At 57.2% G+C, this 56,545-nt stretch carries 57 protein-coding genes and 1 pseudogene (2 of these 58 running past the window's edge); 24 read left to right on the top strand and 34 right to left on the bottom strand.

All coding sequences use genetic code 11. From position 1 onward, the window contains the following. Positions 1-1,255, bottom strand: the 5' portion of a protein-coding gene (locus tag ACA048_RS13685; protein WP_497629598.1) for an acyl-CoA dehydrogenase family protein. Its footprint begins 35 nt before the window's first position; the window shows 1,255 of its 1,290 coding nt (coding positions 1-1,255); it begins with the start codon at positions 1,253-1,255; its stop codon lies beyond the left edge, outside the window. A 289-nt stretch (positions 1,256-1,544) separates the two neighbouring features. On the opposite strand from ACA048_RS13685, the gene ACA048_RS13690 reads away from it, so the two are divergent. Further along, positions 1,545-2,468: a carbon-nitrogen hydrolase family protein gene (locus tag ACA048_RS13690; RefSeq protein WP_497629599.1), complete on the top strand. Its 924-nt coding sequence runs from the start codon at positions 1,545-1,547 to the stop codon at positions 2,466-2,468. 125 nt (positions 2,469-2,593) lie between these two features. Here the strand turns inward: ACA048_RS13690 and ACA048_RS13695 are convergent, their stop codons facing one another. Both ACA048_RS13695 and ACA048_RS13700 read right to left on the bottom strand, forming a co-directional pair. After that, positions 2,594-4,069 carry a nucleobase:cation symporter-2 family protein gene (locus ACA048_RS13695; RefSeq protein ID WP_497629600.1) on the bottom strand — a complete coding sequence of 492 codons (1,476 nt, stop codon included), beginning with the start codon at positions 4,067-4,069 and terminating at the stop codon, positions 2,594-2,596. Between the two features lie 120 nt (positions 4,070-4,189). Beyond that, positions 4,190-5,083 (bottom strand): LysR family transcriptional regulator, encoded by an 894-nt coding sequence (locus ACA048_RS13700; RefSeq protein WP_497629601.1) that lies wholly within the window; start codon positions 5,081-5,083, stop codon positions 4,190-4,192. 101 nt (positions 5,084-5,184) lie between these two features. Between ACA048_RS13700 and ACA048_RS13705 the strand changes: the two genes are divergently transcribed. From ACA048_RS13705 to ACA048_RS13725, 5 genes are all read left to right on the top strand, one after another. Further along, the gene (locus tag ACA048_RS13705; protein ID WP_497629602.1) at positions 5,185-6,276 is read left to right on the top strand and encodes a polyamine ABC transporter substrate-binding protein; all 1,092 of its coding nucleotides are present in this window, start codon (positions 5,185-5,187) and stop codon (positions 6,274-6,276) included. A 17-nt stretch (positions 6,277-6,293) separates the two neighbouring features. Further along, entirely contained in the window at positions 6,294-7,253 is a 960-nt protein-coding gene (gene speB / locus ACA048_RS13710) for an agmatinase (RefSeq protein WP_497629604.1), read from the top strand. A 79-nt stretch (positions 7,254-7,332) separates the two neighbouring features. Then, complete coding sequence (locus ACA048_RS13715; RefSeq protein ID WP_497629605.1) at positions 7,333-9,069, top strand: GMC oxidoreductase; 1,737 nt, start codon at positions 7,333-7,335, stop codon at positions 9,067-9,069. 28 nt (positions 9,070-9,097) lie between these two features. Then, a complete protein-coding gene (locus tag ACA048_RS13720; protein WP_497629606.1) occupies positions 9,098-9,424 on the top strand; it encodes a Rieske (2Fe-2S) protein in 327 nt (108 codons plus the stop codon). Between the two features lie 71 nt (positions 9,425-9,495). Continuing rightward, entirely contained in the window at positions 9,496-10,881 is a 1,386-nt protein-coding gene (locus ACA048_RS13725; protein WP_497629607.1) for an aldehyde dehydrogenase family protein, read from the top strand. Between the two features lie 134 nt (positions 10,882-11,015). Here the strand turns inward: ACA048_RS13725 and ACA048_RS13730 are convergent, their stop codons facing one another. Next, positions 11,016-12,068, bottom strand: coding sequence for an aldo/keto reductase (locus ACA048_RS13730; protein ID WP_497629608.1), 1,053 nt, complete (start codon positions 12,066-12,068; stop codon positions 11,016-11,018). A gap of 202 nt (positions 12,069-12,270) precedes the next feature. On the opposite strand from ACA048_RS13730, the gene zapE reads away from it, so the two are divergent. From zapE to ACA048_RS13745, 3 genes are all read left to right on the top strand, one after another. After that, positions 12,271-13,389, top strand: a complete 1,119-nt coding sequence (zapE, locus tag ACA048_RS13735) for a cell division protein ZapE (RefSeq protein ID WP_497629609.1) — start codon at positions 12,271-12,273, stop codon at positions 13,387-13,389. 18 nt (positions 13,390-13,407) lie between these two features. Beyond that, positions 13,408-13,989: a DinB family protein gene (locus tag ACA048_RS13740; RefSeq protein WP_497629610.1), complete on the top strand. Its 582-nt coding sequence runs from the start codon at positions 13,408-13,410 to the stop codon at positions 13,987-13,989. A gap of 94 nt (positions 13,990-14,083) precedes the next feature. After that, the gene (locus ACA048_RS13745) at positions 14,084-14,581 is read left to right on the top strand and encodes a GNAT family N-acetyltransferase (RefSeq protein ID WP_497629611.1); all 498 of its coding nucleotides are present in this window, start codon (positions 14,084-14,086) and stop codon (positions 14,579-14,581) included. Positions 14,582-14,645: 64 nt separating this feature from the next. On the opposite strand, the gene ACA048_RS13750 is transcribed toward ACA048_RS13745, so the two are convergent. The 3 genes and pseudogenes from ACA048_RS13750 to ACA048_RS13760 all read right to left on the bottom strand — a co-directional run bounded on the left by ACA048_RS13750 (position 14,646) and on the right by ACA048_RS13760 (position 17,163). After that, positions 14,646-14,855, bottom strand: coding sequence for a hypothetical protein (locus ACA048_RS13750; protein WP_497629612.1), 210 nt, complete (start codon positions 14,853-14,855; stop codon positions 14,646-14,648). 192 nt (positions 14,856-15,047) lie between these two features. After that, a pseudogene (locus ACA048_RS13755) lies at positions 15,048-16,785 on the bottom strand (phosphoethanolamine transferase CptA). A gap of 195 nt (positions 16,786-16,980) precedes the next feature. Beyond that, the gene (locus ACA048_RS13760; RefSeq protein ID WP_497629613.1) at positions 16,981-17,163 is read right to left on the bottom strand and encodes a DUF6026 family protein; all 183 of its coding nucleotides are present in this window, start codon (positions 17,161-17,163) and stop codon (positions 16,981-16,983) included. A 270-nt stretch (positions 17,164-17,433) separates the two neighbouring features. On the opposite strand from ACA048_RS13760, the gene gnd reads away from it, so the two are divergent. The 3 genes from gnd to ACA048_RS13775 are packed head-to-tail and all read left to right on the top strand — an operon-like array spanning position 17,434 to position 20,761. Next, the gene (gnd, locus tag ACA048_RS13765; protein WP_497629614.1) at positions 17,434-18,414 is read left to right on the top strand and encodes a phosphogluconate dehydrogenase (NAD(+)-dependent, decarboxylating); all 981 of its coding nucleotides are present in this window, start codon (positions 17,434-17,436) and stop codon (positions 18,412-18,414) included. Then, complete coding sequence (gene zwf, locus ACA048_RS13770) at positions 18,411-19,934, top strand: glucose-6-phosphate dehydrogenase (RefSeq protein ID WP_497629615.1); 1,524 nt, start codon at positions 18,411-18,413, stop codon at positions 19,932-19,934. The genes gnd and zwf overlap by 4 nt, the downstream gene beginning before the upstream one ends. Beyond that, on the top strand, positions 19,931-20,761 hold the full coding sequence (locus ACA048_RS13775) for an HAD family hydrolase (protein ID WP_497629616.1): 831 nt from the start codon (positions 19,931-19,933) through the stop codon (positions 20,759-20,761). Before zwf ends, ACA048_RS13775 begins: the two co-directional genes overlap by 4 nt. Before the next feature lie 126 nt (positions 20,762-20,887). On the opposite strand, the gene nhaB is transcribed toward ACA048_RS13775, so the two are convergent. From nhaB to ACA048_RS13790, 3 genes are all read right to left on the bottom strand, one after another. Next, complete coding sequence (gene nhaB / locus ACA048_RS13780) at positions 20,888-22,390, bottom strand: sodium/proton antiporter NhaB (RefSeq protein ID WP_497629618.1); 1,503 nt, start codon at positions 22,388-22,390, stop codon at positions 20,888-20,890. A 77-nt stretch (positions 22,391-22,467) separates the two neighbouring features. Next, entirely contained in the window at positions 22,468-23,757 is a 1,290-nt protein-coding gene (locus ACA048_RS13785) for an NHL repeat-containing protein (RefSeq protein WP_497629619.1), read from the bottom strand. Between the two features lie 272 nt (positions 23,758-24,029). Continuing rightward, entirely contained in the window at positions 24,030-24,296 is a 267-nt protein-coding gene (locus ACA048_RS13790) for a DUF1652 domain-containing protein (RefSeq protein WP_497629621.1), read from the bottom strand. A gap of 343 nt (positions 24,297-24,639) precedes the next feature. On the opposite strand from ACA048_RS13790, the gene ACA048_RS13795 reads away from it, so the two are divergent. Continuing rightward, positions 24,640-25,965, top strand: coding sequence for a sigma-54 dependent transcriptional regulator (locus tag ACA048_RS13795; RefSeq protein ID WP_497629622.1), 1,326 nt, complete (start codon positions 24,640-24,642; stop codon positions 25,963-25,965). Between the two features lie 79 nt (positions 25,966-26,044). Here ACA048_RS13795 and fapF read toward each other — a convergent pair whose 3' ends face one another. The 8 genes from fapF to pnuC form a co-directional block, all read right to left on the bottom strand. Beyond that, positions 26,045-27,325 (bottom strand): fibril amyloid transporter FapF, encoded by a 1,281-nt coding sequence (fapF, locus tag ACA048_RS13800; protein WP_497629623.1) that lies wholly within the window; start codon positions 27,323-27,325, stop codon positions 26,045-26,047. A gap of 48 nt (positions 27,326-27,373) precedes the next feature. Continuing rightward, positions 27,374-28,123 (bottom strand): fibril amyloid subunit FapE, encoded by a 750-nt coding sequence (gene fapE / locus ACA048_RS13805; protein ID WP_497629624.1) that lies wholly within the window; start codon positions 28,121-28,123, stop codon positions 27,374-27,376. 32 nt (positions 28,124-28,155) lie between these two features. Continuing rightward, positions 28,156-28,836 (bottom strand): fibril amyloid maturation endopeptidase FapD, encoded by a 681-nt coding sequence (gene fapD, locus ACA048_RS13810; RefSeq protein WP_497629625.1) that lies wholly within the window; start codon positions 28,834-28,836, stop codon positions 28,156-28,158. A 62-nt stretch (positions 28,837-28,898) separates the two neighbouring features. Further along, entirely contained in the window at positions 28,899-30,287 is a 1,389-nt protein-coding gene (fapC, locus tag ACA048_RS13815; protein ID WP_497629626.1) for an amyloid-like fimbrin subunit FapC, read from the bottom strand. Between the two features lie 53 nt (positions 30,288-30,340). Further along, positions 30,341-30,913: a fibril amyloid subunit FapB gene (gene fapB, locus ACA048_RS13820; protein WP_497629627.1), complete on the bottom strand. Its 573-nt coding sequence runs from the start codon at positions 30,911-30,913 to the stop codon at positions 30,341-30,343. Between the two features lies 1 nt (position 30,914). Continuing rightward, on the bottom strand, positions 30,915-31,364 hold the full coding sequence (gene fapA, locus ACA048_RS13825; RefSeq protein ID WP_497629628.1) for a functional amyloid chaperone FapA: 450 nt from the start codon (positions 31,362-31,364) through the stop codon (positions 30,915-30,917). A 328-nt stretch (positions 31,365-31,692) separates the two neighbouring features. Next, positions 31,693-32,217 (bottom strand): AAA family ATPase, encoded by a 525-nt coding sequence (locus ACA048_RS13830; protein WP_497629859.1) that lies wholly within the window; start codon positions 32,215-32,217, stop codon positions 31,693-31,695. Beyond that, positions 32,214-32,777, bottom strand: a complete 564-nt coding sequence (gene pnuC, locus ACA048_RS13835; protein ID WP_497629629.1) for a nicotinamide riboside transporter PnuC — start codon at positions 32,775-32,777, stop codon at positions 32,214-32,216. Before pnuC ends, ACA048_RS13830 begins: the two co-directional genes overlap by 4 nt. Before the next feature lie 434 nt (positions 32,778-33,211). Here pnuC and ACA048_RS13840 point away from each other — a divergent pair, with 434 nt between their 5' ends. Together ACA048_RS13840 and ACA048_RS13845 are read left to right on the top strand one after the other, a co-directional pair. Continuing rightward, entirely contained in the window at positions 33,212-34,042 is an 831-nt protein-coding gene (locus ACA048_RS13840; protein ID WP_497629631.1) for an undecaprenyl-diphosphate phosphatase, read from the top strand. Beyond that, positions 34,039-34,470, top strand: a complete 432-nt coding sequence (locus ACA048_RS13845) for a DUF1294 domain-containing protein (RefSeq protein ID WP_497629633.1) — start codon at positions 34,039-34,041, stop codon at positions 34,468-34,470. The genes ACA048_RS13840 and ACA048_RS13845 overlap by 4 nt, the downstream gene beginning before the upstream one ends. Here the strand turns inward: ACA048_RS13845 and ACA048_RS13850 are convergent. After that, positions 34,467-34,826: an MmcQ/YjbR family DNA-binding protein gene (locus tag ACA048_RS13850; RefSeq protein WP_497629634.1), complete on the bottom strand. Its 360-nt coding sequence runs from the start codon at positions 34,824-34,826 to the stop codon at positions 34,467-34,469. The genes ACA048_RS13845 and ACA048_RS13850 overlap by 4 nt on opposite strands. After that, positions 34,823-35,731, bottom strand: coding sequence for a LysR substrate-binding domain-containing protein (locus ACA048_RS13855; protein WP_497629635.1), 909 nt, complete (start codon positions 35,729-35,731; stop codon positions 34,823-34,825). Before ACA048_RS13855 ends, ACA048_RS13850 begins: the two co-directional genes overlap by 4 nt. Before the next feature lie 129 nt (positions 35,732-35,860). On the opposite strand from ACA048_RS13855, the gene ACA048_RS13860 reads away from it, so the two are divergent. Then, positions 35,861-36,472, top strand: coding sequence for an FMN-dependent NADH-azoreductase (locus ACA048_RS13860; protein ID WP_497629636.1), 612 nt, complete (start codon positions 35,861-35,863; stop codon positions 36,470-36,472). 252 nt (positions 36,473-36,724) lie between these two features. Next, complete coding sequence (locus tag ACA048_RS13865; RefSeq protein ID WP_497629637.1) at positions 36,725-37,762, top strand: alpha/beta hydrolase family protein; 1,038 nt, start codon at positions 36,725-36,727, stop codon at positions 37,760-37,762. A 127-nt stretch (positions 37,763-37,889) separates the two neighbouring features. Here the strand turns inward: ACA048_RS13865 and ACA048_RS13870 are convergent, their stop codons facing one another. Then, positions 37,890-39,077, bottom strand: a complete 1,188-nt coding sequence (locus ACA048_RS13870) for an MFS transporter (protein WP_497629638.1) — start codon at positions 39,075-39,077, stop codon at positions 37,890-37,892. A 279-nt stretch (positions 39,078-39,356) separates the two neighbouring features. After that, a complete protein-coding gene (locus ACA048_RS13875; protein WP_084321611.1) occupies positions 39,357-40,946 on the bottom strand; it encodes an ABC-F family ATPase in 1,590 nt (529 codons plus the stop codon). Between the two features lie 496 nt (positions 40,947-41,442). Between ACA048_RS13875 and lpxO the strand changes: the two genes are divergently transcribed. Then, positions 41,443-42,342: a lipid A hydroxylase LpxO gene (gene lpxO, locus ACA048_RS13880; RefSeq protein ID WP_497629640.1), complete on the top strand. Its 900-nt coding sequence runs from the start codon at positions 41,443-41,445 to the stop codon at positions 42,340-42,342. 131 nt (positions 42,343-42,473) lie between these two features. Here the strand turns inward: lpxO and ku are convergent, their stop codons facing one another. Next, positions 42,474-43,322: a non-homologous end joining protein Ku gene (gene ku / locus ACA048_RS13885; RefSeq protein WP_497629641.1), complete on the bottom strand. Its 849-nt coding sequence runs from the start codon at positions 43,320-43,322 to the stop codon at positions 42,474-42,476. A 189-nt stretch (positions 43,323-43,511) separates the two neighbouring features. Between ku and ACA048_RS13890 the strand changes: the two genes are divergently transcribed. Further along, on the top strand, positions 43,512-43,850 hold the full coding sequence (locus tag ACA048_RS13890; RefSeq protein WP_497629643.1) for a hypothetical protein: 339 nt from the start codon (positions 43,512-43,514) through the stop codon (positions 43,848-43,850). Between the two features lie 25 nt (positions 43,851-43,875). Next, complete coding sequence (locus ACA048_RS13895) at positions 43,876-45,024, top strand: PQQ-dependent sugar dehydrogenase (RefSeq protein ID WP_497629644.1); 1,149 nt, start codon at positions 43,876-43,878, stop codon at positions 45,022-45,024. 5 nt (positions 45,025-45,029) lie between these two features. On the opposite strand, the gene rimI is transcribed toward ACA048_RS13895, so the two are convergent. Next, entirely contained in the window at positions 45,030-46,139 is a 1,110-nt protein-coding gene (gene rimI, locus ACA048_RS13900; RefSeq protein WP_497629645.1) for a ribosomal protein S18-alanine N-acetyltransferase, read from the bottom strand. A gap of 92 nt (positions 46,140-46,231) precedes the next feature. Here rimI and ACA048_RS13905 point away from each other — a divergent pair, with 92 nt between their 5' ends. Continuing rightward, the gene (locus tag ACA048_RS13905; RefSeq protein WP_497629646.1) at positions 46,232-47,806 is read left to right on the top strand and encodes a RimK family ATP-grasp domain-containing protein; all 1,575 of its coding nucleotides are present in this window, start codon (positions 46,232-46,234) and stop codon (positions 47,804-47,806) included. Between the two features lie 7 nt (positions 47,807-47,813). Then, a complete protein-coding gene (locus ACA048_RS13910; RefSeq protein ID WP_497629647.1) occupies positions 47,814-48,737 on the top strand; it encodes a magnesium transporter CorA family protein in 924 nt (307 codons plus the stop codon). Between the two features lie 111 nt (positions 48,738-48,848). Here ACA048_RS13910 and ACA048_RS13915 read toward each other — a convergent pair whose 3' ends face one another. Both ACA048_RS13915 and eco read right to left on the bottom strand, forming a co-directional pair. Continuing rightward, positions 48,849-49,166, bottom strand: coding sequence for a DUF2834 domain-containing protein (locus ACA048_RS13915; RefSeq protein ID WP_497629648.1), 318 nt, complete (start codon positions 49,164-49,166; stop codon positions 48,849-48,851). Between the two features lie 138 nt (positions 49,167-49,304). Continuing rightward, positions 49,305-49,787 (bottom strand): serine protease inhibitor ecotin, encoded by a 483-nt coding sequence (gene eco / locus ACA048_RS13920; RefSeq protein WP_497629649.1) that lies wholly within the window; start codon positions 49,785-49,787, stop codon positions 49,305-49,307. A 284-nt stretch (positions 49,788-50,071) separates the two neighbouring features. On the opposite strand from eco, the gene ACA048_RS13925 reads away from it, so the two are divergent. Continuing rightward, the gene (locus ACA048_RS13925) at positions 50,072-50,335 is read left to right on the top strand and encodes a DUF1652 domain-containing protein (protein ID WP_497629651.1); all 264 of its coding nucleotides are present in this window, start codon (positions 50,072-50,074) and stop codon (positions 50,333-50,335) included. Here ACA048_RS13925 and ACA048_RS13930 read toward each other — a convergent pair. Together ACA048_RS13930 and ACA048_RS13935 are read right to left on the bottom strand one after the other, a co-directional pair. After that, positions 50,332-50,727, bottom strand: a complete 396-nt coding sequence (locus ACA048_RS13930) for a hypothetical protein (protein ID WP_497629652.1) — start codon at positions 50,725-50,727, stop codon at positions 50,332-50,334. The two genes, ACA048_RS13925 and ACA048_RS13930, sit on opposite strands and share 4 nt — an antisense overlap. Positions 50,728-50,817: 90 nt before the next feature. Then, entirely contained in the window at positions 50,818-51,084 is a 267-nt protein-coding gene (locus ACA048_RS13935; RefSeq protein ID WP_140668709.1) for a DUF2790 domain-containing protein, read from the bottom strand. Between the two features lie 504 nt (positions 51,085-51,588). On the opposite strand from ACA048_RS13935, the gene ACA048_RS13940 reads away from it, so the two are divergent. After that, entirely contained in the window at positions 51,589-51,885 is a 297-nt protein-coding gene (locus ACA048_RS13940) for a hypothetical protein (protein WP_497629653.1), read from the top strand. Between the two features lie 61 nt (positions 51,886-51,946). Here the strand turns inward: ACA048_RS13940 and ACA048_RS13945 are convergent, their stop codons facing one another. The 6 genes in view from ACA048_RS13945 to tssI are tightly spaced (at most 21 nt apart) and all read right to left on the bottom strand, a layout consistent with a single transcriptional unit that may run on beyond the window. Beyond that, positions 51,947-52,597: a DUF2931 family protein gene (locus tag ACA048_RS13945; RefSeq protein ID WP_497629654.1), complete on the bottom strand. Its 651-nt coding sequence runs from the start codon at positions 52,595-52,597 to the stop codon at positions 51,947-51,949. Positions 52,598-52,618: 21 nt separating this feature from the next. Next, a complete protein-coding gene (locus ACA048_RS13950; protein WP_497629655.1) occupies positions 52,619-53,269 on the bottom strand; it encodes a DUF2931 family protein in 651 nt (216 codons plus the stop codon). 18 nt (positions 53,270-53,287) lie between these two features. Beyond that, on the bottom strand, positions 53,288-53,941 hold the full coding sequence (locus ACA048_RS13955; protein WP_497629656.1) for a DUF2931 family protein: 654 nt from the start codon (positions 53,939-53,941) through the stop codon (positions 53,288-53,290). Between the two features lie 18 nt (positions 53,942-53,959). After that, positions 53,960-54,613 carry a DUF2931 family protein gene (locus ACA048_RS13960; protein WP_497629657.1) on the bottom strand — a complete coding sequence of 218 codons (654 nt, stop codon included), beginning with the start codon at positions 54,611-54,613 and terminating at the stop codon, positions 53,960-53,962. Between the two features lie 18 nt (positions 54,614-54,631). After that, positions 54,632-55,285, bottom strand: coding sequence for a DUF2931 family protein (locus ACA048_RS13965; RefSeq protein ID WP_497629658.1), 654 nt, complete (start codon positions 55,283-55,285; stop codon positions 54,632-54,634). Continuing rightward, positions 55,278-56,545 carry the final stretch of a type VI secretion system tip protein TssI/VgrG gene (tssI, locus tag ACA048_RS13970; RefSeq protein WP_497629659.1) on the bottom strand. It continues 2,257 nt past the right edge of the window, so only the last 1,268 of its 3,525 coding nucleotides appear in the window; the start codon falls outside the window, past its right edge; its stop codon occupies positions 55,278-55,280. The genes ACA048_RS13965 and tssI overlap by 8 nt, the downstream gene beginning before the upstream one ends.

Genomic DNA, 56,545 nt, shown 5'->3' on the forward strand with positions numbered 1-56,545 from the left:
GGCACAGCAAGCCAACACGCATCGTGATGATGTAGTTCTCGCCGTCTTCGATCAGTGCCGAGCGGGCGTCGCGAAAGATCTTTTCAATCGGGTATTCGCGAGAAGTACCCGCGCCGCCGAACAGTTGCAGGGCTTCGCTTACGACCTTCATGCATTCTTCGGTGACGGTCACTTTGGCCGAGGCGGTGGCGTAAGGATGGGTGTACGGGGTAAGGCGGGCGTAGGCCAGCGAGCGCCGCGCGACACTGCGTGACAATTCGACACGACGCATCATGTCGCCCAGGCGATAACGGGTCAGCTGATGGTCAATCAGTAACTGGCCGCCCTGTTTGCGCTCGTGGCAATACTGCAAGGCGAGCTCAAAAGCCGAGCGGGCGACACCGGTGAAAACCTGCGACATGTGCGTGCCGGCGTAGGACCACGCCGACGATTGATTGCCGTAGTACTGGTCTTTCTCTGCGACCGCAAAACGGCGCGGTACGGTGACGTTGTCGAAGTAAATCTCGCCTTGGGGCAGCGAGCGCTGGCCAATCTTGTCCAGCGGTTTGCCACGGGAAACGCCCGGCAGGTCCAGCGGAATGATGACCGCCAGACCATACGGCCGACCGTCGGCATCGAAATAGCCGTCACCGTAATCGGCGGAGATGTACGCCAGCGCGATCTGAGCAACTGCACCGTTGGACACCCAGGCCGAGCATTGGCCATTGAGGACGATGTTGTCTTTGCCGACTTTGGCGGTGAGGCTGCCTTTGTTACCGACCTGATCCTTGGGCCATTCGCGCTTCATGTCGTAGACCATGATGTCGCTGCCCTTGTCCGGATGGGTGATTATCCAGCAGCCGACTTTGCCGGTGCACAGCTCCACCAGTTCCTGATTGCCGACAGAGATTGCCATCTGCAAAGGGAAGCCCGCAGCGCCCAACGAGACGCCCAGGCCGGCATCGCCCCAACCCATCTCTTCGCCAATCAGCGATTCCAGCCGAATCGCGACGTCGGGCTCGAACTGGGAAAAGAAATCAGGGGTAAGTCCCAGCTTTGCGGCTTCCTGATAGACCGTCCAGAACGGTGAACCGGGGGCGCAGACATCGTCGGCGCTCATTTTGTCGAGCTCCTGGCCGATGGGGCGCAGAACGTTCTTGGCGAATTGGTGCACGGAATGCTGGACGGCGCGCTCTACTTCGTTAAGCGGCGTCTCGAAGCCGGTCAGTCCTACATCCGGTAGTTGTAAGGTGTCGTGCAACTTGATCATTGTCATACCCCTGCGCCTGTTATTGGCGTTCAGATGCATCTGTGTTCTGGGGTAGGAAAATGACGTGGTTTGATCGTTTAAACCCCCCCATTGAAGAGGGGGAGGACGGCGCTCGAGAAATGTTACATCCGGCTCACTGTGGGCTCTTGATGCAGCGCTTCGAAGACGTTGAGCCGGTTGAGGTCGACGGCGCGATATTCATGCTGTTCATATCATTCAGCAGCGAGTCGGGCTTTATTCATGACCCTGCGGCGTCGGAGAATGAGCAATACCTGATGCCAATGGAGTCACCGCAATGCCCAAGTCAATCGTTGCCGCGCTGCAAATCGGCGCCTTGCCCGGTGGCAAGGCCGACACCCTGGCGCAGATTCTTGCCTGGGAAAACGCCATTGCCGAGTCTGGAGCCCAATTGGTGGTGATGCCCGAAGCCTTGCTCGGCGGTTACCCCAAGGGCGAAGGGTTTGGCACGCAACTGGGTTATCGATTGCCGGAGGGTCGTGAAGCGTTTGCCCGGTATTTCGCCAACGCCATTGACGTGCCAGGGGTCGAGACTGAAGCCCTGGCCGGGTTGTCGACGCGGACTGGGGCCAATCTGGTGATCGGTGTGATTGAACGTGCGGGCAGTACGCTGCATTGCACGGCACTGTATTTCGACCCGCAGGCCGGACTGATCGCCAAACACCGCAAACTGATGCCCACGGGCACCGAACGGCTGATCTGGGGCAAGGGCGATGGCTCGACGTTGCCGGTCATCGACAGTCAGGTCGGACGAATCGGCGCGGTGATTTGCTGGGAAAACATGATGCCGCTGCTGCGCACCGCGATGTACGCCAAAGGCATTGAGGTGTGGTGTGCGCCGACGGTGGACGAGCGCGAGATGTGGCAAGTCAGCATGCGCCACATCGCCCATGAAGGACGCTGCTTTGTGGTCAGCGCCTGTCAGGTCCAGGACTCACCGCACGCCTTGGCCGTGGAGATTGCCAACTGGCCGGTGGATCGGCCTCTGATTGCCGGGGGCAGTGTGATAGTCGGGCCGATGGGCGATGTACTGGCGGGGCCGTTGCGCGATGGACCTGGGTTACTGACGGCTGAAATCGACACGGACGATCTGGTTCGCGCCCGCTATGACTACGACGTGGTCGGGCACTATGCGCGGCCGGATGTGTTTGAGTTGACGGTGGATGAACGCGCCAAGCCCGGTGTGCGCTTCACCGCATAACCCCTTGTGGGAGTGAGCCTGCTCGCGATAGCGGTGGATCAGTCGACAAAAATGTTGAATGTCTAATCGATATCGCGAGCAGGCTCGCACATGGGGTCTGTGGGGATCACACTTAATGTGTTTCCTTACGAGCGGTTCCACTGTGCGACAGCCCCAGGCATTGCAGGTTCAGCCTTGGCCGGCACATCGGGGTTTTCCATCACCGGCAGGATCGAGGCTTGCGGATCGAAATCGTCTTCTTCCAGTTCGATGAACTCCTCGGGCAGGAATATATTCAACACGATAGCGCACAACGCCCCGACGGTAATCGGCGATTCAAAAATGTTGTGCAGCGCCAGTGGCAACTCGCGCAACACCTCAGGCACCGTCGCTACGCCCAGGCCCATGCCGAGGGAAATCGCCACGATCAGCATATTGCGTCGATGCAGGCCGGCTTCGGCGAGGATCTTGATCCCGGCCACCGCCACGGTGCCGAACATCACCAGTTCGGCGCCGCCAAGCACCGGTTTTGGCATCAGTTGCAACACCGCGCCGATCATCGGGAACAACCCCAACAGCACCAGCAAACCGGCGATGAAGAACGCCACGTAACGACTGGCCACGCCAGTGAGCTGGATCACGCCGTTGTTCTGCGCAAACGTGACCATCGGCATGCTGTTGAACACGGCGGCCATGGCGGAGTTGAGGCCGTCGGCGAGCAGGCCGGATTTGATCCGGCGAATGTAGATCGGGCCTTTCACCGGTTGCCGGGAAATCATCGAATTGGCGGTAAGGTCTCCGGCGGCTTCCAGCGGCGACACGAGGAAAATAACTGCGATCGGCACAAACGCGACCCAGTCGAAGTTGAAGCCGTACTTGAACGGCAGCGGCACGCTCATCAGCGGTACGTCGGGCAGGCTGGCGAAATTGACGTCGCCCATCAGCCAGGCCACGACATAGCCCAGGGTCAGGCCGATCACGATGGCGCCGAGGCGCAGAAACGGCACATCGACCCGGTTCAACAGCACGATGGTGCCGAGCACCAGGGCCGCCAGCGCCAAATGACTGGCCGCGCCGAGGTCCGGCGCGCCGAAGCCTCCGGCGATGTCGGTCATGGCCACTTTGATCAGCGACAAGCCCATCAAGGTGATGATGGTGCCGGTGACCACTGGGGTGATCAGCATCCGCAGTTTGCCGATGAACTGGCTGAGCGCCACTTCAATGAACGCCGCAAAAAAGCACACGCCAAAAATTGTCGAGAGGATTTCATCGGTGCCGCCGCCCCGTGCCTTGACCATGAACCCGGCACTGAGAATCACACTGATGAACGAAAAACTGGTGCCTTGCAGACACAGCAAGCCAGAGCCGACCGGGCCGAACCGTCGGGCTTGAACAAAGGTGCCCAGGCCCGAAACGAACAGCGCCATGCTGATCAGGTACGGTATTTCGCTTTGCAGGCCGAGGGCGCCGCCCATGATCAGGGTCGGCGTAATGATGCCGACAAAACTGGCCAGCACATGTTGCAGGGCGGCGAAGACGGTGGCTGTCAGGTGCGGTCGGTCGTTGAGGCCGTAAATCAGGTCGTTATTACGCGCAGCGGGGGCTTTTTCAGAGGCGGTCATGGTGGGTTGCGTGCCAAAAGGCGGGCCGGGTCAGAAAATGGAGGCGCAGGATGCCAGCAGCGGGCACTGAGGGCAAACGATACAGCGGTCGTATACACAGCCGCCTCGCCACATTTACTTTCAGGTAAATGCAGCAAGCAAATCCTGCTCAAACGCCTTTTGCGCATCCCCCGGCACCTGAGCGCGATGTCGCGCCAGATGGAACGCGACCTCAAAACTCATTTCGCCCTGGCGCACGGCGCGCAACAAACCTTTGTCTTCCCAGCTGTGGGCAAAGTGATTGGGCAAATACCCCACGTGTTTGCCGGACAGAATAAAGGCGAGGGTGCCTTCGACCTGCTCAGAGCGCGCCGAACACAGTTTTCCTTGAAACGGTTCGTCACTGCGCAGAAACCGGTAGGGATGATCGACCCGGTCGCAGGCTTGCAGCGCTTCGTCGTTCGGCGCGTCATCGGTGAACAGCGGATGACCGGGCGCGCAATACAGGTGCTGGGTTTCGGTGAACAGCTCGCGGTAGTCGAACGCGCTCTGCACCTGGGAGAAATAGCCGATGGCCAGGTCCAGTCGCTGCTGCAGCAGCAAGCGTTCCATTTCGCCGGGCATGGCACTGATCAATTCGATGCGCACCGATTCGTCCCGCTCACGAAAGCGCCGTATCGCGTCCGCCACCCGTTGCAGCACCGATTGATCAAGGGCTTCGGACAGCCCCAGGCGCACTTCGCCTATCAATCTGCCCGCCACGCCGTTGGATTGATGACGAAACGCTTCGATGGACTCAAACAGCCCGCGCGTCGCGGTCAACAGCTGTTCGCCTTTGGGCGTGATCTTGAACCCGCCCTTGCCGCGACTGCACAAGCGATAGCCGAGGCGGGTTTCGAGCTTGGCCATTTGCTGGCTGATGCTCGATTGGCTCAAGCCCAACTCACCTTGGGCCGCGCTGAAACCGCCGCACTCGACTACGCGCACAAACAGGCGCAGCAGTTGCAGGTCGAGGTCGTGAAGTTGCCCGAGCATCAAACATTACTCCGCCATAAAGTCAGGTTAACAAACTTGATATTTCGCCAATGTAACCGAGCGCGCAACCTGCAACCACTTCCTCTGGTCAGGTGTTCGTCATGGCTCCCATGTTCAAGCTGTGTTTCCCCGCGTTGTTCCTCGCCATGGCTGTGTCGGCTCAGGCGCAGGAAAAGATCGTCAACCTCTACAGTTGGGCCGATTACGTGGCGCCCGAAACCTTGCAGCAGTTCGAAAAGGAAACCGGGATTCACGTGCGCTACGACACGTTCGACTCTTCGGAAGTGCTGGAAACCAAACTGCTCACAGGCGGCAGTGGGTATGACGTGGTGGTGCCATCCTCAAGCGTGTTGGCCCGTGGGCTGGCAGTCGGTGCGCTGAAGGAAATCCCCCACGAAGGGCTCAAGGGTTACGCCAACCTTGACCCGGATCTGCTGGAAAAACTGGCCGCCGTTGATCCCGGCAATCGCTATGGCGTGCCGTATACCTGGGGCACGCTGGGTTTGGGGATGAACGTCGAAGCGGTGCAGAAACGCCTGCCGAATGTGCCACTTAACAGCCTCGATCTACTGTTCAAACCGGAATACGCCAGCAAGCTGAAAGACTGCGGCATCGCGATTCTCGATTCGCCGCAAGAAGTCATCGGCCTGGCGCTACATTATCTGGGTAAAGATCCTTACAGCAACGACAAGGCTGATCTGACCGCCGCCGAGGCGTTGTTGCACCAGTTGCAGCCCAATGTGCTGTACGTCGCCACCGGGCGGCAGATCAGCGATCTGGCCAATGGCAGCGTTTGCCTGGCGCTGACCTACAACGGTGACGCCAGCATGGCCGCTGATCAGGCGCGCAAGGCCAACAAGCCTTTTGAGGTGGCGTACCGGATTCCCAAGGAGGGCACGCTGGTCTGGCAGGACAACCTGGCGATCCCCAAGGATGCACAGCACCCCGAAGAAGCCCGGGCCTTTATCGAGTTCATGTTGCGCCCCGAATCCGTCGCGGCGCTGACCAATACGCTGTTCTTCGCCACGGCCAACCAGGCGGCCACCCCGCTGGTGGATGAAGCCGTGCGCACCGACCCGGACATCTTTCCACTGCCCGATATGCGTGCACGCCTGTACGCCGACCAGAGCATGAGCCTCAAGGACATGCGGTCGCGCACGCGCCTGTGGACCACCTTCCGTAGTCAACAATAATTAAAAAGGAGATCACCATGGACGTCCCGATGCAAAACGATCAAGCCATGACCCGCGACAGCCTCTATGGCACTGCCGCCGAAAGCACCTACGCCGGCATCACCAGTTTCATGCGCCGTCGCTACAGTCGCGACTTGCGCGGTGTCGACGTCGCGGTCAGCGGTGTCCCGTTTGACACCGCCACGAGCAACCGCCCCGGCGCACGTTTTGGACCACGGGGGATTCGCGCCGCGTCCACCGGGATTGCCTGGGAGCGCCACTGGCCATGGACGTTTGATCCGTTCGATCACCTGGCCGTCATCGACTACGGTGATTGCGACTTCGATTACGGTTCGCCACACACGGTGCCGGAAAGTATCGAGGCCCACGCCGAGCACATCCTGAACAGCGGCAGCGCGATGCTGACGTTCGGCGGCGACCACTTTATTACCTATCCGCTGCTCAAGGCCCATGCGCGCAAACATGGTCCGTTGTCGCTGATCCACTTCGACGCCCACAGCGATACTTGGCCGGACGAGGACGGTAAACGGGTCGACCACGGCACCATGTTCTGGCACGCGGCCAAGGAAGGGCTGGTGGATCCGTCGCGTTCGGTGCAGATCGGTTTGCGCACCACCAATGACGATCACCAGGGATTCCAGGTGCTGGACGCGCGTCAGGTGCATCGCCAAGGCTGTGAGACGATTGTCGAGGCGATCCGGGCGAGGGTAGGGGATAACCCGGTGTACCTGACGTTTGATATCGATTGTCTCGACCCGGCATTTGCGCCTGGTACCGGGACTCCGGTTTGCGGTGGCTTGAGCACCGTGCAGGCGCTGGAGATTTTGGGCGGATTACGCGGGATCAATCTGGTGGGCATGGACGTGGTCGAAGTCGCACCGGCCTATGACCACGCGGACATTACCTCACTGGCGGCGGCAACATTGGCGATGGAAATGCTGTGTTTGTATGCGGCAAAACACAAAGTCGACCGCTAAGTGTTCTTTTTCTGGTTTATTTAACCCATTTATCCAATCGAGTCTAAGCTCACCAATCAGGCCTGAATGAGGTGCTGCCATGTCTGACTTTGACTACGACTTGATTGTGATCGGTTCCGGGTTCGGCGGCAGCGTTGCCGCCTTGCGCGCGACTGAAAAAGGCTACCGGGTCGGCGTGATGGAGGCAGGACGGCGCTGGCCTGACAGCGCGATCCCCAAGAACAACTGGGATGTCCGTAATTACCTCTGGCAGCCTGAAGCGCAAATGTACGGCTTACAGCGCCTGACGTTCCTCGACGACGTGCTGGTCCTCCACGGCGCCGGCGTCGGCGGCGGCTCGCACGTATACGGCAGCACCCTCTACGTGCCGCCGAAGAAGTTCTTCGCCGCACCGGAATGGTCCTACATCACCGACTGGTACGACGAGTTGCCGGCGTACTACGATCAGGCCCAACGCATGATGGGCGTGACCCGCGTCCCCTACATGGACAGTGACAAGGACCGGTTGATGCGCGAAGTGGCCACCGATATGGGCCATGGTAATACCTATAACAAGGCGCCTGTCGCGACTTTCTTCGGCACCCCGGGCGTCGAAGTCGACGATCCTTTTTTCGGCGGCGCCGGACCGCGCCGCACCGGTTGCGTGAACTGCGGCAACTGCATGGTCGGCTGCGGCCGCGGGGCCAAGAACAAGCTGACGGAGAACTACCTTTACCTTGCGGAAAAGAATGGCTGCGTCATTCATGATCTACACGAAGTCACCGAACTGACGCCACTCGAAGGCGGCGGCTATGAAGTGCTCACCACCCACCCGGGCTGGATGCAGCGCGTCGCACACATCGATCGCCATCGTTACACGGCCCGAGAGGTGGTGGTCTCCGCACACGCTTACGGCTCGGCACGGCTGCTGCACCACATGCGCGATGCCGACAAGCTAACCGGACTGTCGAATCAACTCGGGAAACTGGCCCGGACCAATTCCGAGGCACTCATTGTAGTTACCCGTCCCTACCGTGACTGGAAGAAGGACCCAGACCGTTTCATCATTTCCCCTGGCAGCGTGTCCATCACCTCCGGCGTCTGGCCAGATGCCAACACCAGCATCGAGCCTGTCTCCTATGGTGTGGGCAGCGACTTTTTTACGCTCGCCACCACCTACTATGCTTCCGGCCCACAAAATCATCCGACGGAAGCATGGCTCAAGCACCTTGTGGAGCACCCGCTTCAGACACTCGGCCAGACGTTCGACGCGCGGCACTGGTCGGAGCGTTCGCTCACCCTGTTGTGCATGCAGACCTCTGACAATTCCCTCGATTTGTACTTCAAGGATGGCATCCTGCGCAGCCGTCACGGCGCCGGCGCGGCACCCCCCACGCACATTGCGACGGCCGACGAATTCGGAAAACGTCTTGCCGCCAAGATGGGCGGACGCGAGGCGGCACTGGACTTTGAGGTCATCAATCGGACGGCCTCGGCACACTTTATCGGTGGCATTCCGATCGGCGCCTCGAGCGACAAGGGTGTGGTCGACCCCTACCAGCGGGTTTTCGGCTACGAGGGTTTGCACGTCATGGACGGCAGCGTCCTGCCGGCCAACCCGGGAGTCAATCCGTCGCTCACCATTTTGGCGTTGGCGGAGCGGGCCATGTCGTTCTGGCCGAACAAGGGCGACACCGACCCGAGGCCTTCGGTCGGCTCCGGGTACAAGCGCCTGACACCCATCATGCCGTTCAAGCCCGCTGTGCCGGCGCAGGCGCCCGGCGCACTGCGGTTCAACAAGCCCGATTACGAAGTGATCCCTGAGTATCCGTACTGAATCGAAGGTTCACGCACAGGAGCCGAACATGCCGAGCTCGAAGGTCAACTACTGCCCATTGGGCCCGTCTTCCCGATTGACTGGCCAGTTGGTTACCCCGTTCTACCTGGAAGATCGCAAGACGCGCGTATCCGTCGCCCGTATCGGCTCACAACTGTTTGCCTTCGACGACATGTGCCCGCACGACGGCTGCCAGCTATCGGCCGGCATCCTCACCGGCACGACGCTCATGTGCCCTTGTGACGGCTCCCGGTTCGATATCACCACCGGCGCGGTGCAGCGCGGTCCTTCGACGTTAGCGCTGCCCACTTACGAAGTTCGCGAGCAGGATGGCGAGATTTCAGTGCGCATCTGAGCGATGTAAGTCACTGGATACAGGCGCCAGCGACAAGGATCGCGCGCCACATTCCCGGGAGTAAATTCACCATGTCGATACCGGATTATTCATCGCTTGTCGCTGATCAGCGTGCTTACTTCCTTGAGGGCCATACGCGCTCGCTGGCGTGGCGCAAGACCCAGCTCGAAGCGGTCAAGGCCTTGTTCACCGACCATCACGACGAGTTGTGCGACGCACTCTGGAAGGACTTGCGCCGCAACGTCAACGATGCCGACCTGATGGATGTGAACTACTGCGCGAAGGAGGCGGCTTACGCCCTGCAGCACATCGAGTCATGGATGGAGCCGCTGCACGAGCCGATGCCTGTGGTGTTCGAACCTGGCTATATCCGCGTACATCGCGATCCGCTGGGCGTTGCGTTGATCATCGGTGCGTGGAATGAACCGCTCATGTTGCTCTTCGGCCCTTTGGTGGCAGCGCTGGCCGCCGGCAACACGGCGGTGCTGAAACCGTCGGAGGTTGCGGCTCACTGTGCCAGCGCTGTGGCACGCCTGGTGCCAATGTATTTCGATCCGCGCGTGGTCGCGGTCGTAGAGGGGGCTGTCTCCGAGACCTCGGCTTTGCTGGCACACCAGTGGGACATGATTTTCTTCACCGGCAGCCCATCGGTGGGCAAGATTGTGCATCAGGCCGCCGCGAAAAACCTGACCCCCTGCGTGCTGGAACTGGGCGGCAAAAACCCTGCCATCGTCCATTCCTCGGCCAATTTGAAGGTTGCTGCACGGCGTATCGCCTACGGGCGCTTTGCCAATTCCGGCCACATCTGTACCGCGCCCGATCATGTGCTGGTCTGGCCGCAGGTCAAGGACGAATTCGTGCAGCACATGAAGGACACGATCCGCGAGTTCTATGGTGATGATCCGAAGCAGAGTCCAGACTACGGACGCGTGATCAACCGTCGCAACTTCGAACGTCTGGCGGCGTTGCTCGCCAGCGGCACGGCTGTCGCTGGCGGCCAGACTGACCCTGACGAGTTGTACATCTCACCGACTGTGCTGGTCGATGTTGCGGTGGATTCGCCCATCATGCAGGAAGAGGTCTTCGGCCCTATCCTGCCGGTGCTTGAGATTGATTCGATCGGCGCCGTTATCCAGTGGATCAACGACCGGCCTAGCCCACTGGGCGTGTACATATTTTCCGAGGACGATGATGTAGTGAACGAGATTTTGGCGTTCACACGCTCCGGCGACGCGGAGGTCAATGACTGCGCGATCCATCCGCTGTTTCCCGAGCTTCCATTCGGCGGGGTGGGCAATTCCGGTATGGGCAAGTATCACGGGCGCTGGGGATTCGAGGCCTTTACCAATGCGCGCGGTGTGCTTCATCACAGCACCGCGATCGACCCTGGAGTTCGCTATCCGCCTTATGACAAGCACAGGGTTGAGCGAGTGATCGTCAACAAGCTGATGCCATAGGGGTGGTAGTCCATCGGGGTACAACACTGCAAAACCGTGGGAGCGAGCCTGCTCGCGATGAGGCCAGCACATTCGACAAAGATGCTGAATGTCGCTATCGCGAGCAGGCTCACTGCCACAGTTTTTGATGTGTATCAGGCCGCTGGGACGATAGGTAAATGGAGGGTTTCAGCCCCGGTATACCGCGCAACCGACCCGGCAATTATTTCATGTGGAACACCCTTCGCCACATCGCTGACCCCATCGAGTCGTGATAACTGCTCGGCATTCATCTGCACAGCCAGAGCCCCCAGCGTCGCATCCAGTTGTTCACGGGTGCGCGAGCCCAGAATCGGAATCAGCGCCGTCGTCGAGCGTTTGGCTTTTTCCCGCAACCAGGCAATGGCCACGTGAGTCGGCGTGGTTTCAAGCTCCGCCGCCACCGCGAGCAAGGTGTCGAGCAGGGCTGTTTCATGGGCGCTTTTTTCGCTGTGAATCAGCATGCCAAGTTTCGTCGCGCGGTTGTTCTCATCACTGGTGCGGTATTTGCCGGTGAGAAAACCGCCGCCCAGCGGTGACCACAACGTGGCGGCCAGCCCCAGTGCTTGCGCCATCGGCAACAATTCCCGCTCAGCGGTGCGTTCGGCCAGGCTATATTCGGTCTGAATCGCGACTATCGGCGCAAAACCGCGCACTTCGGCCAGTACGTCGGCGCGGGCGATGCGCCAGGCCGGGAAGTTCGACAGGCCTGCGTAGTGAATCTTGCCGGCACGCACCAGGTCGTCGAAGCCACGAAGGATCTCTTCCATGGGCGTCACGCCATCGCTGATGTGCGCCCAGAACAGATCGATGTGATCAGTGTTCAACCGTTTCAGGCTTTCCTCGACGGCGCGCACCATGTTCTTGCGGCTGTTGCCGGTGTGGGAAATGCCGGCGGCCGGTGTAGTCCCCATGGTGAATTTGGTCGCGACCACCAACCGGTCACGTTCGGCGGCAATGAACTCGCTGAGCATCGCTTCCGACTGGCCGGCCTGATAGCCGTTGGCTGTGTCGATAAAGTTGCCGCCGGCCTCCAGGTAGCCATCGAAAATACGCTTGGCTTCGTCACGCTCTGCGCCATGACCCCAACCGGTGCCGAAATTGCCGGCGCCCAGCGCCAGTTCCGAAACCCGCAAGCCGGTTTTGCGGCCGAAGACTTTGTAATGCATGGGGTGACTCCTGAGGAAAGACGCCGGGATTGAATTTAAATGTCTAGCGACATGTATTAAATATGATGCCTGCAATTTTTGCCGTCAATACGCTTTTCCCTAAGGGGTCAAACGGGGCGACCACCGGCCCCCTCAACGAACAGGGCAAGATCACTCGGCTGGACGTCTCGCTGTCACCCAGCGGCATGGCATACTCCCGCGCATGAATGTCGACTCCCCATTAAGCGCCTGGCAACACGCCATCGAGCATAAGGGCTTCGTCCAGGACGAAGCCCAGGAGCACGCCGTGTGGGCGCTGCAAAAATGCCACGAAGCCTTGCATGAAGGTCGAACGCCGGTCACGGGCGTTTACCTGTGGGGACCGGTCGGGCGAGGCAAGACCTGGTTGATGGATCAGTTCTACCAAACCCTGCGCGTGCCGGCCCGACGTCAACATTTCCACCATTTCATGGGCTGGGTGCACCAGCGCTCGTTTCAACTGACCGGCACCGCCGACCCGTTGAAGGCGTTGGCGCGGGAGTTGAGCGAGGAAGTGCGCGTGCTGTGTTTTGACGAGCTGTTCGTCAACGACATCGGTGACGCGATCATTCTCGGGCGCTTGTTTCAGGTGATGTTCGAGCAAGGCGTGGTGGTGGTGTGTACCTCCAACCAGCCGCCGGATCAGCTCTACGCCGATGGCTTCAATCGCGACCGCTTTGTGCCCGCCATCGAGGCAATCAAGCAGCATATGCAGGTGATCGCCGTGGAGGGCAGCGAAGACCACCGTCTGCACCCGGGTGCTGCGTTGCAGCGTTACTGGGTGAGCGATGCCGCGCATCCCGACGCGCTCGGCGACGTGTTCAAGGCGCTGACCGTCGGCCAGTCCGCGTCCAGCAAGCCGGTCACGGTCGGCTACCGTCAAGTCAATACCGTGCAGGCCAGCAATAGCGTGCTGTGGTGTCGTTATGCCGACCTGTGCGAGCAACCCTTTTCGGCCCTGGACTTCATGGCCCTGTGCGACACCTACAGCGCTATTCTATTGAGTGAGGTGCCAAACCTCAGCGCACAAAAACGTGAAGGGCGCATTGCCCGAGGCACCGAAGACGCTGCCGAACACGTCGTTGCGGGAGACCGCGAGCTGCCGCAACTGTCGGTGCACGACGATGGCGTGCGGCGTTTCATCGCGCTAGTGGACGAGTGCTACGACCGTAAAGTGCCGCTGTACCTCGAGGCGCAAGTGCCGATGGAGGCCTTGTACACCGAGGGTTACCTGGAATTCCCGTTCCGCCGTACATTAAGCCGTTTACAGGAAATGCAGCTGCAACGTTTCGCTGAAGCCTAGTTTCCGGGAGCCGCGAACATGAATCAGCCCCTGTCTCATCATTTGCTGACCATGGCTTATCAGAACGCCTGGGCCAATGACCGACTCGCCAAGGCCTGGAGCCAGTTGAGTCCGGCCGAACTGTCAGCACCACGCGTCAGCTTCTTTCCCAGCCTGATCGCCACCCTTAATCACATCCTGACCTGCGACTGGTTTTACGTGGATGCGCTGGAGCGCGAGTTGCGCGGCGACGATCCGCATCCCGATTGCTACGTATTCTTCAAAAAAGACCAGCCGTTCACCGTCGGCACTGATCTCAAGCGCGAGCAATCACTGGTGGACAATCGATTGATCGCTTATTGCGAGCAGTTGCGCGACGCCGACCTCGGGCGAATCGTGACCATCGCCCGGGACACACCGCAACACGACAGCCGTTTACGCCTGCTGTCCCATCTGTTCGAACACCAGCTTCATCATCGCGGCCAGGTCCACGCCATGCTCAGCGGCACCTCGGTCGCACCGCCGCAACTGGACGAGTTTTTCTGCGCCGGTGAGTCGGGTCTGAGGGCGGCGGATTTTGCCGAGTTGGGATGGACCGAGACGCTGATCTGGGGTGTTTGAGGCAGGATCAGGTTGTCGGCGATGGCGACTCACGATAATGTCCTTCGACTTTGCGGCGCGAGCGACGCGCCGGGACCACGATGGGATAGCAACGATGGGAAGGGAATCCGCAGACATTCTTGTACTTCAGGCCAGCTACACCAACCCGGTGCACGCCGAGGCGATTGGCGTGGTGCTCAATGCCTATGCGCAAGACCCGATGGGCGGCGGGCATGCGTTGCCCGAGGATATTCTGCTGCAATTGCCGGGGGAGCTGGCCAAACGTCCCCACGCCTTCAGTGTGTTGGCCTTTGTCGACGGCGCGCCGGCCGGGCTGGTCAATTGCTTCGAAGGTTTTTCGACTTTTGCCTGCCGGCCGCTGGTCAACGTGCATGACGTGTCGGTGGTGCCGCAGTTTCGCGGCCTGGGGCTGAGCCAAAAGATGCTGCAAAAAGTTGAAGACATTGCCCGTCAGCGTGGCTGCTGCAAGATCACCCTGGAAGTCCTCGAAGGCAATGCGGTCGCGCAAGCCTCTTACAGCAAGTTTGGTTTTGCCGCTGGCATGTTCGACCCGGCCCATGGCCGCATGCTGTTCTGGACCAAGAGTCTTTAAGCGCGCATGAATGTTTCGATCAGGCATAAAAAAGGCGCCCGTCAGGACGCCCGGCTGGCTTGAATTACTTCGGTTTATAGGACTCGGTCATTTGTGCGGTCGGATCGCTGGGTACTGGCAGTTCGATGTTTTTGATCTCGAAACCATTAGCCTTCTGTTGGGCTAGATGCAAACGCTCGTAGTAGTACCGCATGCGTTCGCCACCATGTTCTGCAAAGGCTGTGGCTGAACTGAACACCAACAGGCTGGCGAGGATCAGGGTTGTACGTTTCATGGGTGTCTCCCATTACGTGTAGCGGGGGCCTTTCGTCCGTGAACCAATGTCGAAATGACATTATCCGCCGATTTGCTCAAATGGGAATGATCATGTTAGAGCCTCCAGTCCAGGCTCAACTTGACGGTGCGTAGCGGGGAAGTGTTGCGCAGGGATATAGCAAAAGGGGCCGAAAACGGCCCCTGAATGAATCTACTTTTGAACAACTGCCGGATCGGTTTTCGGCTTCATCAGGCTGAAGTCGATCAGCGGACGCGCTTCACGCTCATACGGGTTGCCGATCATCAATGGGCGCGGCTTGAAGCTGGTGCTGACCAGGCTCTTGCTGCGGTCCAGTTCATCAGCATTCAAACCGGCCAGATCAGCCCAGGTATGAATCAGCTGCGAGCTGCTGTAAGGCCGGCTCAGGTCTGCGGCAAAACTCCAGTCATGGTTTTCACGCCATTTTGGCGAAGCCCAGGCCATGAAGGGAATGGTGTACATCGGCGCGGTCGGCTTGTTCTCGTTACGCCCAAGGGTCGTGTGACCGACGGAGTCGAACACATCTTCGCCATGGTCGGAGAGGTACAGCAGGAAGCCGTTCGGATCGGACTTGGCGTAGTCCTTGATCAGGCTCGATACCACGAAGTCGTTGTACAGCACGGCGTTGTCATAGCTGTTGTACGTTGGCACCTGGTCGTCGCGCACGCCATCCGGTACGCCTTTACGGTCCTTGAACTTGTCGAACGTCGGTGGATAACGGTACTGATAGCTCATGTGCGTGCCGAGCAAATGCACAACGATCAACTTGCGCGGCGCCGCATCGGCCAAAGCCTTGTTGAACGGCTCGATCACGTCGCCGTCGTACTGGGCGGCGTTCTGGTTACGGTTGTTGTTCAGGTACACCTGCTCGTCGGCCTGCTCGGAGAAGGTCGTCAGCATGGTGTTGCGCTTGGTCATGGTCTGCTGGTTGGTGATCCAGAACGTCTTGTAACCCGCCTGTTTCATCATGCTTACCAGCGACGGCGTGGACAGGTAAAGGTCCGGATTTTCTTCGTCAGCGAAGGTCAACACCTGCTGCAACGCCTCGATGGTGTAAGGGCGGGGGGTGATGACGTTGTCGAAGACCGCCAGTTGATCCTTGAGTTTGTCCAGTTCCGGCGTGGTTTGACGCGGGTAACCATAGAGGCTCATGCGCTGACGGTTAGTGGACTCGCCGATTACCAGCACCAGGGTCGCCGGCTGGTTGGCCATCGTATCCGTCAGGTTTTTCAGCGGAGGAATCTTGCTCGCGCTGTGCAGCATGTCCTGCATCCCCGCCAGGGTTTGGAGATAACGGTGGTAAGCCACAGCCATCTGCCAAGGCACGGCGGGCTCGATGCGGGTTTCGAACTTATCGAAGCCTTCAGCGAAACTGCCGGTGCGCGCTGTCTGTTTGACCAGTGGGTAACCGACCACGGCAACCACAATCGCCGTTGCTGCCACCAGCGCCTTCCAGCGCGGCAGGTAAATCGGGCGCAAGCGAGTCCACAGGAAATAAGCGATTAGCGTGTGGGCGAGAAACGCCGCGACCATCCACCAGGCGAAATATTGGGTCATGTACTCGCCAGCTTCAGAGATGTTCGACTCGAACATGATGAAGATGACGCTCTGCGAAAATTCCTGCTGATAAATAAAGAAGTAGCCCAGGCTGGCCATCGAGCAGGCCCACAGCACGACGCCGATCACCGCTGCCATCACGCGTGTCTGTTTAAGGGAACAACAGCATCGGCGCAAGCCAGATGGCGCTCATCACAAAGGCCTGTCGGAACCCGGTGAAGCCCGAGGTGCCGGTCAGTTGGATAAGTAATTGAGTGATGCCGGAAAAATACCAGAAGAACAGAAATAGCCAGAGAAATCCTGCCCAATCGAAACCTTTCGCAGACGTATTGCTGCGTTTAAACAAAGCCATGCAACGCCCCAGCCAGAAATCACTACGACGTCGAGCCATCCATTGTCAACGAACAGAAACCACACGAGAACCGAGCGGCCATAATGAGAGGCAGTATCAATAAGCAAATGTGAAAAATTTGTGAATTGCGCGGCGTCGCGGGGGTAAAACGAGGTCGGAAACAGCGGAAGGCTGTCTCCGAATCACCTGTAAAAATCAGGCGTGGGGTGCACGTTGGGTGACGGGCAAGGGTGGCGAATGATTGCCTTGAGTCAGCTGGCGCAGTTGCGCGAGTTCCTGCTTCAAGAGATCGCGCTCTTCTTTCAACTGGCGCAATTCGTCGCGATGGATCGTGACGTAAAGGGTTTGTGCTGGCCGTGCTGCGTGTACTGTGCCCATTGCTCACCTCGCAAATGGCTGACTCAACTGTAGAACTGCCCCTGTAAGCGGGTGCTGATCCACTATCGGCGCTGATATTGATTTCTTTTTCATCCCAAGGGAACTTTTTTATTTTTCATGGTCGTTGTGTCTTCGGCACGATTACCGGCGTTATCAATCAGGATCGGGCACAATGCCCGGAAACTATGTGCCAACGCTCTGGACTAACCCCATGAGTCACGTTGGGCTATACCTTTGACATACTTTATTTGTAGTAGGGAGCATCAGCACATGCAACTCGGGATCATTGGACTGGGCCGCATGGGCGGCAATATTGCGCGGCGCCTGATGCTCAATGGGCATACCACTGTCGTTTACGACCGCAATACCGCCTTCATCGACATCTTGACGGCCGAAGGCGCCACCGGCGTCGCCGACTTGCCGGCCCTGGTCGCTGGCCTGGCCAAACCGCGAGCGGTCTGGATCATGCTGCCTGCTGGCGCACCGACCGAAGACACCATAGACACCTTGAGCACCTTGCTCGAAGCCGGCGATACCATCATCGACGGCGGCAACACGTTCTATAAAGACGACATCCGCCGGGCCAAAACTTTGTCGGAAAAAGGCCTGCACTACATTGACGTCGGGACTTCCGGCGGCGTCTGGGGCCTGGAACGCGGCTATTGCATGATGATTGGCGGCGATGCCGAGGTGGTTAAACGCCTTGATCCGTTGTTTGATACCTTGGCGCCGGGCCTGGGTGATATTCCACGCACCAAGGACCGCAAGTCCGATGACGATCGCGCTGAACGAGGCTACATCCACGCCGGCCCCGCAGGTTCGGGGCATTTCGTGAAGATGATCCATAACGGCATCGAATACGGAATGATGCAGGCCTTCGCCGAAGGTTTTGACATTCTCAAAACCAAAGCCAGCACCAACCTGCCGGAAGACCAGCGTTTCGACCTGAACGTCGCTGACATCGCTGAAGTCTGGCGTCGTGGCAGCGTGGTGTCGTCCTGGCTGCTCGACCTGACCGCCGACGCGCTGGCCAGCGATCCGAAGCTCGAGGGTTACGCAGGCGCCGTGGCTGACAGCGGTGAAGGTCGCTGGACCATCGAAGCCGCCATGGAGCAATCGGTGCCCGTACCGGTGCTGTCGAACTCGCTGTTTTCCCGCTACCGCTCGCGCGGGCAAGGCACTTTTGGCGACAAGATTCTTTCGGCCCAGCGTTTCGGCTTCGGCGGCCACGTGGAGACTACGAAAAAATGACCCGTCTGATCCGCAATAAATCCAAGGCTGAACCCGCACCGCCGACCACGTTGTTCCTGTTCGGTGCCCACGGTGACCTGGTCAAGCGCCTGCTGATGCCGGCGCTGTACAACCTGAGTCGCGACGGCTTGCTGGGGGATGGATTGCGGATCATCGGCGTTGACCACAACGCCATCACAGATGACGCCTTTGGTCGCAAGCTCGAAGACTTTATTCGAAGCGAAGTGGCCGCCAAGGTCGGCAAGGGCGATCATGCCCTTGATCCGCAGGCGTGGGCCAAACTGGCCCAAGGCATCAGCTACGTTCAGGGCGACTTCCTGGACGACAGCACTTATCAAGCGCTGGCGGCAAAAATCGCCGCCAGCGGCACGGGCAACGCGGTCTTCTACCTGGCGACCGCGCCACGTTTCTTCAGCGAAGTGGTGCGTCGGCTCGGTGCGGCAGGTTTGCTGCAAGAGACGCCGGAAGCGTTCAGAAGGGTGGTCATCGAAAAACCGTTCGGCTCCGATCTGCAAACCGCCGAAGCCTTGAATGCCTGTTTGCTCAAGGTGATGACGGAAAACCAGATCTACCGGATCGATCACTACCTGGGTAAGGAAACCGTGCAGAACATTCTGATCAGCCGGTTTTCCAACAGCTTGTTCGAAGCGTTCTGGAACAACCATTACATCGACCACGTGCAGATTACCGCCGCCGAAACTGTCGGCGTCGAAACCCGTGGCAGTTTTTATGAACACACCGGCGCCTTGCGGGACATGGTGCCCAACCACCTGTTCCAGTTACTGGCGATGGTGGCAATGGAACCGCCGGCCGCGTTTGGCGCCGATGCGGTGCGTGGCGAAAAAGCCAAGGTGGTGGGAGCCATTCGCCCCTGGTCTACCGAAGAGGCACGAGCCAACTCGGTCCGCGGTCAATATGCCGCCGGTGAAGTCGCCGGTAAGCCGTTGCCGGGGTATCGCCAGGAAAATAACGTGGCGCCCGACAGCACGACCGAAACCTACGTGGCGCTCAAAGTCATGATCGACAACTGGCGCTGGGTTGGTGTGCCGTTCTACTTGCGTACCGGCAAACGCATGAGCGCGCGTGATACCGAGATCGTAATCTGCTTCAAACCGGCGCCGTATGCGCAGTTCCGTGACACCGAGGTCGATGAGCTGCAACCGACCTATCTGCGGATCCAGATCCAGCCCAACGAAGGCATGTGGTTCGACCTGCTGGCCAAACGGCCTGGCCCGGCGTTGAAGATGGCCAATATCGAACTGGGTTTTGCCTACAAGGATTTCTTCGAAATGCAGCCATCCACCGGCTACGAAACGCTCATCTACGATTGCCTGACCGGCGATCAGACGCTGTTCCAGCGCGCCGACAACATCGAGAACGGCTGGCGCGCCGTGCAGCCGTTCCTCGATGCGTGGCAGCAGGACGCGACGGTTCAGCAATACGCGGCAGGAGAGGACGGCCCGACCGACGGCGATGAACTGCTGGCCCGTGACGGTCGTGTCTGGCACAGCGTCGGGTGACGGACCTAACGCCGCAGCCCATCCGTTTTCTGCTCAGTGACATGGACGGCACATTGCTGCTGCCCGACCACACGCTCAGTCAGCGCACCATTGCCGCGGTCCGTTCGTTGCGCGAGGCGGGCGTGCTGTTCAGCCTGGCCACCGGTCGCCCACCCAAAGCGATGTTGCAGCAGATTGAAGCTTTAGGCGTCGATTTGCCGACGGCGGCGTTTAATGGCGGCACGATCGTCAATCCGGATGGCAGCTTGCTGGTTGCCCATTACTTGCCGGCGACGGCAGCGCTCACCACCCTGACGCAGTTCGCCGACCTCCCGGACATCGAAGTCTGGGTGTTCAGCGGTGGTGACTGGCTGTTGAAGGATGCCAGCGGCCCCATGGTTCCCCGAGAGCAGCATGGCCTGGGGTATCCGCCCGTGGTGGTGGAAAGCTTCGAACCGTATCTGGAGCGCATCGACAAGGTTGTCGCGGCCAGCAACAACACCGGGCTGCTGATCGAACTGGAAGCGCAATTGCTACCCAAGGTCGAAGGCCAGGCCCAAGTCTCGCGTTCACAGCCGGTGTATCTGGACGTGACCGCAATGCAGGCGAACAAGGGCGCGGCGTTGGTGACACTGGCCCAGTATCTCGGGGTGCCGCTGAAACAAACCGCCGCGCTGGGCGATGGTGGTAATGACCCGGCGATGTTTCATCGCGCCGGACTGTCGATTGCCATGGGGCAGGCGGAAGAGGCGGTCAAGCGTCAGGCTGACGTGGTGACTGGTGCCAACACCGAAGACGGTGCGGCCCAGGCGATTGAGCGCTATATCCTCCCTCGCCAACCCACATAAATCCCCCTTGTAGGAGTGAGCCTGCTCGCGATGAGGCCATACCAGTCAACCTCATTGTTGAATGTCAGACCGCTATCGTCGGAACGCCGCCCGGAGCAGGCTCACTCCTACAGTTTTTGGTCTGTTTTATAGCCAGTAGCTCACGGCATACCAGCCCAATCCACCCATCACCACTGTATACGGCAACGCCATCCAGACCATCTTCCCGTATGACAGGCGAATCAGTGGAGCAATCGCCGAGGTCAGCAGAAACAGAAACGCGGCCTGGCCATTAGGCGTCGCCACGCTTGGCAGGTTAGTCCCGGTGTTGATTGCAATGGCCAGCGTCTCGAAGTGTTCGCGGGTCATATGGCCGGCGATGAACGCCTGTTTCACTTCAGTAATGTAAATGGTCGCCACAAATACGTTGTCGCTGATGGCGGACAGCAAGCCGTTGGCAATGAACAGCATGCCCGGTTGCTGATTGGCCGGCAGCGTCAATACCCACTGAATCAGCGGAGTGAACAATTGTTGGTCGTGAATCACCGCCACCACCGCAAAAAACACCACCAGTAATGCGGTGAATGGCATGGCGTCCTTAAAGGCGTTGCCGATACGGTGCTCGTCGGTGATGCCGGTGAACGCGGTGATCAACACAATCACCATCAACCCGATCAGGCCCACTTCCGCGATGTGAAACGCCAACCCTGCAATCAGGATCAACGCCGCGGCGCCTTGCACCAACAAGGCGGCGCGCTGGCGTACGGTGCGTTCGGCGTTATCCTCGGCGGCATAGTTGGCGAGCACCCCTCGCACGTTGTCCGGCAACAGGGTGCCGTAACCGAACCAACGCAGTTTCTCCAGCAGCACGCAGGTCACCAGGCCGGCGACCAGCACCGGCAGCGAAACCGGTGCAACCTTCAAAAAAAATTCGGCGAAATGCCAGCCCATCTCATGGCCGATCAGCAGGTTCTGCGGCTCACCCACCAGCGTGCACGCCCCGCCTAATGCCGTGCCTACGGCACCGTGCATCAACAGGCTACGCAAGAAGGCGCGGAACTGTTCGAGGTCTTCATGGTGAAGGGTGGGCAAATTGCGGTCATCGCTGTACTCGCTGTCCTGGCGTGGATCATTACCCGAGGCGACGCGGTGATAGACCGAATAAAAACCTACGGCCGCACTGATAATCACCGCAGTTACGGTCAAGGCATCCAGGAAGGCCGACAGGAATGCCGAGAGGAAGCAGAACATCAGCGCCAGCAGCGCCTTGGAACGAACACCCAGCAGCAAGCGCGAAAACAGGAACAGCAACAGGTCTTTCATGAAGTAGATACCGGCCACCATGAACATCAGTAGCAGGATGACCGGAAAGTTGTGCAGCAGTTCGTCATACAGCGCCTGCGGTGTGGTCATTTGCAGCAGCAGTGCTTCGATCAGCAGCAGCCCGCCGGGCATCAGCGGATAACACTTGAGCGCCATGGCCAGGGTGAAAATGAATTCCAGCACCAGTAACCAACCGGCTGCGACCGGACCGACCGTCCACAGCACCAGTGCGTTGAGAATCAGGAAACCGAGAATGCTCGCCTTGTACCAGCGAGGTGAGTGGCCGAGAAAGTTATGCGCGAACGCCTGGGCCATTGAACCGGACATCGGCTACTCCTTGTTTTAAGAAGCGCGCAACTTGCCGTAACAAGATTGGAATATCAAGCGCGGGAAAGCGATCCCGCCTAGCCGAGATAGCGCACTACAACGGCCTTGTAGTTGCCATCCAGTGAATGACCGCCCACGACAATTCTTCCGTCAGCCTGAATGGCCACAGATGTCGCGGTGTCCAGGTGGGGGCCCAGTCGTGTGCGAACCCAGCAGGTGCCTTCGGCAAAACCGGGGTCGAGCTGCCCGCCGGGTAAATAGCGGGCTAACAGAAAATCGGCTTCGATCCCGCCGAGGGTGGCGCCAACCGCCAACACGCGACCCTCTGACTGGCGCCGGGCGGCAGTCCACAGGCAGCCGCTGCGGCCAACATTCAGTAACTGAGGCTGGCCGCCGTTGCAATGAATGTCCGGGCGACCATTGCTGTGTATTTTCAAGGCGAGGCAGTTCATTGGATCTCGACTGCTGCCAAGACACTGCAAGTCGCCATTGTCCTGCTCAATGATCTGGCTGACCTGAGCGCCGCGCTCCGCAGCCCTGAACGTCATAAAACCATCCACGGCGAAGGACTCATCCAGACGGCCGTCGGGGAGGTAGCGGGCCAGCAAGCCTTCTTCGGGGAAATTGACCGATCCCCCCACCATGATGCGACCATCGCGTTGCACCATCAGGCTGCTGAGCCAGGAGTTCATCAGTAAATGTCTGACAATCACAAAACCGCGGCCATTGAAGGAAGTGTCCAGCTCGCCCTCGCAGGTGAGGCGGATCAGCAGGCCGACATGATCGGCCAGTTCGAAATGGTGGTTGGCCAGCAGCAGGATTCGGCCGTCAGTCTGGACCTGTACGTCGCAGGCTTCGGCCCCTGGAACGCCAGGGGGGAGCCAGAGATTGCGCATGCCCAGGGACAGGTTCCCCGGCAGGCGTACGACGCAGAGCCCGTTGTCAGCGAAGTGTTCGACGGGGTGGCCTTGCGAATCAAACAGCGCCAGTGCTGGCAGCGTTCGGTGAGCGCTTTCATAGTGCAGGCCGGCCACTAGAATGTACCCGTTGGCGAGAACGTGGACTTTGCCTGCCATTGCCTCGTGACCGCGCTGGAACTGCCCTATAACACTGCCGTTAGTGCCAAATGCGAGGTCCGCCGAGCCGTCTTCCAGTAATCGAGCGAGGCCAAAGCAGCTGCCATTCGGCATGCCGACGGTCGCCGCCACCAGCACGCGACCATTGGGGTCAATCTCCACGCTGTTGGCGAGGCTTGAAGTGCTACTGGCGAAATACACTTGGGTTTTGCCACTGCAGGCGAAACTGTGATCCAGGTCGCCAGCTGTGTACCGCGATGCAGGTAGGGCAAAACCCGTCTGGTGTGGCATGCGCGCATCTCCTTGCGAGCTGAACGAAACCCGAGGGACGGGCGGGCAACTGCCTGCTAAACATTCAATCCCTGAATCAACGATCACACAACTGTCATAACTAACAGACGGAGGGTCACTGTGTGCCAGAACAGTGTCTTTTCGAACCACTGACAAGCCTGCCAAGTAATTCGATACGGCAAAGTTGGAGTATGGGTGCGCTGTTACTGTTAAAACAGCCAGCTGGATAGAAGGCGAAGGGGCGGACTACGTTGAAGTAATCCGCAAATCCCTTACTGCGGCATGGACCACGATTGCAGCTTATAACCTTCTTGGCTCAACTCGGCGCGGGCCTGCTGCAGCAGGTGTTCGAGTTGTGCAGGATCGGTATAGGCGCTGCTTGGGATGTGGGTACGGCTAATACGGGTTTCAGTGCGGTCAATGACGGTGATGCAGAGCTCGCCGTTGCCATCTTGTGGAGCCCAGGCGACGCATTGGAAAGGTTGGAACGCGCGGTCGGCAATCAAAAGAGCTTCGTTGATACGGAGCGGGGCGGTCATGGCGTCTTCTCTCTGTGTGCCCAATCAAGTGATATGCCGTCGGTTGGGCTTACCGTTCGGCTGGTTACTTGTACTGATGCCCCCAACAGTGGGTCAGGTCACACACAATCAAAAGAAATTTCAACTTTCCTTCAAATACTCAATGCAGGGCATCTTTTGAAAGCTGAGCGAAGGATACGAATCGTCAGGTAATTCACAAAAAACATTCTTATAACTAATCAAGTAGCGCCCCTATAGTCAATCGATACAAGGGCCTGTCAAATTCTTGCTAATGTTACAACCAGGTCCGGCAAATGGCTGTTTTTACAAATATTTCCTATAATTTGGCGTCAAGGAACAGTCCATGATCGAAGCGCCCGCGTTACGACGTCTATTAGTAGTAGACCCCTGTGACGACTGCCATCGTCTAGTACCGGGTTTGCGCTCTGTTGGGTGGGATGTTGATAGCTGTTCCCTGGAGAACGCTACCGATCGACTCTGCGACGTTGGTCTGTTGCGTTTACAACCCTATCATCTGGAGCACCCCGAACCTGTCAAAGAGCTGATCAGTCGCAGTGGCACCGAGTGGATCGCTGTACTCAATCAGGAAGTGCTGCGCTTGCAGAATGTCGGGGATTTCGTTTGTGAATGGTTTTTCGACTTCCATACCTTGCCGTTTGACGTCTCCCGGGTTCAAGTCACGCTGGGGCGGGCGTTCGGCATGGCGCGCCTGCGCGGGCAGGGTACGATTCACATCAATCAGAATGATCACGAGCTACTAGGCGACAGCAAGCCGATTCGTGAACTGCGCAAATTGCTGAGCAAGCTGGCGCCCACCGAGTCTCCAGTATTGATTCGTGGTGAAAGCGGTACCGGTAAGGAATTGGTGGCCCGCACCCTACACCGTCAGTCCCAGCGCCACAGCAAACCTTTTGTGGCGATCAATTGCGGTGCGATTCCCGAACACCTGATTCAGTCAGAGCTGTTTGGCCATGAGAAGGGGGCCTTCACTGGCGCCCATCAACGCAAGGTCGGACGGATCGAAGCGGCCAATGGCGGCACACTGTTTCTCGATGAGATCGGTGACTTACCCTTGGAGCTGCAAGCCCATTTGCTGCGCTTCCTACAGGAAAAACACATCGAGCGTGTCGGTGGCGGCGAGCCGATTCCGGTGGATGTGCGGGTATTGGCGGCGACTCACGTAGACCTTGAAGCCATGATCGAGAAGAACCGCTTTCGCGAAGATTTGTACTACCGCCTGAACGTACTGCAAGTCGTCACCGCCCCATTGCGTGAGCGCCATGCCGACTTATCGATGCTGGCCAACCACTTTTCCCACTTCTACAGCCATGAAACCGGCCGCCGTCCTCGCAGTTTCAGCGATGACGCGCTGATTGCCATGGGCAAGCATGACTGGCCGGGCAATGTGCGCGAGTTGGCTAACCGGGTACGGCGCGGGCTGGTGTTGGCCGAAGGTCGGCAGATCGAGGCGCGAGACTTGGGGTTGATCAGTCAGCAGACCGCTACCGCGCCGATGGGCACGTTGGAGAACTACAAGGACCGGGCAGAGCGCCAGGCCTTAAGCGATGTACTGAACCGCCACAGCGATAATTTGAGCATCGCCGCCAAAGTACTGGGGATATCCAGGCCTACCTTCTACCGTTTGTTGCACAAGCATCAGATACGTTGAGGTCCAAATTAACGCTCTGAAAACTAACAGCCATCAACAAAAAAAAACCGCGGAAAAGCGGTTTTTTTGTGGGTGCCAATTAGAAGTAGTACGGGAATTTCAGGCTGAAGGAAAAGTCTGGCGAGTCGTCGGTCAGGCCGAGGGCCAGGTTAGGAACGATCGTCAGGTTATTGGTTGCTGCCAGGGTCATGCCGATGTTGAAGTTGGCCGAGTTGTAATCGCTGTTGGTGATGGATTGCCAATCGCCACCGTCCGGTTTGATCTTGCTCTTGCGTGCGAACTGATCGGTGAACGAGAACGACATACTCATCTTCTCGTTCAAGGCGAATGCAATGCCGGCGCCGACCTGCCAGGAATCGCCCAGTTTCACGTCCCCGGGCACCTTGGAGTTGACCTGAGGGCTGATGTCGCTGAAAGACTGTTCCATGTTGTAGGTGTAGGCCAGGCTGCCGAACAGCACGGCCGGGTCGAAGGTCTTGACCAGCGAGATACCCGGGGTGATCGACCAGACACCGTTGCCGGTAGGCAAGTCCTCGGGTACCGAGAGGTTATCGTTGTTCGGGTCATTGACCAGCTTGATGCCGTAAGGGTCATCACCGGTCGGCGCCTTGACGCGCAGTGTAAAGACCGAGTCGGGCAGAGTGGCGGTTTCGTCCAGAAACTTGTAAGCAACGCCAAAGTTCACATCGCCGATGGTCGGGTCGCGGGTAACGGTTGCGTCCGACGACACCGGGCCTGCGCCACCGGCACCACCGGAGGAATACGTAGATTCGCGATAAATCACGGGGACGTTAACGTCGAACTGCCAGCGTTGTGCCACGTTGTAGCGGGCAGTCAGGTCCAAGGTCCAGTTGTCGGCCTTGATACGGTCGAGGTTGATGTTGCCGAGAAAAATCGAGTCCAGTGCCAGGAAGCCGTTGAGCACCAGTGCACGGGTATCGAAGTGGGTGTAGGTCAGGCCAGTTTCGACACTGAACTTGCCGCCACCGAAGAAGCCGCTGGCTTCGTCATACAGGTTGGAAACGCTTTGTGCCGGTTGCGAGTCATCCTGGAGCGATTGGCCGTATGAACTGCCTGTGGTTCCCGGCGCACCTGAGGCCACAGTCTGGCCACCCTTGGTCGTTTCAGCAGGGGATTTGGTCAGGCGTTGGGGCGCGGGTGTCGCAGGTGATTCTTCGACTTGGCGAACGCGTTGCTCGAGTACCATCAGCGCTTTCTGTTGTGCTTCGTAACGCTGCTTCAACTCCATGAGTTCTTGTTTTAGAGCTTCGACCTGGGGGTCCGCTGCTGCGTATAGCAGTGTGGCCGGGGCCAGGCTACTCAAACAAACGATAACTCTGAACGTTAACGATCGGTGCATGGGTTAGCCGTCCCTTCTGACACTCCATCTGGTGAGACTCAGCTTAGATCAGAATCCGAGAGCGCGAATACCTTTGAGCTGGTCCAGGTTGCCGTTCACCGAACCGGCTGTCGGCACGTCACGCAGCACGACATTGAGGGACGTGAGGTTGCGGACCTGGTTTCCACCGCCGAGCAAAGTTGTGTTCTGCATCAGTCCACCCTGGGCCAGGCGTTGTACGGTACTGCCCTGGTTGTTGTTGGCCACGATGTTGAGTTGTACACCTGTACCGGTCGAAGAAACGCTCAGCGAACCCGCGCCATTGGCGCCTACCAACGTCGAGCCTGCGGCCAATGCCCGGCCCTGCTGTTGCGTTGCTGGCGCTTGGTTAGCCTTTGTGACGTTAATGTCAACGTTGTTGTAGGCAGTGTTATTGTCGCCGGCAGCACGCACGACTTGAGTGACGCCTTCGATGCTGTTGAGGCCGCTGCCGCCAGTGACGGTACCGGTTCCGGTTCCGGTGCCTTGCGAAGTCGCTGAGCCGTTACCTTTTTCGTCGATCATCGACACATAGAACTGTGGCTTGATGGTCGATTGTTGAATTTGCATCGAGGAAGTTGCCCCGATCACTTGACCGTTGGCATTTTGCCAGGTGCTGGTCATGGCAATGCCAAAACTGATGATCCGTCCCGGCATGACATAGCGGCCTCGCAGGGCCGCCAATTCCTGATCGTTCAGTTCAATGGGTTTGAATGTCTGTGCCTGGGTGGGCAGGCTGGCGGCCAGGCAAACCACGGCCAGCCAGATTGGAGTCTTCATTGGATGCTCCCGGAGCGTCGTGCTCCTTGTTATTAGAAGAAGTCGCTTTGAATGAATCCGAAATCCATCAATTCCGCGTCTTGCACCGGGTTGAAGGTGTTGATGCGGTTTTTGGCGGTCAGTGGCAGAGGCGGATCGAGCAACGCATTGGTTTTGTCGTAGCCCTGGCCAATGACGGCAAAGATGATGCCGTTCCAGCCTTTGACAAAGTCGTCGACTTTGTAACGTTTATGACCGAGTACCGGATCTCCGATATATACCCAGCCGTCATGGACTTTTTGCATGACCACAAAATGTTTGTAACCACGGATATCCATGAGTACCACAACCGGAATTTTGATTTCGCTCAACGTTTCCGTCGCTACCCGGTAGCCGCGGGCCCGCATGCCGATACTTTCCACGTAACGCTTCATGTCGAGCATGGAGAAGCCCTGGACGCGGACGAGATCTTGATCGGAGTGTTCCAACATGCCTTCGATGACCTGGTCTTCACTCACGTCCAGCCAATAGGCCTGGCGCAAAATGGTCGCCAGCGAAGCTGCGCCGCAACTGAAATCGGTTTTCTGTTTCACCAGGTCGGCAAATTTACGCTCGCGGATGCTCTGGATCGGCTTGTACACCAACGCGCCGCCCGGCAGAACGGAAAGCGGCATTTGTGCAGCCTCGCTCACACTGGCCACGCAAAGCAAAAATGCCAAGGCAATAATGCGCATGGTAGAACGCCTTCTGGTTGTGTTTAAAAAGGCCCCCATAAGGGGGCCTCCAGAGACAGCCATTAAAACGATTGGTTGGAAATGGCCAGCGAGTTGCTTTGTTGGTTACCCGCACCAGCAGCCACGTTGACGCCCAGGTTGCCACTGCCGCCATTCACCGAACCGCTCAGGGTTGCAGTGTTGGTCACAGGGTTTGCCCAGCCAGTTGGAGTCAGCACTTGATAGGAGTATGTGTTACTCAAATCAAATGAACTGCTTTCGGAGTAAGCTTTCGCTACGTCTTTCGCAGACTCGGACGATTTACTGCCCGATTTTTCGGACGATGAACTGGCCGATTTTTCGTACGATTTACTGCCCGATTTTGCAAACGAAGCATCAAACGCTTTTTGGAACGACGAGGAGCTCGATTTGTCGTGCGTTTTGTCGACCGATACGTCAAGCGTTGCGTCGAGCGATGCGTTCAGAGATGCGTCGGCAGATTCGCTGCGGGTGCGTTCGTGATTGCCATTAGTCCAAGTAGTGGAATGAGAGGCATCCGCGGCGGCGGCCAAGGTAGCGTTCAACGAAGCATTCAAAGTAGAACTCGAAGCAGAGCTCGATTCTTTGCTCCTGGAACCGCTCACATCCACACTTTTGGAACCGCTCACATCAAAGCTGCTGGAACGTGCCGAAGCGGAACTCTTGGCACTGTTTACAGCAAAGCTCGAAGAAGCGCTCTTATCAACGCTCAAAGTGGAAGCTTTATCGTAATTGGCACTACCGCTGGACGATGTGGTAAACGTCAGCGTAGTCAGCTCAGTTGTGCGATCAGCGTAGTTGTTCACTACCAGGCCAGGACCGTTTTGATCGGCAGAAGCGGTGGCTGTTGCGTTACCCAACGGTGCGTTGGAGTTGGCGATTGCCATGGTGTTTTTCTGTTGGTTAAGGTCGCCACCGGCAATATTGATACCCATATTGCCGCTGCCGCTATTGCCCGATCCGCTCATCGTGGCAGTATTTGTGCTGCCGAAGTTGTTGACCGTGTTACCGTTGCTGAATTGCCTGACGCTAGCGCTGGCATTGGAAGTGCCGAACACGAAGCTGTTGTCGAGACTGGAGTCGGAGGCAGCGTTTGCGATGGCGGCTGCGTTGTCTTGTTGGTTGCCAGCGCCTGCAGCCACGTTGACGCCGACGTTGCCGCTAGTGCCATCGCCAGAACTACTCATCTCGGCTGAGTTAATTGTCCCTTCGTTGCGGATGCTGTTGTCGGTACTTCGTTGCCTATCGTTTGCATTTGCAGTCGCGCTGATAGGGATCATTTGTGGACGAGGGGGTTGGTTGTTATGTTGGCCACCATTGTTGTCGTTGTCGTCATTATGGTGGTCATGGTTTCGCGGGGCAGCTTGTACAGCAACAGCCATGACCGCAGCAATTGCGAAAACCAGAGGCTTGATTGCCATTGAAGGTTTCATGGTGATTCTCCGTACTTATATTTTAGGTTAAGTGTTGTTCTTACCTTTTAGGGTCAATCCGCGACCCGTACGCTGAGGGTGTTCGCCATTCGGTTTCCCACCCCGGCGCTCTGATTCAACTGAATTACCCCACGACTACCAGTGAAAGCCTGGTCGCTAATAGTGACCTGGCGATAGCCTGCTGCAGAGTCAGTCGGATCGGAGTTGTTGAGCAGCGCCACGTTCTGTTGCATGAGGACGCTGTCGTCGATACTTTGCGGCTGCGCACCGATACTGATACGCAGTGCGTTGGCTTGCTGGTTACTGGCGCCCGTGCTCTGGTTGACCCCCAGTATTCCGTTGCCGTGACTGAAGGAGTCGCCCTGGATGCTGGACCGGGCATCGATCGTGGGGTCGACAGGGGTGCGCAACCGTTGACGAATCTGTGTGGTCGCGCTGGCTCCATGGCCAATGGCGATGGCGCGGGCGTTAGCCTGCTGCTGTTGATCGCCGGCAGCCTGGTTGACCGAGAGGTTGCCTTGGTACTGCATGCCCGAACCGTCGATGTCGGCGTTATTGATGACGGGAGGTTGGGCAAAGGTCGATGTACTGCAAAACATGGCCATAATCAGCAGAGTACGATTCATCTTAACGGTCTCCCGTTATGATTTTCAGAGCACCCAGGCCTTGCGCGATGTTTGAATTGACCATGTTGGCAATGCCGTTGCCGGAATTTCCAGAACGTCCAGCGGGGAGGTTGGAAAGCTGGGTCTGGGAGGTGATATTGCCGCCCAGGTTGTTAGTGCCCTGAACAACCAGGCGATTGATGCCTGCACCACTGGAGACGTTGGCAAAGTCGTCGTTGCTCAACTCGTTCGTTTGTCTGAGGATTTGTTGGGACGGATTGGCATTGGCGGTCGTGGGGTCAGGGTCCGGAACCATCGGCGGGATCATCGCGTTGCGCGGTTGAACATCCCGTTTGATAATTATGATGCCGTTGGTACCCGGTAAAGGGTCAGCCTGTACAGGCAGGCAGATAGTTGAGCCCAGTGATCCGAACAACAGGAGGGTATAGATACCTTTATCAAATTTCCCCACAGCGGCAATTCCTTCTGTAAGTGGAACGCTGGCCCTTATCAGCGCTTCAAGGAATAGAGCAGAAGGTGTGCCGGTTTTGGTTTTTCTTTTAAAAACAAATACTTGGCTTTAATTGTTGAAGTGGAAAAAACATTTTTGTAACACCACTGAGACGCAGCCACGCAAAAATGTCGCCCATGCTGGCGGCATTGCTCGCTAAGGTCGCTGAAGGCAGGTTGTATCAGAGATTTAACATTTTCTTGCCAAAGTGCTCGAACCGCTTTAGCTCGCGGGTTTGCGCAGGGCTGGATGTTTCAGGAATGGACATTTTCGGCAGGGCGCACCCCTATTACACCTTCAGCAAGCGTGTCACGGCCTCGAATGCCGCGTTCTTGCGCTGCTGCCAATCACCTTGCAGTACCTGACAAGGCTGGCGGTGCATGTCAAGCCATTGGCGGCTTGCCTGGAAAAACGCCTGGCGTTCTGCCAGTTGCGGTTGGCAACGCTGCCCGTCGTCATGCCAAGCCACGGTTTCAGGGCTCAGCAGCAAATGCAGGTCGTAGTGCCGTACCAGCAATGCTTGCTCGATCCATATCGGGCAATTGCCAAACAACGTGCGACTCCAAAGGATATTGCTTAAAAGATGCGTATCGAGGATCAGCAGTGACGGTTGTTTGGCTCGTGCTTCATCTTCCCAAGCCAACTGGCCATGTGCTATCGACGTAACATCATCGTAGCAGGTATTTCGGACTTTACTGTCGATGAAATGCCGAACGTATTCATTGACCAAAATGCCGCCAAAATTGGCGTGAATCTCGCCCGAAAGCCAGCTCTTGCCACTGGATTCCGGCCCCGTGAGCACCAGCACCTTCATGCGCGTAATGCCGGGTCGGCACGCCATTCACGCCAGCCTTGCACCGCCAGCAACAGGAACAGTGCATAGAGGGCAGACGTGAGGTACATGCCTTTATAGATGAACAGCCCGACGAAAATCACATCAACGGCGATCCACAGTGGCCAGCATTGCACGCGCTTTTGCGCCATCCACATCTGCGCGACCAGGCTGAACCCGGTCAGTACGGCGTCGAGCCATGGCTGGGCGGCGTCGGTCCAGTGCGCCATGGCGGCGCCTAACAGCACACTGCCCAGCGCGCCAACCGCAAGGCTCAGGGCCACTGACTTTGCGTCGAGCCGGCTGACCTGCCGACTGGTATTGGCCTCACCTGCACGGGTCCATTGCCGCCAGCCGTAGAGTTGCAACGCGGCGTAGATCACTTGCAGGAGCATGTCCGAATACAGCTTCACCTCAAAAAAGATCCAGCTATAAAGCAGCACCATGACCAGACCTATAGGCCAGCACCAGGGGTTCTGTTTGACCGTCAACCAGACGGCGATCACACCGAGGGCGGCGGCAAACAGTTCAAGCCCGGACATGGTGGATCCTTGGGAAAGTGAAATAGGGGGCGGATTGTACCGGCAGCTGCCACCAAGTAGAACCTGTAGCAACGAAGCTGCATCCCGCTTGTAGCAGCTGACGAGCAGCTCGAGGCTGCGTCCGGCTGCGCAGCAGTCGTAAACCTGAGTACGCGAAGCTCCTGAACCACCGTACAACGGTGACTTCGTCGCCGAACGCAGCATCGCGGGCGGGCATATACATCCCACGTCCGATTACGCGCCAGCGTTATAAAGGCTTCTCTGATAGGATTTCGGCCCTGCGCGCAAAAAACCTGAATCCGGGGTGGATTTTCACGGGATTTTTACGGTTCCGTCTGGATCCTGCACGCGCGGTACTTCAGCTACGCTCAGCGCGATGAACGTTTAAAAATACTAACGGGGCATGCCTGGGGGCATCGCTTCTTGGGGGATTGATGGATCTGTGGACCGCCTTTCAGGCATTGATACTTGGCGTAGTGGAAGGGCTGACGGAGTTTCTGCCCATTTCCAGTACCGGGCACCAAATCATCGTGGCCGACTTGCTCGATTTCGGTGGTGAACGCGCTATCGCGTTCAACATCATTATCCAGTTGGGTGCGATCCTGGCGGTGGTGTGGGAGTTCCGCCGCAAGATTCTCGATGTGGTCACCGGTTTGCCGACGCAACCGAGCGCTCGACGTTTCACTGCCAACCTGTTGATTGCTTTCATGCCGGCCGTGGTACTGGGGGTGATTTTCTCCGACTTGATTCACCATTACCTGTTCAACCCGATTACCGTCGCCACGGCGCTGGTGGTGGGCGGGATCATTATGTTGTGGGCCGAGAAACGCCAACATGAGGTGCATGCCGAAACTGTCGACGAGATTACTTGGCAAGATGCGCTGAAAGTCGGTTTCGCCCAGTGCCTGGCGATGATTCCCGGTACATCGCGTTCCGGATCGACCATCATTGGCGGGTTGCTGTTCGGTCTGTCACGCAAGACTGCTACCGAGTTCTCGTTCTTCCTGGCGATGCCGACGATGGTCGCTGCGGCGGTGTATTCGGGTTTCAAATACCGTCACTTGTTCGTGCCAGCGGATTTTCCGGTGTTCGCGATAGGTTTCGTGACGGCCTTCATCTTCGCGATGATTGCCGTTAGAGGCCTGCTCAAGTTCATCGCTAGCCACAGCTACGCGGCGTTTGCCTGGTATCGCATCGTGTTCGGCCTGGTCATTCTGGCCACCTGGCAGTTTGGCTGGGTCGACTGGTCCGCGGCCAAACCATGAGTGACGCCGGCACGCGCAACACCCCCGGACGCAGGTCCGGGGGTGAGAACATTCAGAATCTACGGCTGAAACTTCTGGTTTTTGGAGTGCTTTGCGCGCTGCCGATATTTGGTTCGGTGTCGCTCTGGCTGCGTGGGGTGTCGTTGATTCCGCTGGCGGCGTACGGAATCGTCAGTGTGCTGGCGTTTTTCCTGTACTGGAGCGACAAGCGCAAGGCCCGCGCTGACAGCTGGCGTACGCCGGAAAACGTCTTGCACGCGGTTGAACTGGCGGGTGGCTGGCCCGGTGCGTTGCTGGCCCAGCAGGTGTTTCGACACAAGACCCGAAAAGTCTCCTATCAGCTGCTGTTCTGGCTGATTGTGTTGCTGCACGAGGTGTTCTGGATCGACCAGTTGTTCCTCGGCGCGAACCTGCTGGCATTGTTTTAAAGCAGCAGTCCCACTTGGGTGCGCTTGGGCAACTTGCTCGCCACCAGTTGGTGGGAACGTTGCAACAAGCCTTGCAGCTCTTCGGCGCCCAGCGGGTAGGGCGTTTGCATGATGATCCACTGGGCTCTCGCCAAATAGGGAGCCGGGTGGATGCCCGGCCGGTCGCAATGCCCCAGAAACAAGTCCTTGTCGACTTTGAAGGCAAGGGAATCGCCGCGCAGGTTTTGCAGCGCAAACATCTTGTTCCCGGCAATCGAAAACACCCGCACACCGCCCCACTTATAGTCCTCCCGCGCGCCCGGCAGCGCGAGACAGAACTGTGCGACGTCCTCTTCGCTCATACGTGCCGCCTTCATATCAGTCGGTCCCCACAGGCGTTGAATGATTCGATCAAATGGTCGAGCCAGGCACGAACCGCCGGCATCACCCCGCGCCGGTGAGGGTAGACCGCTTGCAGCCAGCCGCCAGGCAATGACCATTCGGGTAGCAGTTGTACCAGCGAGCCCGATTCCAGCTCCTGCTCGCAATACATCATAGGCAGCAAGGTAAAGCCCTGACCGGCGAGGGTGCAGGCCTTGCGCACGATGAAGTCGTCGATGCCCAGCCGCGCTTCCAGGCTGAGCTCAAGACTTTTGCCCTTTTGATCCAGCAGGCGGATATGCACCATGCGGTCGGCTTCGAGGGCTCCGAGTATTGGCAGGTTCTTCAGGTCTTCGGGGTAGTTGATTTCCCGTCCGTGCAAAAATTCGGGGGTGGCAACCATTACCATTTGCGCCTGACGCAAGCGTCGAGTGACCAATAACGGATCTTCGTCGCCCAACTCACGCACGCGCAAGGCGACGTCGACGCCTTCAGTCACCAGGTCGACCCGACGATTGACCAACATGACTTCCAGCTGTACCTGGGGGTATTTTTCAAGAAACCGCGCGATGACCGTCGGCAGCCTCTCATGCGCCAGGCCGACGGGGCAGGACACCCGCAGTCGCCCGCGCGGTTCACTGGACATGCTGGCCACCGCTTCATCCGCCATTTCGGCTTCCAGCAGCATTGCCTGACAGTGCCGCAGGTAGCGCTCGCCCACAGCCGTCAGTTTGAGTTGGCGGGTGGTGCGTTGCAGCAGACGCGCGCCAAGGCGTTCTTCCAGTTCGGCAATGCGCCGTGACAAGCGCGATTTGGGTATCCCGAGCAAACGCCCGGCGGCCGCGAAGCCGCCGGCTTCAACCACCTTGGCAAAATAGTAGAGATCGTTGAGGTCTTGCATGACGGTAGTCCGATTGTTCTATCAGTGGGACGAACTATCGCATTGTTGCGGTCTAATCAGTTATTGGTTTCGTCTGTAGGATTCTTTCCATCAGATCGCCCCGTGGCGGTCCTCACTTGGAGATCCCACATGAAACTGTTGCATATCGATTCGAGCATTCTTGGTGACAACTCGGCTTCCCGTCTGCTGAGCAGTGAAGTCGTTAAAGCCTGGCAAACCGCAGAGCCGAACGCCGTGGTCACTTACCGCGATCTGGCCGCCGATGCCATCAGCCATTTCTCCGCCACGACGCTGGTCGCCGCCGGTACTACTGCCGAACTGCGCAACGCCGCGCAACAGCACGAAGCCGAGCTAAGCGCCACCACCCTGGCCGAATTCCTCGCCGCCGATGCTGTCGTGATTGCCGCACCGATGTACAACTTCACCATCCCGACCCAACTCAAGGCCTGGATCGATCGCGTCGCCGTTGCCGGACAGACCTTCCGTTACACCGAAGCCGGCCCAGAAGGCCTGTGCGGTGGCAAGAAAGTCGTGATTGTTTCGACTTCCGGTGGCCTGCATGCCGGTCAGGCCACGGGCGTGGCTCACGAAGAGTACTTGAAAGTGCTGTTCGGCTTCATCGGCATCACCGACATCGAGTTCGTCCGTGCCCACGGCCTGTCCTACGGTGATGAAGTGCGTACCAAAGCCATGAGCGACGCTCAAGCGCAAATCAGTGAGCAATTGTTCGCCGCTGCGTAAGGCTTGCGTAGAAGACGTCAATCTGCTCAGGCAATACCCCAAAAAACTCTGTATTCTGATCACGCAAGTGCCAGATGCGGAGTTTTTTGTTTCTGGCTATTTCAGGTTGTGGCCCAGGTTATGCAAGTACGGAGTTAACGTCCCCGTTCTGCAACGATCTTGGTGGCCGCAAATTGCTGGTACAAGGCCGCTGCCTCGATAAACCGAGGACAACGGGCTTTCCGGTCAAGTAACAAATGGTGGGGCATCCTTATGGTGCGTCTTTGTGCAGCGTTACTGTTTTGCCTGCTCAGCAGCCTGAATTCAGTGCACGCCGCGCCTGCGCCGCATCCAAACTGGAGCGTCGGCTTCCATGAGATGAGTTTTCTCGACCCCCTAGATTTGCAACCGATGCACGCCATCGCGTTCTATCCCTCCAGCGCCAGGGAACACACCAGTAATATCGAGGGCTACACGGTCGAAGCCGGGGAAGACATTCCTGTGGCAATCGGGCGCTTCCCGATGCTGATGCTGTCCCATGGCAATACCGGAACCCCGCTGGCCCTGCATTACCTTGCCACCTCGCTGGCGCGCAAAGGCTTTGTGGTGGTCGCGGTGATCCATCCCGGCGACAACTCCAAAGACCACAGTCGCCTCGGTACGCTGAGTAACCTTTACGGCCGGCCCATCCAGATTTCCGAAGCCATTACCGCCACCTTGGGCGATCGCATGCTCGCGCCGTTCGTCAATGCCAATCAGGTCGGGGTGATTGGCTATTCGGCGGGCGGTGAGACGGCGTTGATTCTTTCAGGTGCCACGCCGGATCTGGATCGCCTGCGCCGCTATTGCCAGGAGCGTCCGGACGACCACGATGCTTGCAACACCCAAGGCGAACTGATCGTCGACCGCGATGACCTGCAACCCGTGGCCGACCCGCGCGTGCATGCCTTGCTGTTGATGGCGCCGTTGAGTTTGAAGTTCGGCCGTCAAACGCTGGCCGACGTGCATGTGCCGGTACTGCTTTACAGTGGCGATGGCGACAAACTGGTGGCGTTCGATAAAAACGCTGCGGCGCTTGCGCGTAAACTGCCGATCGCACCGGATTTCAAATTGCTGGCTGGCGCGGGGCATTTCGTGTTCATGGCGCCGTGCAACGAAGAACAGATCATCGCCATGCCGGCACTGTGTACCGACGCCGATGGTGTCGACCGTGAAGGCATTCATCGCGACATGATTTCCGAGGCCGGGCGTTTCTTCACTCGCTCGCTGGGCATCGCAACCCGAGCGGGCCTGCAAACCGCTGATCAATAAGATAATCCCTGTAGGAGCCGAGCTCGCTCGCGATGGCGGCCTGTCCGGCGACACATGAATTGAATGTGACGCCGCCATCGTCGGAACGCCGCCCGGAGCAAGCTCGGCTCCTACAGGATTGTGGGTGTCAGGCCATCGCGCGGCGTTTCAGTAACAGGGTCAGCGCCAACCCGGCCACCGACAACAACGCCGCGCTAAAGAAAATCCACGTATACCCCAGGTTCAACGCCACCGCGCCCATCAACGGCCCGGCGATTGCCAGCGCCAGATCAAAAAACACCGCATAGGCACTCAAACCTGCGCCGCGACTGGAATTGGGCACCTGTTTGATCGCTTCAACACCCAGCGCCGGATAGACGAGCGACAAGCCAAAACCGGTCAGGCCTGCGCCGATCAAGGTATAGCCGGTCGAAGGGGCCAGCCACAGCAGCCCCAGGCCCACGGTTTCGATGCTCATGCAGACAATGGCTGAAGTGAATCCGCCGAAACGGCTGATACTGGAGATGAACAGCAGTCGCGCCAAAATAAAGCAGACACCGAAAACGGTCAGACAATACGCGGCGCCGGCCCAGCCACGGCTGACGTAATACAGGGTAATAAAGGTGGTTAGCGTGCCATAGCCGATGGACGCCAGGCTCAGGCTCGCACCAAATGGCGCGATGCGCCCGAACACGGCCCAAAAGGGCAGGCGCTCGCCGCGAATCACCGGCACCGATGGTTTGTTGCGGATCAGCAGCAGCGCGGCAAGCGCCAACAGTGACAGCGCGATCCCCAAACTGGCGAAACCATACTCGGCGACCATCACCACGCCCAGCGGCGCGCCAATGGCGATGGCGCCGTAAGACGCGATGCCGTTCCAGGAGATTGAACGGGCCGTGTGTTGAGCCCCGACCTGGCCCATGCACCAACTGATGGTGCCGACGCCGATCAGTCCTTGGGCGATCCCGAGCAACAAGCGACCGGCGATCAGGACCAACAGACTGAGCAGCGGCATGCTTTGCAGCAACGTCGAAATCAGCGTCAACACGCCACTCAGCACAATCCCCGACAACCCGTAAACAATCGCCCGCTTGGTACCGATGCTGTCCGACATACGCCCGGCCATGGGCCGGCTGAGCAGGGTCGCCAAGTATTGCGAGCCAATGGTCAGCCCCGCGATGATCGCGCTGAAGCCCAGTTGTTCATGAACATAGCCCGGCAACACCGCAATCGGCAGGCCGATGCAGAGGAAGGCAATAAAGGTATAAAAAACGATGGAGACGATCTGCAGGGTGATCGCCAGGGAGCTTTGCGGGGGCTGTTGCTGCGCAGACATGTGAGCTCGTTCGCGGGCGGCGGTGGGAGAGCTGCATCATGGCTTGGGTTGAAAACAAAAGGAAGCAGGCTAACTATTTTGTCTGACTATTTTTGGTTGTCCTTTAGGGCCCCTTCGCGAGCAAGCCCGCTCCCACATTTGCCCGCATTCTTACAGGGAAAACTCGGTCAAATGTGGGAGCGGGCTTGCTCGCGAAGGTTTCAGCACCAGAAAAACTGTCGGCCATGAAATGCAAAAAGCCCCGTCACATGGACAGGGCTTTTCAGTTTCCGCAGGTGCTTAGAACACTACACCCTGGCTACGCAGGTAATCGTCATAAGTACCGCTGAAGTCGATCACGCCACTAGGGCTCAACTCGATAATGCGGGTCGCCAACGACGAGACGAACTCACGGTCGTGGCTGACGAAGATCAGCGTGCCCGGGTAGTTCTCCAGCGCCAGGTTCAGCGCCTCGATGGATTCCATGTCCAAGTGGTTGGTCGGTTCGTCCATGATCAGCACGTTCGGCTTTTGCAAGATCAGCTTGCCGAACAGCATGCGACCTTGCTCACCACCGGAGATGACCTTGACCGACTTCAGAATCTCGTCGTTGGAGAACAGCATGCGACCGAGGGTGCCGCGCACCAGTTGCTCGCCGCCCTGAGTCCACTGACCCATCCAGTCGAACAGGTTGCAGTCGTCTTCGAAGTCGTGGGCGTGGTCCTGGGCGTAGTAGCCCAGTTCCGCGGCGTCGGTCCACTTCACCGTACCGGCATCCGGGGTCAGTTCGTTGACCAGGGTGCGCAGCAGGGTGGTTTTACCGATACCGTTCGGGCCAATGATCGCCACGCGCTCGCCAGCTTCAACCTGGAAGCTGAAGTCCTTGAACAGCGTCTTGCCGTCGAAGCCTTTGGCCATGCGTTCGACGATGACCGCCTGACGGTGCAGCTTCTTGGTTTGTTCGAAACGGATGAACGGGCTCACACGGCTCGAAGGCTTGACCTCGGCCAGTTGGATCTTGTCGATCGCCTTGGCGCGGGAGGTGGCCTGCTTGGCTTTCGAGGCGTTGGCCGAGAAGCGGCTGACGAACGATTGCAGTTCCGAGATCTGCGCTTTCTTCTTGGCGTTGTCCGACAGCAGTTGCTCGCGGGACTGGGTCGCCACGGTCATGTACTCGTCGTAGTTGCCCGGGAACAGACGCAGCTCGCCGTAATCCAGGTCAGCCATGTGGGTGCACACGCTGTTCAGGAAGTGACGGTCGTGAGAGATGATGATCATCAGGCTGGAGCGCTGGGTCAGCACGTTTTCCAGCCAGCGGATGGTGTTGATGTCCAGGTGGTTGGTCGGTTCGTCGAGCAACAGCACTTCAGGATCGGAGAACAGTGCCTGCGCCAGCAATACGCGCAGTTTCCAGCCTGGAGACACTTCGCTCATCGGGCCAAAGTGTTGCTCGATGCCAATACCCAGGCCCAGCAGCAATTCACCGGCACGGGATTCGGCGGTGTAGCCGTCCATTTCGGCGAATTCAGTTTCCAGCTCGGCCACGGCCATGCCGTCTTCTTCAGTCATTTCCGGCAGCGAGTAGATACGGTCGCGCTCGGCCTTGACCTTCCACAGCTCTTCGTGACCCATGATCACGGTGTCGATCACGGTGAATTCTTCGTATGCGAACTGGTCCTGGCGCAATTTACCCAGACGCACGTTCGGCTCGAGCATGACCTGGCCACCGGAAGGCTCAAGGTCGCCACCGAGGATTTTCATGAAAGTCGACTTGCCGCAACCGTTGGCGCCGATCAGGCCGTAGCGGTTGCCCGCGCCGAATTTGACCGAAACGTTTTCGAATAGCGGCTTGGCGCCGAACTGCATCGTGATGTTAGCTGTAGAGATCAAAGGTTTTTCCTGCGAAGCATTCAGAGTAGCTAGGGTTGCGGCAGCACCGATTCAGTACCCGTTTCCGGTATTCAAACCATGGGAAATGCATCCCGGTCAGAAGCGGAAGGTCCATCTGGCAATAAGTGGACAGCAGCATATGGAGCGCTTGGCCCGAGTCGAAGTGCGCTGAGACGGGGTTCATTCCCGTCATCAACCAAGGGGGGCGCGTAATGTTTGGCGGCGATTGTACTGGTCTGGCTCTTTAAACGATAGGGCGTTGAGACCGCTCGGGCGCATTGACGGTATCAGCGGACAGATTTTCACATCTGGAGGCTAACTATTTGTGACAAACACTGGCCAAAATGCGATTTTTCAACACGATGCCGACAGCCGGTACAGGTTCGACGACGGTGTTATCGGGCCCGCTGTTTCGTTTTCAGACGCTGCACAAGTCCATTGGCCGACAGGCTGGCAGGGAAGGCAGTTTGTTCACTTCTGACGTGTGACGATTTCTGTGAAACTGATCATTGCCTTTATTTACGTTGCCTCTATTGCGTACGTCCACCTGCGCGGTCGCGTGCGCCACAAGCTGGGCCGCCAACTGAGTGATCACTCTACGTTCCTGGCGCCGCTCAATTGCTTCCTTTATCTGTTTTCGAAAATCCCCAACAAACCCTATCTCAATCCAGCGGACTTCCCTGACCTAAGCCCGTTGCAGACGCATTGGGAAGAAATCCGTGCCGAAGGCCAGAACCTGCTGAAGGCGGGGGACATCAAGCGCTCGGATCAATACAACGACGTCGGCTTCAACTCGTTCTTCAAGACGGGATGGAAGCGGTTTTACCTGAAGTGGTACGGCGACAGCCATCCTTCAGCGATGAAACTCTGCCCGCGCACCACTGAACTGGTGCAAGGCATCGGCTCGATCAAGGCGGCGATGTTCGCCGAACTGCCACCGGGTTCCAGGCTGGTCCGGCACCGCGATCCTTATGCCGGTTCCTACCGTTATCACCTGGGCCTGGAAACGCCGAACGATGCCGGTTGCTACATCAATGTAGACGGCGAGAACTACCACTGGCGCAATGGCGAAGCGGTGATGTTCGACGAAACGTTCATTCATTACGCGGAAAACACCACGCAACGGAACCGAATCATTCTGTTCTGTGATGTCGAGCGTCCGATGAAATACCGCTGGGCGGCGGCGTTTAACGGGTGGTTCAGCCGTAATGTGATGTCGGCGGCCAAGGCGCCGAATGATGAGGGTGACAGAACCGGAGGAATCAACCGTTTGTTTACCAGGATCTACAAGATTCGTTTGCGGGGCAAAGAGCTGAAGAAGCGTAATCGCAGGCTTTATTACCTCGAAAAGTGGGCGATCTTTGGCGGGTTGCTGGCGGTGTTTGTGTTGATCTGAGTTTAGTGCGATGGCGTCTGACGCCTTCGCGAGCAAGCCCGCTCCCACATTTGATTCGCGGCGAACACAAATCCCCTGTGGGAGCGGGCTTGCTCGCGAAGAGGCCCTGACAGCCACCACAAAACAATCAATCAGCCCCGCGAAGTCTTGGTCGCTTTTTTCTGAGCTGCCGGCTTGGCTTTCCCGGCACCTTTACTTCCCAAGCTACGTTTGAGCAATTCAGTCAAATCAATCACATCCGCCGTTTTCCGCTCCTCTTCACCCGTCGCCGTCTCGACATCCTCAATCTTGCCTTCATTGGCCTTTTTCTCGACCAGCGCCATGATCTTGTCTTCGAAACTGTCGCGGTAGTCTTCAGGTTTCCAATCCGCACTCATGTCCTGCACCAAGCGCTTGGCCATATCAAGTTCACCCTTGGCCAGTGCGGGCTTGGTCACTTCGCTGCCCAACTCCAGCGTCTCGAGGCTGCGCACTTCCGCCGGCCAACGCAACATCACCAACACCATCGCCGATTCCAGCGGCATCAACGCCGCCAAGTGCTGGCGTGTGTGCAACACAACGTGGGCGAGCGCGACTTTATTGGTTTTGCTCAGTGTTTCACGCAGCAGCGCGTACACCTTGCCGCCGCGTTTATCCGGAGCAAGGTAATAGGGCGTATCGATGTTTTGCAGGGGAATCTGCTCACTGTCGACAAAGGAAAATATATCAATGGTTTGCGTGGATAACGGGTGCGCCGACTTGATTTCCTCTTCACTGAGGACCACATACCGACCCTTTTCGTACTGCACACCTTTGACGATGTGCTCCTTGGTGACTTCCTTGCCGGTGACCTTGTTCACGCGTTTGTACCCGACCGGCTCCATGCTGCGGCTGTCGAGCCAGTCGAAATCCACCCCTTGGGAAGACGTCGCCGACACCAGCGCCACAGGGATATGCACCAGCCCAAAACTGATTGCGCCTTTCCAGATTGCCCGTGCCATGGTCGTCTTCTCGCGAGTGATGTTCAGGTGACCTGTGGCCTGGCGCAAAAGTTTCAGCGGGTTGCGGAGCCCAGCCGGGCGGGGTGGTCGTCTCGTGTTACATCTTGTGAAGGAGGTTTTAGTTAACAAATCCGAACCTCGGGCGTAGCGTGATATCGAAGACCCTAACCACGTCGAGAGGCTCACTTCATGAACAGATATGTGCTCGGCTGCTTCGCATTGCTAGCGCTGAGCGGTGTTACCCAGGCATCACCCTCGTCATCATTGATCCTGGCCCAAAGCCCGACGGGGGTTTCGAGCAATCCTTACAACAGCCCGATTCGCCGCGCCAACCCGAACAGCATGCAAGGCTCTCAATCCAGCGCCCCGGCTATTCGCGGGCCCAACACCATGCCGGTGCCGCGTCCTCCGACACTGGAAAACGGCGGCATCGGCAATCGTTATCCCCAAAGCCAACCGGCCCCCGCCAGCCCACCGAAATTCATTCCCCATCCACCTCAGCGAGATGCAGACACCAGCAACCGTTGAGCCGGAACGACAAAAGGAATCGTGAATGTTGCGTAAAACCCTCCTGGCCACGCTGTGTGCCAGCGCATTGATCACCTCTGCGCCCGTTTTCGCGGAACCGGTTCAGGATCTGCAAAGCGAACAGGGCACCCTCGAAGTCACCACGGTCACCAAGGGTTTGGAACACCCGTGGTCGCTCGCGTTCCTGCCGGATCGCAAGGGTATGCTGATCACCGAACGGCCCGGTAACCTGCGCGTTATCAGCGTCGACGGCAAAATCTCCAGCCCGATCGATGGTGTGCCGAAGGTGTGGGCCAAAGGGCAGGGTGGCTTGCTGGATGTGGTGCTGTCCCCCGACTTCCGGCAGGACCGAACGGTTTATCTGTCGTATGCCGAAGGGCGCGGCGCGGGTGACAAGGCAGGCACGGCGGTAGGTCGGGGGCAATTGTCCGAAGACCTGAAAACCCTGAAGGATTTCAAAGTGATCTTCCGCCAGGAGCCGAAGCTCTCTGTCGGCAATCACTTCGGTTCGCGACTGGTGTTCGATCGTGACGGTTATCTGTTCATCACCCTCGGCGAAAACAATGACCGGGCAACGGCCCAGGACCTCGACAAGCTGCAAGGCAAAGTCGTGCGGATCTATCCGGACGGCAAGGTACCGGACGACAACCCCTTTGTCGGTCAATCCGGTGTGCGCCCGGAGATCTGGTCCTATGGCCAGCGTAATCCGCAAGGTGCGGCGCTCAATCCGTGGACCGGGGTTCTCTGGGAGAACGAACACGGGCCACAAGGCGGAGACGAACTGAACATCATCGAACGCGGCAAAAACTACGGCTGGCCACTGGCAACCCACGGGATCAATTACTCCGGCGATCCGATCCCGGAAGCCAAGGGCAAGACCGTCGAAGGCACCATTGCGCCGCACCATGTCTGGGAAAAGTCCCCGGGCCTGAGCGGGATGGCGTTCTACGACAGCGATCGTTTCAAGGCCTGGCAGCACAATGTGTTTATTGGTGCGCTGGTGAGCCAGGAATTGATCCGTTTGCAGTTCGATGGCGATAAAGTGGTTCACGAAGAGCGCCTGCTCGGTGAACTCAAGGCGCGGATCCGTGATGTGCGACAAGGCCCGGATGGGTACTTGTATGTATTGACCGATGAAGACGACGGCGCGCTGTACAAGGTCGGCCTGAAGTAACCCAGCTACAGGGCCGGTTCAGCGTTGCGGTAGAGAATCACCGCCGCCCGCAACTTGCCCCGGCCAAAGCTGCTCATCTTCTCGAATTCCCCATGGCTGACCGGCAGATGCTGGCAATCCATGGGCTGGCGATGCTGGCTGTGGTCGACGTCCGGGTCATGCAGGTAAACGAACTCCTCATCGCAATCGGTGACGATGACCCAATGCGGTGATTTGGAGCGCGTCAGCCGATAGCTGCTGATCAACACCAGCGGCTGGCCGCCGTCATTCAGCAAACCCGGGAGGTCGAGCGGACCACCGATCACCTGTTCGACATCCGTGGTGTGCAACTGCGCGGTGAATTCTTCGTGCACCAGGCGCATGACGTCTTTTTTATGCTCATTACGCACCCCATCGAGAAACAACGGCCCCGTCATGCTCAGTTGCAGACGTACGCCAAATCCGCGATTCCAGGCGGCTAACGCCAAGCCTTGGGGGCTGCAACCACCGTGACCTGACGTCATGAACACGGTCGTCGCCTCGCGCCAGATTTGTAGCTCTTCGCGGCGCTCCAGTTTCCGGTCTTTTTGTAACGCGCCCATGGCCATCATCAAACAGGCCGGGCCACAGGTGAAATCGGTGGTCTGCGGGTAGTAAGGCACTTTGATGTTTCTTGAGTCGCGGTGCTGGAGAATGCGCTTCTCCAGCCGCAGTGCATCCGCATGATCCTGGTAATAGTCATGAATCAGCGCGAAACGCCGGTAACCGTTGCGCTCATAAAGGGCAATCGCCGCCGGATTATCCATGCGCACCTCCAACCGTACGTAAGCGCAGTCGTGCTCCAGCGCACAGGACTCGATGCGTTGCAGTAACTGTTTACCCAACCCGCTACCGCGCGCTTCGGCAGCAATCGCAATCGAATAGAGCCGGGCCAGCGACGTGCCCCGATGAAACAACACTACGGCGTAACCGACCAGGTGCTCGCCGCGCTGAGCCACCAGCAATTGCCCGTGAGCCCGGGTGATCATCCATTGAAAGCTACGGCTGGTGAGCCGGTCCGTGGTGAAACATTGCTGTTCAAGTGCCAACAACGCAGGTAAGTCTTCAACTACCGCCAAGCGAAAGACAAGATTCATATGACCGCCGTAAAAGTTGCGTAACGAAACGGGACTTTCGAAAAAGTTCGTGCTTAATAGGAAAGGTCTTGTTCTCCAACGGATCAATCACTATGTCAGCGGTACAAGGTCATTGGCGCGAAGTATCCGAGCAAACTTCGCCGGCGGCAACTTTTTTAAACGAAGCAGTCAGCACTTCAAGCCAGTTGATTATCATCGTCGAACGCAAGGAAGACTGGGCCTCCTACTTTCCCAGTGAGGACGTCGTCACGGCCCAGGAATACCTCGAAAAGGCCCACGACAACGGGCAAGGCAAACGGGTCCAGGTGATCAACCTGTGCCGCAGCTACAAGTACCTGGGGCACGGCTATTACTGCTCGCTGCTGGCGGAAGCGCGGGGGCACAAGGTCATTCCGTCGGTACGCACCATCAGCGAACTGACTAAAAAATCCCTATATGGCCTTGCGCTGGACGATTTGGAAAAACCTCTGGAAAAAGCCCTTGCTCATCACCTTTACAGCGATACCGAAGGCTTTACCCTGACGTTGTATTTCGGCAAAACCAATATCGAACCCTTGCAGGATTTAGCACGACAGTTATTTGAAGTTTTTCCATGTCCCATATTGTTAGTTGAGTTCCGTCGAACTAACGGCTGGCACATTGACGGCGTAAGGTACGGTGCGCTGCATAAGTTGCGAGAGGACCAGGAAGATCAATTCGCCCACTCGCTGGACAGTTTCAGTCGCAAGATCTGGCGTATGCCGCGCTCACGGCGTCTGGCCCGTTATGACCTGGCAATCCTCCACGATCCCCAAGAAGCATTGCCCCCGTCCAACCCCAAGGCGCTGGATAACTTCGTTCGCGTCGGCAAGACCTTGGGCATTGATGTAGAGCTGATCGAACGCAAGGACTACGCGCGCATCGCCGAGTACGACGGTTTGCTGATCCGGGAGACTACAAGTGTCGATAACCATACCTACCGTTTTGCCAAGAAAGCCGAGAGCGAAGGGCTGGTGGTGATGGATGATCCGGCCTCGATCCTGCGCTGCACCAACAAGGTGTACCTGACTGACCTGCTCAAAAGTCATCAGCTCGGCATGCCGGCCACCGAAATTCTCTACAAGGAGCGACCGGAAGATTTTGAGCGGGTTGGCGAACGTTTGGGTTTTCCATTGGTGCTGAAGATCCCGGACGGTTGTTTCTCACGGGGTGTGATCAAGGTCGAAAGCCAGCAGGCCTTGCTCGAAGCCACTGCCGAACTGTTCGAACACTCGGTGCTGTTGCTGGCACAGGAGTTCTTCTACACCGAGTACGACTGGCGCATCGGCGTACTCAACCGAAAGCCGATCTTTGCCTGCCAGTACTTCATGTCCAAGGGCCACTGGCAAATCTACAACCACAAGGCCAAAGGTCAGGACATCAATGGCGAATGCCGCACCCTGGCAGTCCACGAAGCCCCGCGAGCGGTGGTGGAACTGGCGGTGAAAACCGCCAACCTGATTGGCGACGGACTTTACGGCGTCGACCTCAAACAGTCGGGCGACAAGGTCGTGGTCATTGAGGTCAACGACAACCCGAACATGGACGCCGGCATCGAGGACGCCTACCTGCAAGACGATTTGTATTCGTTGGTGCTGGAAGAGTTCGTCCGCCGGCTGGAGCTCAAACGTCGTGGCCAGGCCTGGTGATCGCTCGATGATCAAGAGCTTTCAACTGACCCACGGCGCCCTGCAATCGGTCGAACGGCTGGACGCCGAAGTGATGCTGTTCAGCAACCCTGATGCCGCCGAGCGGGATCTGTTGCACAGCCACTTCAAACTCGATGAACACGCCCTGGCGTCGGCGCTGGACCCGGACGAGGTGTCGCGCATCGAGTTCCATCCCGACAATCTGTTCCTGATCTGGAAACGCCCGGAAAACTATTCCGGCGCCGACAGCCTGGCCTTTGAAGTGTCGTCGTGTGGGTTGTTGTTTTGCGAGCATCGACTGCTGGTGATCGCCACCGACGATTCGCCGCTGCATGGGCTCGGCACCCGGCAGCGGCTAAACACGCCGCTGGATGTCTTGCTCGATCTGCTGTTCAACAACATCCATCACTATTTAGGACACCTGAAGGTGATCAAGCTGGTTGCCCGGGAGTTGCAGCAGAAATTCAACGCCTCGATGCAAAACCAGCATCTGATCCAGATGTTCAACCTCAGCGAGAGCCTGATCTATTACATCAACGCGATTCACAGCAACGGCGCGGTCCTGACGCGACTGCGTAATCACGCGGCCAAGGAAACCTTCAGCGCCGAAGCCATCAGCCTGATCGACGACCTGATCATCGAAAACAACCAGTGCTACAAGCAGGCGGAAATCTACTCCACGGTGTTCTCCGGGCTGATCGACGCCCGGGGCAACCTGATGAACAACAGCATGAACAACCTGCTGCGCAAACTGACGCTGATCAACGTGGTATTTCTGCCTTTGAACCTGGTCGCCAGCATTGGCGGCATGTCCGAGTTCAGCATGATGACCGCAGGCACGCCGTGGTGGGTGTCGTATCCGTTGTTTTTGAGCGCGATGATGCTGGGGGCGGGGGTGATGGTGTTGGGGCTCAGGCGGTTGGCCAAATGAATGCTTTGGCAGGTCCGGCCCCTTCGCGAGCAAGCCCGCTCCCACTTTCGACCGAGTATTGCCCGAAGGACGCGATCAAATGTGGGAGCGGGCTTGCTCGCGAAGGCGATTTCAAGAACACACTTTCCGATCCTGCAGCCCCCGAACGACGAGATACAACAAAGGCCCCACAGACACAAAAATCGCCGTAATCAACAGATAGGGAATTACCGCCCCAACAGACCAGCGCCGCTTGCGCGCATCCTTGTACATCCAGACCCCCGCCAGCGTCGCCAGCAGGTAAAGATCAATCACCACCTGCGCTGTATCAGGTCGCGACAGCAGGCTGAGACCGAAATCAACCAACGACTGTTCAGCCTGGAGCATCACCGAAACGGTGTACCCGGCAAAGGCGATCAAGGCAACGAGGGGCAGGGCGACAGACTTCATGGTTTCCTTCCTTGGACATTGAGCAGAATCAGCACCCTGCACATCGACTCAGGGGCTAACATCAACTTCGACAGTGTGAGCGCCACGTGGCCGAGCGCGCTGCCGCGAGCGGCGCCGCGGCGTGAGCCGGGTGAGGTGTTACTCCTGAACGGCTTTCTCAACCTTGCTCGACGCCGACCAGATCCGGTAGCGCACTTCGATGTCTTTTGGCACGTAAAGCACAATCGGCAATTTGCTGTTGTAACGTAGCAAGAAGCCGTCGCCGACCACGGGTACGAAGTCTTTTTTGCTTGTGCCGTCCGGGCAGGCCATCAGTGTGCTCATCGGGCCGATGACTTTTTCCAGTCGGTAGAACGGGTAGCCCCAGCCTTCCAGGTTTTTCTCTTCAAGCATCCCCCCTAGACGTTGGCGATTGCAGTCCACGGTCAGGGACTTGCCGGCGAGGATTTCGACCTGAAAGTCGTCTTCTTTCGTTCGCGGAGCGAGGTGAATGACCTGGCGGGTAAAGCCGCTTTCAGGCTTGGGGAAGGGGGCGATGGTTTCAAGTGTTGCGGCATGTGCGATGGTCGACAGTCCGGCAACCATTAGTCCGACAGTTGTAGTAAAGGTCAAAGAACCCATGATGCCTCCTTGCTTGTAATCAATTCGTGGCGCCATTCTTACTGCGCTCAGGCCCTAATGCAAACCCGGCGCTATCAGACGGCAATTTGCAACGCCTTCCAGGGCCCCTCATGCAGATTGCACGGCAGTTTTATTAAGTCTTGCGGCTAAATCATTGATTTGCCGATGAACTGCACGGCGAAATCCAAGGCATGTTTTATGCTTCAGATGTTCTTAATCTGGCCGAGACTGCACATGAGCCAGAGTCGATTGTTCATTGGCTGTCTCACAAAGGAGGGGTCGCCATGTTTCTTTCTGCCTTGGAACTTCGCAACATCATCGAAAACAGCTTTTTGCCCAAGCGTTGCCAATGCACGCTGTCCCCGGATTTATTGATGACGATAAAAGTGTACGCGGATGGCAAGACCGATCTGCTGGATCTGCACGTGACCGGGATTGATGCCAAGCCGCTGAATGGCTGTCGGGAAATCAACGAATTGATCGCCGGGCTGCGCACCAGGAAACATCCTGAGCTCTTTTCTCCACCTCGGGCGAGTAGGGCGCTTTAACCTGCTGTTTCGAGTTCCACCGACAGGCGCCGGGTCTGAAGAAACCCCAGGCCTAGCGCCAACTCCACCAATACCGCCAGCAAAATGCCCGGCCCGGTATGGCCGTTGAGCCATTCGCCGAAACCCAGTGCCGCCAGACCGAAACAGCCGACCATGAATCCGCTGCTTAATGCGCTGCGGATGACGGAGGGTGGTTCGTTTCGAACCCAATAAAAGATCAACCCCAACGCTGCGAATACCACCGCGATGCGTCGCGAAACAACGCCTGTCGCCGAGGAATATTCAATGCCCCAAATTGCCAGCAGCCAGTCCGGCATCAAACCCCAGACCAGCGCCAGCACCAGACACAGGGCGGCGGTGAACATCGATAACGTACGAAACGACAACTGCATAGCGAATCCTTGCGGCAGTGAGGGAGGCGCTAAAGCATAACGCCAGATCCCTCACAGTAAAACCGCCAGGTTTCGAATCAGACCTTTCCGTCAGTTTTGCAAACTGCACGCGTCGGAAAGTTTCTTGTAGCTGATTTCTTCGGGCTTGCCCGACGTGTCGATGTACTTCATGTCGGCAGTAATCACTTTGCATTCATTGGTCGTCGGCTCTGTCAGCGCCACGACTTTGCCGACATTGAGCGCCATGCCGTAGTGATAGGGCGTGGCTTTGGATGTGGATGTGTCGTTGGCCTGGGCAAGCCCGGCAAATGCGGTGCAGGCGAGAGCAGAGGCAAGGAGCAGCATGCGAGTGTTCATGTGACGATCTCCAGTGCAGACGGAAGTCAGTTCGACGATCAACATCAAACCTGCCGCACTGGGCATCAGAAGAGTCTGAGGGCGTGCGGTCCAGTAGAGTTTTGGACCGCGGCGTTAAGCGATGGTTAACCCACCTGAACGCCGCCTGTCGCGCGGGGTGGTTTCTGACGGATGTTTCGTTAGGAAAGGGGGTACGGAGTCTTCGGCCGGGTCCTACAGGATCAGGCGCCTTATCGACTTTCGCCTGCTGGGGGGAGCGATTACTGTTGGGGCTCGCTGCAAAATCAGCGATCGGGTTTGGTCACCTGATGCCATCACACATATGTGTGCCATCATTCGCGCTGCGGACATCCAAGTCCTCGTAGTGTGTTGCAATGGCGGCTGTGTGCTGGACGCCTTCGGGCGAACCGATGTGATGGTATCGGTTGACCAAGCCTGTACACAGCCGCCTCCCATCGTTTGGTCACGGTGCTGGCGTTACTTATTAACCATCGAGTAATCACAATGCCAACGTTCAAACCGTTTCCAGATCGCTATCGTTCACTCAACAGCGGCGTTACCGATTCAAGTCCTTTGCTGATCGACACCGAAGCCAACCCCCAAGACATATTCGAAGCCGGGTTACAGCGCGTACGAGCCTCTACCCAGCTACTTGAAACGCTTCATTGCCTATGTTTCAGACACAGCGATGTTCAAGATATTCCGCACATTACTCACGCGCTTTACTTGCTGACACAGGATGGGTTTGACCTGTTAACGGTTGCGCAACAGCGAATGATAGGGTGGAAGGCGCCGGTCTGACGACTGACCTATATAAAACAATCCAGCGCTCGCAGGCGCTGGATTTTGTATTGAGTCACGATTACCAAGAACCATATGGCACATCAAATTTTTCGATGTAGGCTTTTGATACAGCGGAGGGCGGGTCGTATTGCCCGCCAGATTTACCTTCATTTGGCCCACGCGTATCAACTTCGGCTTGTACCCGTGTGACCTCTATAGGGAGAATGCAAGGGCCGATTACCCATACTTTGGCAATGCCTCCAGGCGCAAGGCCTATGACCAATGCCTCGCGGTAATCTGTTATCCATTTACCATCAAAGGCGCAAAAAACCTTTTCTTCCTTGCGCATGATCTTTCTGGTTGACTCGGGAATATCAATGGTCATTTGGTACGTTTGGGGCTCGACCAATGACTGCCAACGAACATAGATTTGCTTTGGCAGATCCGCTCGCAGAACATATTTGCCTTTCCCCCATCCAGGCTTTGCAGGCCAACCTTTAAGATCGCCAGTGCTGTTGGCAGGGCTCCGTATTGCGGCGTTACCGCTCATGGCACGGTTATAGACATTCCCCTGAATATCTATAACGTCTGCTGTTTCGATCCAGACCTCCATATAGTCAGGCACGAAAAAGCCCAGTCGCCACGCGTCATAAGGCAATGACCTGCTATAGGCAGATGTGCAACAACTGAGCAAAAATGCGCAAATTGTAGTTCTCAAATAGCTATTCATTGGACCGCTCAGGATCTATTGCTACCAAGAACCAAACGGAACACCAAATTTTTCAACATAAGCTTGTGATACCGCTGACAGAGGGCGGTGTTTTCCCCCAGATTCCCCTTCATATGGTCCACGTGGATCAACTTCGGCTTGTACTCTGGTCACTTCAATTGGTGTCAAGCAGGGACCGAGTACCCAAACTTTGGCGATGCCGCCAGGGGCCAGACCAACCACAATTGCCTCGCGGTAGCCCGTAATCCACTTTCCATCGGCAGCACAGAAAGTCTTTTCACCCTTTCGCATGATCTCTCGGGTTGACTCGGGAATGTCGATAGCCATTTTGTATGTTTGGGGCTCAACCAGTGATTGCCAGCGAACATAGATTTTTTTCGGCAGATCTGCCCCCTTTACGTACTTACCTTTACCCCAGCCGGGCCTTGCGGGCCAACCTTTAGGATTTCCAGAATTATTGGGGGGCGTCTGCATGGCCGCGATGCCACTCATGGCACGCCTATAGACGTTGCCCTGGATATCTATCACATCAGCTGTTTCGATCCAGACTTCCATGTAGTTAGGTGCGGAAAAACCCAAGCGCCAGGCTTTGTAAGGCATTGAATCGCCATTGGCTAATGCGCAGCCACCAAGCAATAACGCACAGAAGGTAGGTCGTAAATAATTAATCATTAGAGCGTCACCGCTCTGTCACTTCCAAGAATCATAGGGAACGCCAAATTTCTCAACGTAGGCTTTGGAAGCGGCGGAAAGGGGGCGGTAGTGACCTCCAGACTTACCTTCGTATGGGCCACGCGGATCAATCACGGCTTTTACCGTAGTCACCTCAATCGGTGTCATGCACGGACCGCCAACCCAGACTCTGGCGATACCTCCGGGGACTAGCCTTATGCCGATTGATTCACGATAACCAGTTATCCATTTCCCATCCGCTGAGCAGAAAACCTTTTCACCCTTGCGCATAATTTCCCGAGTAGCCTCAGGGATTTTAATCACCATCAGGTAGGTTTGCGGTTCAACCTGCGACTGCCAGCGGACATAAATCTCTTTAGGCAAATCGGCCCCTGTCACACGTTTTCCGCTGCCAGCAGGCCCTCTTTTGGGCCAACCATTTGGATTGCCAGCGTTGTTGGGAGGCGATTGCATTGACGCGATACCGCTCCCCGCACGCGGAAACACATGGTCCTGAATGTCGACGACATCGGCTGTTTCGATCCAGACCTCCATGTAGTCAGGAGCCGAGAACCCTAGAGTCCATGCTTTGTAAGGCAATGAACTGCTGCTAGCAAATGTGCAGCCACTGAGCAATAACGCGCAGAAGGTAGGTCGTAAATAACTAATCATTAGAGCGTCACGGCTCTGTCACTTCCAAGAATCATAGGGCACGCCAAATTTTTCAACATAGGCTTTGGAAACGGCGGAAACGGGGCGGTAGTGACCTCCAGACTTACCTTCATATGGGCCACGCGGATCAATCACGGCTTTTACCGTAGTCACTTCGATAGGTGGCAGACAGGAACCGCCCACCCAGACTTTAGCAATGCCTCCAGGAGCCAACCCTATATCGATCGAATCGCGATATCCTGCGATCCATTTTCCATCAAATTTACAGAAAGCTTTCTCACCCTTGCGCATGATCTCCCTAGTTACCTCCGGGATTTTAATCACCATCAGGTAGGTTTGTGGTTCGGCCAGAGATTGCCAACGAACATAGATTTGATTCGGTAAGTCGGCTCCCGTCACACGCTTGCCACCGCCGATGGCGGCTCTTTTAGGCCAGCCTCGTGGGTCGCCGGAATTGTTCGACGGCTTTAATATGGAGACAACGCCACTCATCGCACGTGGATATACATGGTCTTGAATATCGACAACATCGGAGGTTTCGATCCAGACCTCCATGTAAGCGGGGGCCGAGAACCCCAAGTACCAGGATTCGTAAGGCATTGACTGGCTATTCGCAAATGTGCAGCCACTGAGCAATAACGCGCAAAAGGTAGGTCGCAAATAATTGATCATTAGAGCGTCGCGGCTCTGTCATTTCCAAGAATCATAGGGCACACCAAACTCTTTGACATAAGCTTTGGATTCATCAGATAGAGAATCGTACTTGCCACCGGATTTCCCTTCATATGGGCCTCGCGGATCAATCACGCCTTTTACCCTAATTACCTCGATCGGAGTAAGGCATGACCCTCGTACCCAAACCTTGGCTATGCCACCGGGAGCCAAATTGATAACCAATGCGTTTCGGTAGTCTGTTATCCACTTGCCATCGGCCGCACAAAAAGCCTTTTCGCCCTTGCGCATGATCTCCTGGGTCGCCTCGGGTATGTTGATCACCATCTGGTAAGTCTGGGGTTCGACCAAAGATTGCCAGCGGACATAGATTTTTTGGGGTAAATCCGCCCCAGTCACATTTTTACCTTTTCCAATGCCAGGTTTCTGCGGCCATCCTTTAGGGTCACCTGAATTGTTGGGAGGTCTCTGTATCGCAGCGGTGCCACTCATCGCACGGGGATACACCTGTTCCTTTATATCGACCACATCAGCTGACTCGATCCAAACCTCCATGTAGTCGGGTGCCGAGAACCCCAGGTACCACGATTTGTAAGGCAATGAATTGCTATTGGCAAATGTACAGCCGCTCAGCAGAAAAACGGCAATAGCGATGCGTATAAAATTACTCATTCGGGTGCACCGTGCGCACAGAGTTTTCTTCTGGTCGATTAATGAAAACTACACTCAGGTCGCTATTGTTTCGATTTTTAGCAGCATTCCAGTTGTCGGATAAATGAACGTAACGTTGGAATAGTAGTTCCTCCTCTTGAGAAGTCAGTCCAGTTGTTTTGCTTTTTCCCTGTGCGTATGACATCAATTTTTCTGAGATGGGAACGAGCTCCGGAGGTAACGAAAGTCTTGGGTTGTTTTCGGAGATCTGGCGAAAAGGTACTCCATTTTCAACGGCCAGTTCGCGCATTATCCGAAAGTAAATCAAGGACAGATCACTGCGGACTTCGCGCTGACTGCTGACTGCTGCATAAACCTGTTTCATATTTTTTGGATCGTCTTTGTCGGCGCTACGAAAGGGCACCTCCCAAGTCCGGACCTCCAACGAAAGGTGGTATTGGGACAATTGATCTTGAAGTCGTCTCAAGTCTTCCTGAGCAATTTTATAACTGTTGGCTTCTACGAAAGGTGTCCTTTCTTCTACCGCGCTTTTACGCGGTTTGCTAAGCAGGATACGTTCCATTGCTTTAGGTAAATAGCCACCACCCAGGTCCGAGTGCACGCCAGGCAAGATAATATCGGCTGCTCCGAGACTATTTAGTGCAAAGTTATAACGCCGTTCATTTCGAGCAACCAATTGGACGACTTTTTTAGCCGCATCTGGTGCTATGTGGATATTTATCCCCGGGTTATAAGCGTTATTGCCATTCCAGTCCCCTATCAGTGGGTTGGCGATGGCTGCGACTGTGTCATAGACGCCGATGAAATTTATGGAAACATCAGAGTTTGGTTGCCATACAAAGCTGTCAGATAACATCGGCGACCCCGCAGGTAATGCTTTGGCGAGAATACTTTGATTGCCCTTTAGTACCTCGTTTGCAAAGTCTCTAGCCGCTGCGGATCCACGGCTGAACCCGAAAATATCGAACTCAATTTTCGTTACGCGTTTATCTGGATTGTTTTCTTGAAACGGTCGGATCACCTGAAGGAATAGCTGTGGGGTTTCTTCAACTCGAGCCCGGACGCCTTGGGCTCCAAGTCCTGTGCCTTGAGAAAAAGTGGAATCTTCTCCGGTACTGCTGGTGCCGATTCCATCCACATAAATCGACAAATTTGCGCTTTTTGCTTCGATAGGCAGCGTTTTGTTCATTTGGATATCATAAAGTTCGTACAACCTAGCCACGTTGCTAACGTCGTTCCCGTAGCTGTTATCCGGCGAAC

This window comes from Pseudomonas sp. LBUM1659, from assembly GCF_059716045.1.

Bases quoted from the DNA above. Each gene is read 5' to 3' on its own strand.
- ACA048_RS13690 (WP_497629599.1), top strand. From the start codon at position 1,545: ATGCCCAAGTCAATCGTTGCCGCGCTGCAAATCGGCGCCTTGCCCGGT.
- ACA048_RS13695 (WP_497629600.1), bottom strand. From the start codon at position 4,069: ATGACCGCCTCTGAAAAAGCCCCCGCTGCGCGTAATAACGACCTGATT.
- ACA048_RS13700 (WP_497629601.1), bottom strand. From the start codon at position 5,083: ATGCTCGGGCAACTTCACGACCTCGACCTGCAACTGCTGCGCCTGTTT.
- ACA048_RS13705 (WP_497629602.1), top strand. From the start codon at position 5,185: ATGGCTCCCATGTTCAAGCTGTGTTTCCCCGCGTTGTTCCTCGCCATG.
- speB (WP_497629604.1), top strand. From the start codon at position 6,294: ATGGACGTCCCGATGCAAAACGATCAAGCCATGACCCGCGACAGCCTC.
- ACA048_RS13715 (WP_497629605.1), top strand. From the start codon at position 7,333: ATGTCTGACTTTGACTACGACTTGATTGTGATCGGTTCCGGGTTCGGC.
- ACA048_RS13720 (WP_497629606.1), top strand. From the start codon at position 9,098: ATGCCGAGCTCGAAGGTCAACTACTGCCCATTGGGCCCGTCTTCCCGA.
- ACA048_RS13725 (WP_497629607.1), top strand. From the start codon at position 9,496: ATGTCGATACCGGATTATTCATCGCTTGTCGCTGATCAGCGTGCTTAC.
- ACA048_RS13730 (WP_497629608.1), bottom strand. From the start codon at position 12,068: ATGCATTACAAAGTCTTCGGCCGCAAAACCGGCTTGCGGGTTTCGGAA.
- zapE (WP_497629609.1), top strand. From the start codon at position 12,271: ATGAATGTCGACTCCCCATTAAGCGCCTGGCAACACGCCATCGAGCAT.
- ACA048_RS13740 (WP_497629610.1), top strand. From the start codon at position 13,408: ATGAATCAGCCCCTGTCTCATCATTTGCTGACCATGGCTTATCAGAAC.
- ACA048_RS13745 (WP_497629611.1), top strand. From the start codon at position 14,084: ATGGGAAGGGAATCCGCAGACATTCTTGTACTTCAGGCCAGCTACACC.
- ACA048_RS13750 (WP_497629612.1), bottom strand. From the start codon at position 14,855: ATGAAACGTACAACCCTGATCCTCGCCAGCCTGTTGGTGTTCAGTTCA.
- ACA048_RS13760 (WP_497629613.1), bottom strand. From the start codon at position 17,163: ATGGGCACAGTACACGCAGCACGGCCAGCACAAACCCTTTACGTCACG.
- gnd (WP_497629614.1), top strand. From the start codon at position 17,434: ATGCAACTCGGGATCATTGGACTGGGCCGCATGGGCGGCAATATTGCG.
- zwf (WP_497629615.1), top strand. From the start codon at position 18,411: ATGACCCGTCTGATCCGCAATAAATCCAAGGCTGAACCCGCACCGCCG.
- nhaB (WP_497629618.1), bottom strand. From the start codon at position 22,390: ATGTCCGGTTCAATGGCCCAGGCGTTCGCGCATAACTTTCTCGGCCAC.
- ACA048_RS13785 (WP_497629619.1), bottom strand. From the start codon at position 23,757: ATGCCACACCAGACGGGTTTTGCCCTACCTGCATCGCGGTACACAGCT.
- ACA048_RS13790 (WP_497629621.1), bottom strand. From the start codon at position 24,296: ATGACCGCCCCGCTCCGTATCAACGAAGCTCTTTTGATTGCCGACCGC.
- ACA048_RS13795 (WP_497629622.1), top strand. From the start codon at position 24,640: ATGATCGAAGCGCCCGCGTTACGACGTCTATTAGTAGTAGACCCCTGT.
- fapF (WP_497629623.1), bottom strand. From the start codon at position 27,325: ATGCACCGATCGTTAACGTTCAGAGTTATCGTTTGTTTGAGTAGCCTG.
- fapE (WP_497629624.1), bottom strand. From the start codon at position 28,123: ATGAAGACTCCAATCTGGCTGGCCGTGGTTTGCCTGGCCGCCAGCCTG.
- fapD (WP_497629625.1), bottom strand. From the start codon at position 28,836: ATGCGCATTATTGCCTTGGCATTTTTGCTTTGCGTGGCCAGTGTGAGC.
- fapC (WP_497629626.1), bottom strand. From the start codon at position 30,287: ATGAAACCTTCAATGGCAATCAAGCCTCTGGTTTTCGCAATTGCTGCG.
- fapB (WP_497629627.1), bottom strand. From the start codon at position 30,913: ATGAATCGTACTCTGCTGATTATGGCCATGTTTTGCAGTACATCGACC.
- ACA048_RS13830 (WP_497629859.1), bottom strand. From the start codon at position 32,217: ATGAAGGTGCTGGTGCTCACGGGGCCGGAATCCAGTGGCAAGAGCTGG.
- pnuC (WP_497629629.1), bottom strand. From the start codon at position 32,777: ATGTCCGGGCTTGAACTGTTTGCCGCCGCCCTCGGTGTGATCGCCGTC.
- ACA048_RS13840 (WP_497629631.1), top strand. From the start codon at position 33,212: ATGGATCTGTGGACCGCCTTTCAGGCATTGATACTTGGCGTAGTGGAA.
- ACA048_RS13845 (WP_497629633.1), top strand. From the start codon at position 34,039: ATGAGTGACGCCGGCACGCGCAACACCCCCGGACGCAGGTCCGGGGGT.
- ACA048_RS13850 (WP_497629634.1), bottom strand. From the start codon at position 34,826: ATGAAGGCGGCACGTATGAGCGAAGAGGACGTCGCACAGTTCTGTCTC.
- ACA048_RS13855 (WP_497629635.1), bottom strand. From the start codon at position 35,731: ATGCAAGACCTCAACGATCTCTACTATTTTGCCAAGGTGGTTGAAGCC.
- ACA048_RS13860 (WP_497629636.1), top strand. From the start codon at position 35,861: ATGAAACTGTTGCATATCGATTCGAGCATTCTTGGTGACAACTCGGCT.
- ACA048_RS13865 (WP_497629637.1), top strand. From the start codon at position 36,725: ATGGTGCGTCTTTGTGCAGCGTTACTGTTTTGCCTGCTCAGCAGCCTG.
- ACA048_RS13870 (WP_497629638.1), bottom strand. From the start codon at position 39,077: ATGTCTGCGCAGCAACAGCCCCCGCAAAGCTCCCTGGCGATCACCCTG.
- ku (WP_497629641.1), bottom strand. From the start codon at position 43,322: ATGGCACGGGCAATCTGGAAAGGCGCAATCAGTTTTGGGCTGGTGCAT.
- ACA048_RS13890 (WP_497629643.1), top strand. From the start codon at position 43,512: ATGAACAGATATGTGCTCGGCTGCTTCGCATTGCTAGCGCTGAGCGGT.
- ACA048_RS13895 (WP_497629644.1), top strand. From the start codon at position 43,876: ATGTTGCGTAAAACCCTCCTGGCCACGCTGTGTGCCAGCGCATTGATC.
- rimI (WP_497629645.1), bottom strand. From the start codon at position 46,139: ATGAATCTTGTCTTTCGCTTGGCGGTAGTTGAAGACTTACCTGCGTTG.
- ACA048_RS13905 (WP_497629646.1), top strand. From the start codon at position 46,232: ATGTCAGCGGTACAAGGTCATTGGCGCGAAGTATCCGAGCAAACTTCG.
- ACA048_RS13910 (WP_497629647.1), top strand. From the start codon at position 47,814: ATGATCAAGAGCTTTCAACTGACCCACGGCGCCCTGCAATCGGTCGAA.
- ACA048_RS13915 (WP_497629648.1), bottom strand. From the start codon at position 49,166: ATGAAGTCTGTCGCCCTGCCCCTCGTTGCCTTGATCGCCTTTGCCGGG.
- eco (WP_497629649.1), bottom strand. From the start codon at position 49,787: ATGGGTTCTTTGACCTTTACTACAACTGTCGGACTAATGGTTGCCGGA.
- ACA048_RS13925 (WP_497629651.1), top strand. From the start codon at position 50,072: ATGTTTCTTTCTGCCTTGGAACTTCGCAACATCATCGAAAACAGCTTT.
- ACA048_RS13930 (WP_497629652.1), bottom strand. From the start codon at position 50,727: ATGCAGTTGTCGTTTCGTACGTTATCGATGTTCACCGCCGCCCTGTGT.
- ACA048_RS13935 (WP_140668709.1), bottom strand. From the start codon at position 51,084: ATGAACACTCGCATGCTGCTCCTTGCCTCTGCTCTCGCCTGCACCGCA.
- ACA048_RS13940 (WP_497629653.1), top strand. From the start codon at position 51,589: ATGCCAACGTTCAAACCGTTTCCAGATCGCTATCGTTCACTCAACAGC.
- ACA048_RS13945 (WP_497629654.1), bottom strand. From the start codon at position 52,597: ATGAATAGCTATTTGAGAACTACAATTTGCGCATTTTTGCTCAGTTGT.
- ACA048_RS13950 (WP_497629655.1), bottom strand. From the start codon at position 53,269: ATGATTAATTATTTACGACCTACCTTCTGTGCGTTATTGCTTGGTGGC.
- ACA048_RS13955 (WP_497629656.1), bottom strand. From the start codon at position 53,941: ATGATTAGTTATTTACGACCTACCTTCTGCGCGTTATTGCTCAGTGGC.
- ACA048_RS13960 (WP_497629657.1), bottom strand. From the start codon at position 54,613: ATGATCAATTATTTGCGACCTACCTTTTGCGCGTTATTGCTCAGTGGC.
- ACA048_RS13965 (WP_497629658.1), bottom strand. From the start codon at position 55,285: ATGAGTAATTTTATACGCATCGCTATTGCCGTTTTTCTGCTGAGCGGC.